This is a genomic window from Huijunlia imazamoxiresistens (assembly GCF_037132455.1).
Classification (GTDB): domain Bacteria; phylum Bacteroidota; class Bacteroidia; order Chitinophagales; family Chitinophagaceae; genus Flavisolibacter; species Flavisolibacter imazamoxiresistens.
In genome coordinates this window covers 1-57,671 of record NZ_JBBBEI010000007.1, presented here as the reverse complement: position 1 = coordinate 57,671, position 57,671 = coordinate 1, and the positions used below count along the sequence as shown (strand labels likewise).

42 protein-coding genes and 1 riboswitch (1 of these 43 running past the window's edge) are annotated in these 57,671 nt (G+C 58.2%); of the genes, 16 read left to right on the top strand and 26 right to left on the bottom strand.

Annotation, left to right across the window (positions count from 1 at the left end; translation table 11 throughout):
* Nucleotides 1-1,555 carry the 3' portion of a M56 family metallopeptidase gene (locus V9K67_RS10565; protein WP_336722180.1) on the top strand. Its footprint begins 110 nt before the window's first position, so 1,555 of the gene's 1,665 nt are visible here — the last part of the coding sequence; its start codon lies beyond the left edge, outside the window; it ends in the stop codon at nt 1,553-1,555.
* 140 nt (nt 1,556-1,695) lie between these two features.
* Here the strand turns inward: V9K67_RS10565 and V9K67_RS10560 are convergent, their stop codons facing one another.
* Nucleotides 1,696-2,718 (bottom strand): PorP/SprF family type IX secretion system membrane protein, encoded by a 1,023-nt coding sequence (locus V9K67_RS10560; protein WP_336722178.1) that lies wholly within the window; start codon nt 2,716-2,718, stop codon nt 1,696-1,698.
* A 4-nt stretch (nt 2,719-2,722) separates the two neighbouring features.
* Nucleotides 2,723-7,024: a PKD domain-containing protein gene (locus V9K67_RS10555; protein WP_336722176.1), complete on the bottom strand. Its 4,302-nt coding sequence runs from the start codon at nt 7,022-7,024 to the stop codon at nt 2,723-2,725.
* 1,138 nt (nt 7,025-8,162) lie between these two features.
* On the opposite strand from V9K67_RS10555, the gene V9K67_RS10550 reads away from it, so the two are divergent.
* Nucleotides 8,163-8,501 carry an LEA type 2 family protein gene (locus tag V9K67_RS10550; RefSeq protein ID WP_336722174.1) on the top strand — a complete coding sequence of 113 codons (339 nt, stop codon included), beginning with the start codon at nt 8,163-8,165 and terminating at the stop codon, nt 8,499-8,501.
* 53 nt (nt 8,502-8,554) lie between these two features.
* On the opposite strand, the gene V9K67_RS10545 is transcribed toward V9K67_RS10550, so the two are convergent.
* Both V9K67_RS10545 and pyrE read right to left on the bottom strand, forming a co-directional pair.
* Entirely contained in the window at nt 8,555-8,911 is a 357-nt protein-coding gene (locus V9K67_RS10545; protein ID WP_336722173.1) for a heavy-metal-associated domain-containing protein, read from the bottom strand.
* A 23-nt stretch (nt 8,912-8,934) separates the two neighbouring features.
* Entirely contained in the window at nt 8,935-9,570 is a 636-nt protein-coding gene (gene pyrE / locus V9K67_RS10540; RefSeq protein WP_336722172.1) for an orotate phosphoribosyltransferase, read from the bottom strand.
* A gap of 46 nt (nt 9,571-9,616) precedes the next feature.
* Between pyrE and V9K67_RS10535 the strand changes: the two genes are divergently transcribed.
* Nucleotides 9,617-10,264 (top strand): NUDIX hydrolase, encoded by a 648-nt coding sequence (locus V9K67_RS10535; RefSeq protein WP_336722171.1) that lies wholly within the window; start codon nt 9,617-9,619, stop codon nt 10,262-10,264.
* 4 nt (nt 10,265-10,268) lie between these two features.
* Here the strand turns inward: V9K67_RS10535 and coaD are convergent, their stop codons facing one another.
* From coaD to V9K67_RS10485, 10 genes are all read right to left on the bottom strand, one after another.
* Nucleotides 10,269-10,757 (bottom strand): pantetheine-phosphate adenylyltransferase, encoded by a 489-nt coding sequence (gene coaD / locus V9K67_RS10530; protein WP_336722170.1) that lies wholly within the window; start codon nt 10,755-10,757, stop codon nt 10,269-10,271.
* A 24-nt stretch (nt 10,758-10,781) separates the two neighbouring features.
* Nucleotides 10,782-11,708, bottom strand: coding sequence for an aspartate carbamoyltransferase catalytic subunit (locus V9K67_RS10525; RefSeq protein ID WP_336722169.1), 927 nt, complete (start codon nt 11,706-11,708; stop codon nt 10,782-10,784).
* Between the two features lie 55 nt (nt 11,709-11,763).
* Nucleotides 11,764-12,141 (bottom strand): hypothetical protein, encoded by a 378-nt coding sequence (locus V9K67_RS10520; RefSeq protein WP_336722167.1) that lies wholly within the window; start codon nt 12,139-12,141, stop codon nt 11,764-11,766.
* Nucleotides 12,142-12,143: 2 nt separating this feature from the next.
* Complete coding sequence (locus V9K67_RS10515) at nt 12,144-12,833, bottom strand: P-loop NTPase family protein (RefSeq protein ID WP_336722165.1); 690 nt, start codon at nt 12,831-12,833, stop codon at nt 12,144-12,146.
* 26 nt (nt 12,834-12,859) lie between these two features.
* Nucleotides 12,860-13,249, bottom strand: coding sequence for a hypothetical protein (locus tag V9K67_RS10510; RefSeq protein ID WP_336722164.1), 390 nt, complete (start codon nt 13,247-13,249; stop codon nt 12,860-12,862).
* Between the two features lie 450 nt (nt 13,250-13,699).
* Nucleotides 13,700-14,230: a bifunctional pyr operon transcriptional regulator/uracil phosphoribosyltransferase PyrR gene (gene pyrR, locus V9K67_RS10505; RefSeq protein WP_336722163.1), complete on the bottom strand. Its 531-nt coding sequence runs from the start codon at nt 14,228-14,230 to the stop codon at nt 13,700-13,702.
* Nucleotides 14,231-14,343: 113 nt separating this feature from the next.
* On the bottom strand, nt 14,344-15,000 hold the full coding sequence (locus V9K67_RS10500) for a porin family protein (RefSeq protein ID WP_336722161.1): 657 nt from the start codon (nt 14,998-15,000) through the stop codon (nt 14,344-14,346).
* Between the two features lie 84 nt (nt 15,001-15,084).
* A complete protein-coding gene (locus V9K67_RS10495) occupies nt 15,085-15,684 on the bottom strand; it encodes a porin family protein (protein WP_336722158.1) in 600 nt (199 codons plus the stop codon).
* Between the two features lie 219 nt (nt 15,685-15,903).
* Nucleotides 15,904-17,547, bottom strand: coding sequence for an L-glutamate gamma-semialdehyde dehydrogenase (pruA, locus tag V9K67_RS10490; RefSeq protein ID WP_336722155.1), 1,644 nt, complete (start codon nt 17,545-17,547; stop codon nt 15,904-15,906).
* Between the two features lie 179 nt (nt 17,548-17,726).
* Nucleotides 17,727-19,388, bottom strand: coding sequence for a glutamine--tRNA ligase/YqeY domain fusion protein (locus tag V9K67_RS10485; protein ID WP_336722153.1), 1,662 nt, complete (start codon nt 19,386-19,388; stop codon nt 17,727-17,729).
* Between the two features lie 147 nt (nt 19,389-19,535).
* Between V9K67_RS10485 and V9K67_RS10480 the strand changes: the two genes are divergently transcribed.
* Complete coding sequence (locus V9K67_RS10480; protein WP_336722151.1) at nt 19,536-19,844, top strand: HPF/RaiA family ribosome-associated protein; 309 nt, start codon at nt 19,536-19,538, stop codon at nt 19,842-19,844.
* An 84-nt stretch (nt 19,845-19,928) separates the two neighbouring features.
* On the opposite strand, the gene V9K67_RS10475 is transcribed toward V9K67_RS10480, so the two are convergent.
* From V9K67_RS10475 to V9K67_RS10465, 3 genes are all read right to left on the bottom strand, one after another.
* On the bottom strand, nt 19,929-21,197 hold the full coding sequence (locus tag V9K67_RS10475) for a T9SS type A sorting domain-containing protein (protein ID WP_336722149.1): 1,269 nt from the start codon (nt 21,195-21,197) through the stop codon (nt 19,929-19,931).
* A 422-nt stretch (nt 21,198-21,619) separates the two neighbouring features.
* Complete coding sequence (locus tag V9K67_RS10470; protein ID WP_336722147.1) at nt 21,620-23,035, bottom strand: glycoside hydrolase family 28 protein; 1,416 nt, start codon at nt 23,033-23,035, stop codon at nt 21,620-21,622.
* A gap of 118 nt (nt 23,036-23,153) precedes the next feature.
* A complete protein-coding gene (locus V9K67_RS10465) occupies nt 23,154-23,621 on the bottom strand; it encodes a CBS domain-containing protein (protein ID WP_336722145.1) in 468 nt (155 codons plus the stop codon).
* A 127-nt stretch (nt 23,622-23,748) separates the two neighbouring features.
* On the opposite strand from V9K67_RS10465, the gene V9K67_RS10460 reads away from it, so the two are divergent.
* On the top strand, nt 23,749-24,258 hold the full coding sequence (locus V9K67_RS10460) for a hypothetical protein (RefSeq protein ID WP_336722144.1): 510 nt from the start codon (nt 23,749-23,751) through the stop codon (nt 24,256-24,258).
* Between the two features lie 66 nt (nt 24,259-24,324).
* On the opposite strand, the gene V9K67_RS10455 is transcribed toward V9K67_RS10460, so the two are convergent.
* Together V9K67_RS10455 and V9K67_RS10450 are read right to left on the bottom strand one after the other, a co-directional pair.
* Nucleotides 24,325-25,377, bottom strand: a complete 1,053-nt coding sequence (locus tag V9K67_RS10455) for a hypothetical protein (protein ID WP_336722142.1) — start codon at nt 25,375-25,377, stop codon at nt 24,325-24,327.
* Between the two features lie 94 nt (nt 25,378-25,471).
* Nucleotides 25,472-26,242: a CHAD domain-containing protein gene (locus V9K67_RS10450; protein WP_336722141.1), complete on the bottom strand. Its 771-nt coding sequence runs from the start codon at nt 26,240-26,242 to the stop codon at nt 25,472-25,474.
* Between the two features lie 258 nt (nt 26,243-26,500).
* Nucleotides 26,501-26,591: riboswitch (TPP riboswitch) on the top strand.
* Between the two features lie 35 nt (nt 26,592-26,626).
* Here V9K67_RS10450 and thiS point away from each other — a divergent pair.
* From thiS to moeB, 8 genes are all read left to right on the top strand, one after another.
* A complete protein-coding gene (thiS, locus tag V9K67_RS10445; protein WP_336722140.1) occupies nt 26,627-26,830 on the top strand; it encodes a sulfur carrier protein ThiS in 204 nt (67 codons plus the stop codon).
* A gap of 144 nt (nt 26,831-26,974) precedes the next feature.
* Entirely contained in the window at nt 26,975-28,846 is a 1,872-nt protein-coding gene (gene thiC, locus V9K67_RS10440) for a phosphomethylpyrimidine synthase ThiC (RefSeq protein WP_336722138.1), read from the top strand.
* 15 nt (nt 28,847-28,861) lie between these two features.
* The gene (locus V9K67_RS10435; protein ID WP_336722137.1) at nt 28,862-29,437 is read left to right on the top strand and encodes a thiamine phosphate synthase; all 576 of its coding nucleotides are present in this window, start codon (nt 28,862-28,864) and stop codon (nt 29,435-29,437) included.
* A gap of 16 nt (nt 29,438-29,453) precedes the next feature.
* Nucleotides 29,454-30,200 carry a hydroxymethylpyrimidine/phosphomethylpyrimidine kinase gene (locus tag V9K67_RS10430; RefSeq protein WP_336722136.1) on the top strand — a complete coding sequence of 249 codons (747 nt, stop codon included), beginning with the start codon at nt 29,454-29,456 and terminating at the stop codon, nt 30,198-30,200.
* 89 nt (nt 30,201-30,289) lie between these two features.
* Nucleotides 30,290-30,937, top strand: a complete 648-nt coding sequence (locus V9K67_RS10425) for a thiamine phosphate synthase (protein ID WP_336722135.1) — start codon at nt 30,290-30,292, stop codon at nt 30,935-30,937.
* The gene (locus V9K67_RS10420) at nt 30,931-31,698 is read left to right on the top strand and encodes a thiazole synthase (protein ID WP_336722133.1); all 768 of its coding nucleotides are present in this window, start codon (nt 30,931-30,933) and stop codon (nt 31,696-31,698) included. Before V9K67_RS10425 ends, V9K67_RS10420 begins: the two co-directional genes overlap by 7 nt.
* On the top strand, nt 31,695-32,810 hold the full coding sequence (thiH, locus tag V9K67_RS10415) for a 2-iminoacetate synthase ThiH (protein ID WP_336722132.1): 1,116 nt from the start codon (nt 31,695-31,697) through the stop codon (nt 32,808-32,810). Before V9K67_RS10420 ends, thiH begins: the two co-directional genes overlap by 4 nt.
* A gap of 73 nt (nt 32,811-32,883) precedes the next feature.
* Nucleotides 32,884-33,948, top strand: coding sequence for a molybdopterin-synthase adenylyltransferase MoeB (gene moeB / locus V9K67_RS10410; RefSeq protein WP_336722130.1), 1,065 nt, complete (start codon nt 32,884-32,886; stop codon nt 33,946-33,948).
* A gap of 89 nt (nt 33,949-34,037) precedes the next feature.
* Here the strand turns inward: moeB and V9K67_RS10405 are convergent, their stop codons facing one another.
* From V9K67_RS10405 to V9K67_RS10395, 3 genes are all read right to left on the bottom strand, one after another.
* Nucleotides 34,038-35,750, bottom strand: coding sequence for a hypothetical protein (locus tag V9K67_RS10405; RefSeq protein WP_336722128.1), 1,713 nt, complete (start codon nt 35,748-35,750; stop codon nt 34,038-34,040).
* 238 nt (nt 35,751-35,988) lie between these two features.
* Nucleotides 35,989-37,029: a sterol desaturase family protein gene (locus V9K67_RS10400; protein WP_336722127.1), complete on the bottom strand. Its 1,041-nt coding sequence runs from the start codon at nt 37,027-37,029 to the stop codon at nt 35,989-35,991.
* A 228-nt stretch (nt 37,030-37,257) separates the two neighbouring features.
* Nucleotides 37,258-39,780 (bottom strand): DUF5686 family protein, encoded by a 2,523-nt coding sequence (locus tag V9K67_RS10395; protein ID WP_336722125.1) that lies wholly within the window; start codon nt 39,778-39,780, stop codon nt 37,258-37,260.
* A gap of 175 nt (nt 39,781-39,955) precedes the next feature.
* Between V9K67_RS10395 and V9K67_RS10390 the strand changes: the two genes are divergently transcribed.
* Together V9K67_RS10390 and V9K67_RS10385 are read left to right on the top strand one after the other, a co-directional pair.
* Complete coding sequence (locus V9K67_RS10390) at nt 39,956-42,274, top strand: ATP-binding protein (RefSeq protein WP_336722124.1); 2,319 nt, start codon at nt 39,956-39,958, stop codon at nt 42,272-42,274.
* A 9-nt stretch (nt 42,275-42,283) separates the two neighbouring features.
* Nucleotides 42,284-43,753 carry a PAS domain-containing sensor histidine kinase gene (locus V9K67_RS10385; protein ID WP_336722123.1) on the top strand — a complete coding sequence of 490 codons (1,470 nt, stop codon included), beginning with the start codon at nt 42,284-42,286 and terminating at the stop codon, nt 43,751-43,753.
* Here V9K67_RS10385 and V9K67_RS10380 read toward each other — a convergent pair.
* Nucleotides 43,712-45,706, bottom strand: coding sequence for a PAS domain S-box protein (locus V9K67_RS10380; RefSeq protein WP_336722121.1), 1,995 nt, complete (start codon nt 45,704-45,706; stop codon nt 43,712-43,714). The two genes, V9K67_RS10385 and V9K67_RS10380, sit on opposite strands and share 42 nt — an antisense overlap.
* A 104-nt stretch (nt 45,707-45,810) precedes the next feature.
* Nucleotides 45,811-47,088 carry a hemolysin family protein gene (locus V9K67_RS10375; RefSeq protein ID WP_336722119.1) on the bottom strand — a complete coding sequence of 426 codons (1,278 nt, stop codon included), beginning with the start codon at nt 47,086-47,088 and terminating at the stop codon, nt 45,811-45,813.
* A gap of 364 nt (nt 47,089-47,452) precedes the next feature.
* Here V9K67_RS10375 and V9K67_RS10370 point away from each other — a divergent pair, with 364 nt between their 5' ends.
* Nucleotides 47,453-49,306, top strand: coding sequence for a M23 family metallopeptidase (locus tag V9K67_RS10370; RefSeq protein ID WP_336722118.1), 1,854 nt, complete (start codon nt 47,453-47,455; stop codon nt 49,304-49,306).
* A gap of 111 nt (nt 49,307-49,417) precedes the next feature.
* Here the strand turns inward: V9K67_RS10370 and V9K67_RS10365 are convergent, their stop codons facing one another.
* Nucleotides 49,418-55,681, bottom strand: a complete 6,264-nt coding sequence (locus V9K67_RS10365; protein WP_336722117.1) for a LamG-like jellyroll fold domain-containing protein — start codon at nt 55,679-55,681, stop codon at nt 49,418-49,420.
* Nucleotides 55,682-56,276: 595 nt separating this feature from the next.
* Nucleotides 56,277-57,671: T9SS type A sorting domain-containing protein (locus V9K67_RS10360; protein ID WP_336722114.1), on the bottom strand; the 1,395-nt coding region annotated here is incomplete at its 5' end.

The window sequence follows — 57,671 nt, the reverse complement described above, 5'->3', positions numbered from 1 at the left end:
GGTACGCCTGTCCCCCCGGGCAGCCTACAACCTGGCCGTAGCGGCCATTGCCACCGGATTCGTGCTGTTCGGCACTACCTTCCTGGCCTGTTACCTGCAGGAAGAACCCATGGGCCTGCCCCTGCTCCCCTTCCGCTGGAACGCTTCTTCCGGCCTGGTAACGGTTTGCCTGACCGCCGCCTCCCTCACCTACCTGCTGTTGTTGTTTGTGCCGGCCTTCCGGCTGCTGGCCAACTGGCGCTCTGTGCAGCGGCTGAAAACCCAGGGCCTGGTAAAAGCCCCGGTAGCACAACGGCTGTTCCTTAAAAAGACCAGCTCCCTGTTCCGGCTGAAACAACCCGTACAGCTCTTCCTGTCCGAACGGACCACCTCGCCGGTGCTGATCGGTTTTTTGAAACCGGTGATCCTGCTGCCGGTCGCCTGCCTGAACCAACTGAGCCTGCAACAGGTGGAAGCGATTATCCTGCACGAACTGGCGCATATCTGTCGCCGCGACTACCTCGTCAACTTCTTTCTCAGCATTGCCCAAACGCTTTTGTACTTCAATCCCTTTGTCCGGCTGTTCCTACAGGTGGCCGAGCGGGAACGGGAACACTGCTGCGATGAGCTGGTGCTGCAGTTCGGCTACGACAAGGCCAGCTATGCGTCGGCCCTGCTGACCCTGGAACGGGCATCGGCCCGCACCCCGGTCCTGGCCATGGGGGCCACGGGCCGCAAAAGCCTGCTGGCGCGGATCGAAAGGATCGCCGGCCTGGAGAAAAAGCCTTCCTTCAGCCTGAACCACCTGGCCCTGCTGGCCGGCGCCGTGCTGGGCATCCTTACCCTGAACGCGCTGCTGCAGCCCCGGCCCGAAGTGCCCCAGGCGCCTCAATTGGCCTTCAGCCATTATACTCACCCGCTCTCCCTGCTGAGCGAAGAGGCCAGCCGCCCTGCTGCCAGCCCGGCAAAAAAAGAACTTCCCGCCCCGGAAAAAAAAGTGATCGTAATGGTAGCCACCGCCCCCGTCCCCGCCCCGCTGCCGGTGGCAGCGGAGGAGGAGGAGGTGCTGCAGCTGCCTCCCGCCCTGCTCCCGGTGAGCTATGAGGAAGCCGGCGCCACCTTAACACCGAAGGAGAAAAAGCAGGTGACCGCCACCGTGGAAGCCACCAGGAAAGTGCTGACCACCGTACACTGGCAGGAAGTGGAAACCGCCATTGCCGATGGTATGACCAGCGAGGAAAAGGAAGCGGCCCGCCGGCAATATTTGCAGGAAGTGGACAAGGTGGACTGGAAAGCCTTGGAGCAATTGCTGAAAACCGACTATGACAAAATTGACTGGGCCCGCATCAACGCCTGGCTGGCCGGCGCTGCCATTACCGCCCGGCTCGACAGCCTCGAAACGGCCCTCGAACAGGAAATCATCCAGCTGGACAAAGCCACCCGGCTTCCCGCCGATTCCTTCGGCACCGCGCCTGCAGCTCCCTCCCCCGACCTCCTGCAACGGAAAGCCACCCTTCAAAACAACCTGCACCTCCTCCGTGGGTTGAAGGAAGGAAAAGAAGTCATCAAGCTGTAGGGATTGGTTAATTGGGATATTAGGCGGTAGCCATTCTAATGCAATCAAAAAGGGATACTGGGAAAAAAACCGGTATCCCTTTTTTATTAAAGCATTTCCCGTCCCGAATTAACCAATTAACCAATTAACCAAGCCCCAAATCACCACACTTTCCGCGGGCAGGTATCGCCAAAGCGGTTGTTGATGAGAAAACCGAGCAACAGCTCGTGGGTACCCCGGTTGGTGGTATTCAGGGGTGTGCGGGTAAAATCGTAGGCATAGCCGATATGGAAGGTATTGGCCACATTCAGGCCCAGCATGGCGGCAAAGCCGTCCTTTACCCGGTAGCTGCCGCCGGCCCACAGCAGGTCGAGGTACTGGAGCTTCAGGTTCACATCCACCTGGGGCATCGCCGGCGTATTCGGCACAAACTTCAGCATCACCGAAGGCAGCGCATTGATCTCTTCATTCAGCAGGTAGCGGTAGCCGGCCGTGGCAAACAGGTGCGGCACCAGCTTTCCCTGGTCATAAGCCGCATCATTAATAAAATTCAGCTTCAGGGGCACCACCTGCTGGGCGGAAAGCCCCACAAAATAAGAAGGGCTGTACAGCCAGAGGCCGGCGTTCAGGTCGGGCCGCAGGCGGCGGTAGTTGGTGTTGGCCACAGCCGGGTCGAGCGAAGTGCCGTCGGCAAACACCGTTTTCAGCTGGTCGCGGCCGATGCTGGTAATACCTCCGGCAAAGCCGGCGGCCAGGTTGGTCACGGGGTTCAGCCCGATATGGTAGGCATAGGAAAGGTTGGCGGTAAAGCGGTTGAAGTTCCCCGTACGGTCATTGAGCACCGACAGGCCGAGGCCATGGTGCGGCTCGGAGGCGGTATAGCTTTCCCAATAAGCGGTGCCGCGGGGATTCTCACCCGGCGGCTGGAACGAAGTGGCCGAAGTCTTATAGTCCTTTTTACCAATCGGCCCGTGCACGGACAGGTAGACCGTTTGCGGCGCGCCCTTCAGTCCCACCCACTGGTCGCGGACGCTCAGCTTCATGTCTGTATAATTTTCGATGCCGGTCAGGGCCGGGTTTAGAATATAGTTGTTCAGGACGTACTGGGTATAATGCGGGCGTTGCTGCGCCACCAGGGTGTTCAGCAGCAGCAGGGCCAGCAGCGACAGGTAGCATTTCTTCATAGGCTCAGCGAATAACGTCCACAAACCCGCTCATTTGCGACCGTCCGTTTTTGGGGTGGATAATATAATAATACGTGGCTACCGGCACGGGGTTGCCGTTATAGGTGCCGTCCCAGGGCCGGCCGTAGCCGTTCGACCGGAACACTAGCTGCCCGTAGCGGTTGTACACTTCCACGGTGGCGCCCGGGTAGGAGGTCAGGTTGGGGATCTCCCAGCGGTCGTGCACCCCGTCGCCGTTGGGCGAAAAGGCGTTGGGGATCCGCAGGTTCTTCAGCACGGTGACCTGCACCTCATCCGTGGCAGTACAGCCTTCCGAGGAAGTAACGGTCAGCCGGTACCGGGTGTCGTCGGTGGGGGAAACCCGGGGAGCAGGCGCCTGGGCTAAGTCCATGAACTGGGTGGGCCACCATTGGTAGGTAACGCCCGGCCCGGCACCCCGGCCGTTGAGCCGGATGGAGCCACCCTCCAGCACATAGGCATCGTTGCCCGCATCGGCCATCGGCGCCTGGCCCACCCGCACCGTATGCTGCAACGAATTGGTGCAGCCGTTGTCGGCCCGGAAGGTATAGGTGAGGGTATCCAGGCCGGGCCTTGTGGCAAAGGGCTGAAAGGTGGCGGTGCCCCCTTTCACCCCCGGACCGCTGTACGTGCCGGTTCCCGCCAGCCCGTTCAGCAGGCTGGCCTGGGTCAGCTCGAAGGCCTTGCCGTCGGCGCAAACCGGGTCAATGGGGGCAAAGGCCAGCTGCGGGATGGCTTTCAGGGTCAGGGGCTTCCACGAGCTGCTGAAGCAACTCTGCCCCGACCAGGCAATGACGTAGACCGAATCCGTCAGCGATTCCGGGCGGAACAGCTCGGGAAAGCGGTGGGTGTAGGTGATGCCGGAACCGGGATCGCCGACAACGCTTTTCACCGACGGACGGATCCGCGAAGAATCCCATACAATCTCCAGGCGGGTAATATAACCGAAGTCCACACGGGAATGGTCCTCCAGTTGCAACTCCCCGTTACTGCACAGCTCTGGCACGCTCAGTGCAAAGGACGAAACCGGCCGGGACCCGTTCACTACGAATTTTTGGGTAACCGTATCGCGGCAGCCCGCATTGGAGATCACCGTTTGCGCCACGTAAAAGGTATCGGTAACGCTGTACTTATGTTTCGGGGCTTTCAGGGTGGATGTATTGGCCTGGGGCGAGGCATTTTTATCGCCGAAGTTCCAGAGGTAGGTAAAGGCCGCTTCCGAGCCATCGGAGATCCGGCTGGTATCGGTAAACTGCGAAAAGGGATCCGCGATGCAGCTGGCAGGCAGCACAAAGCCGGCAACCGGCACCGGGTTTACCGTAAAGGTTTTCGAGGCCGGCAGGCTCACGCATCCCTTGTCGGTCTCCACCTGCAGGGTGGCCGTATAGGGGCCGGTGGCGGTGTAGGTATGGCGCACCGGGGAATTGCCTCCCTGTACCTCGCCGTCGCCAAATGCCCAGGACCATTTTACGAGGCTGCCGGCCAAGGGAGCCGAGCGGTCGGTAAACAGCAGCTCGCGGTTGGCGCAGGCGGGGCCGGCGATTTCAAAGGCGGCCACCGGCAGGGCATTTACGGTGACGGGCAGGCTGGCAGCAGCGGACGGGCAACCGGCCTCCGAGACCACCACCAGCTGCACCCGCTTGGTGCCGGCCGTGGCAAAGGTGATCTGCGGGTGCTGCTGGCTGGAAAGGGAGCCCTCCGCCTCCGTCCACTGCCACTGGCGCAGGGGGCTTTTTACCGAGGTGCTTTGATCGGTGAATGTCAACGCCCCCCCCAGGCAGGCCTCGGGGGCATTGACGGCAAACTTCGCTACCGGCTGGTCGTAGACCGTGCCCACCGTTTGCACGCTGTCGTCTACACAGCCGCCTTCCGAAACTACCCGGAGGGAGACGGTAAACGGACCGGTGGAGGTGTAGCGGTGCAGGGGATTGCGGTCGGTGCCCTGGCTGCCGTCGCCAAAGTCCCAGGTATAGTTCAGGACCGGCAGGGTGCCGCCGGGTATGGTGGAGGTGTTGGTAAACTGGAGGGCGCCGCCGGGCAGGCAGGCGCTTCCGAACGAAAAGGCGGCGACCGGCAGGGGCTTCACCGGCAGGGGAAATCCAAAGAGGCTGCTGGTACAGCCCGTTTCCGTTTGTACCTGCAGGGTGGGCGTAAACGTCCCGGCCTGTTGGTAGGCATGCCGTGGGGCCGGGCCGCCGGAGGTGGTAACGACGGGGCTGCCGTCGCCAAAATCCCAGCTCCACCGGGCCAGGGGGAGTTCGGAGGTGGAGGCATCCACAAAGGAAAGTTGCTGCCCGATGCAATGGGGCGCCGCCACGCTGAACCGGGCGGCCGGGTCGGCACTGAGCTTTACGGTATTGGTGAGGGTATCGGACAGGCAGCCGATGTCGGTGATGAACGAATAGGTGACCGGGAAGCTGCCCCGGTCCGCATACAAATGTGCCGGCCGGGCGTCAGCGGCCTTGGTACCGTCGCCCAGGTCCCATGTCCAGCGGATTACCTGGCGGCCGAAGGTGTTGCTGCTGTCGGCAAACTGCACGTTGTCCTTAGCGCAGCCGGTGGTGCCGATGGAAAAGTTGGCCCGGGGCCGGTTGATGACCTGCAGGTCGTAATCGATCTCCTGTTCGCCGGTACAGCCGTCCACGGTAGGGTTTTGGGCCACCACCCTGACGGGGTAGGTACCCGTGACCGGGAAGGTATAGGTCTTGTTCAGCCGGTACTGGTACAACTGCTTGCCGTTGACCACCCAGGTGGAATCGTAGACCGGCGCCTCGACGGTCTCGTCGGGGAAGAGGCCGTTGAAGACCCATTTCATTTGCGTGGGCTGGTAGGGGAAGGTCATGGCAAAGCTGAAGGGCGTGTTCACACAGGTGGCCGGGTAATCCACGGTGGCGTATTTGTTCCGGATGGAAATGAACTGGTAGAGGTCTTTCAGGTTGGTGCCACCCGAATAGCCGTAGGATTCGTACCTGCCGAAGCCGTAGGAGATGATATTGAAGCCGGTGTCGCAGGTAACGTTGTGGGTCCCCCGGGTGGTTGGCACCCGCAGGTAGGCGTAGCGGGGATCGGCAGGCACGGGGGTAAAGGAGGTGTAGGGCACCCCGTCTATTTTAAAGGAGGCGATGGCCCTGGGGTCGTTCTTCAGGATAACGTTCAGGTAATGTTCCTGGATGGCGGTGCCCGAGGAAGGCTGCATGGAGTTGAGCGTCACCCGGTCGATGGTCTGTTCCAGGGGATTGAGGTAAATCATTTCGGGGTCGCCGGTATTGATGGGATTGCCATCGTTCCCATTGGTGGTAAAGTACTGGGCCACCAGGATGGGCTTGTCGGACTCGATGACGCTGGGCGTGCTGGAGCCGAACTGGTAGTAAAAGTTATTGACAAAGGAGGCGTCCAGCAGGGGGTTGCCGTTCAGGGTCACCCGGGCGGAAGGGTCGGACTTGACGATCCGGAAATAGTTGTAGGTATTCACCAGGGCCGGTACGGCAATGAATTTCTTGCCCCAAGTGGCCGTGGGGTACATCTGCTGGTAGAGGTTGTCGGAGGTATTCTGCTGGGCGAAGCCGATCCGGATCTTTCCCGAACCGGAAAAAACGGCGATCCGCTTGCAGCCGCTGCCGGTATTGACCGAGCGGATGTGCGAGCCGGTCAGGTCCTCGCCGGTCAGCTGGGAGGTGGCCGCACCCAGTACCTGGTACACCTGCCCCTGCCGGAGGTCTACCGTAAAGGGGACACCCGCCGCTTTACCGCCCTTGGTGGGAGTGCTGGGGGTGATCTCTACGCGGGTGGTGCCGGGGTCGGTAGCAATAACGAAAAAGTAGGAATAGGAATCGGGGTCGTTGGACCGCTGGATAAAGTTGACCGAATAATAGTCGCGGCCCAGGGTAGCGGTGGGCAGGCAGAGAGTGGCCCCCGAGACGGCGTTTACATAAATAAAGCTGTACACGACCACCGGTTGGGCGGCTGTCACGTGAATGCCGTGATCGAACAGGCCGTCATCCTGCAGGGCAGCCTCCCGGGGAATGTCTATGGTGGTGATCTGGTTAGCGGTGATGGTAAAGCTCTGGCTGAAGTTGATGCTGGCGATCTCTACTCTACCCGATGTGTTGACATCCGAAGTAATATACAGCTGCATGCTCTCGGCAGCCTGGTTGGGCGTAAACATCCTGACGTGGTTGCCATAGCCGATCCAGAAGTCTTTTCCCTTATTGGAAAAGTCCTGGGCCAGGGCCGGGCAAGAAAAGACCAGGGCTACCAGGAAGATGATAAAATAATAAGCAGTTCGCATTAGTGGAAAAGTTAGGCCAACAATCTGCAGGCGAAGTTGAGCCTGCTACCTGCAAAATTTACTAAAATTCGGCGAATCAAATGATTAGCACGCTAAAGTTTTACTGAAAGCCAAAACAGAAAAGGACAGGGTAGAAATTGCCAAAACCAATATATTATATTTTTTCACCCACTCCTGCAAAAGACTGCAGCCGTCGACTTTGCCTGCCCCCTTCTTCCCCATTCCCCAAAGGCTTACAGACACCCCGCACTGAGCGGGCTTGCTGCCGCAGGAATCGACCACCTTCCGGCCAGGGTGGATACCTTCCGGCCAGGGCCACCCTACCCTCCGTTTTGTTTCTTCCAGGTACTCCGGTGCACTTGGCCGGCAGAGGTTCTGGCCAACCCTCTTCCCCTACCGCCATTCTGTCCGAATACTACACTTAGTCATCTGTTACTTCCAGACGTTCCAACCCGGCCTTTTCATTACTGCTCAGCTTGTGGGTAGGGGATGAGCGAACAAGTGGGCGCTTACTTTCTCCTTAAACCTTCCGCTGTTTCTTCCTGCGAGCCGGCCCGGCAGTAAGTTTTCAAGCAATATCCCCATAAATGGCCTGGAATTCATTTTCCCATAGATCTGCTCAGTTCCCGAAAAATAACCCTTAAAACAGGGATTTTAGAATCTTTACTCAAGCTAAAATCTTTATAAAACTAGGTATTTGTTATTTTATATTCAATGAGTATGTTCCACGGTTCAAAATGAGATATTTATACATAAATATTTAGGATTAGTTCGTTTTGTTTAAAAGGTATTTAAAATGAATATTTTCCATTCCTTTTGATTTGTATAAAGTCCTGATTATAAGCCATAATTAACTTTATATCAATTTATTGGGATGCTCCTATGTTACTAATAATAATAGTATTTAGTATAAAGTCATCCTTTTTGAAAAAACCAATATTTTTAGCAGAGGAAATCATAGGTTTTGTTTCCCTTAAATTTTGGGGATGCAGGTTCTATCTTTGTAGAAATGGCGCTTATGATTTATAGAAAGGTTTTTCCCCTGTTTTTGGGGAGTTGGCTTATGGTTGCCTCCTGTGGCAAGGTCCAGGAACCTGAGTTCCGGAAGCTGAACAGTTTTGAGGTAAAAAAGGCAGGATTGTCCCAAACGGACATAGGGTTTTCAGTAACTTATTATAACCCTAATAACTTCGGAGTTACTGTCAAAGAGGCAGCAGCCGACTTTTATATCGACTCCACCTTCGTAGGAAAATTCACCCAGGACCAGGATGTAGCGGTGGGAAAAAAGGAAGAATTCTCGATTTCGTTTACAGGCGCGATCCCACTGATGACCCTGATGTCCCTGAATATCAACGACCTGGCGAACCGGGAGGTGCCGATCCGGGCTGTCGGCCTGGTAAAAGTGGGCAAGGGCGGCGTGTTCCTGACCCGGCCATTTACCTACCAGGGCAAGCACCGCCTGGACGTACGGCTATAAAAAAACCCGGCACGAAGCCGGGTTTTTTTATATAATTTATTTTCTAATTCTCCCTATTTCATGCCGCCGCCGTCTTCGGGCTTTTTACAGCATTTAGGCAGGCGGTTGTATGAATCCGGGTTGGCGGTGATTTCGGCCGCATCATACCCGGCATTGGCAATGGCCGTTTTTACCTCCTCCTGGTTGATCCGGTCGGAAGCAAACTTGACAGTGGTTTCCTTTTTCTTCACGTTTACGGTAGCGCTGAGGACGCCATCATAACGCTTCAGGTAGGTTTCCACCCTCTTTTTACAGCTCTCGCACTGGACGGTCGGGGTGCTGATCTTGACGGTTTGCACCGCCTTGGTCTGGGCCCGGGAAGCAAAGGAAAACAGGCAAATGGAAAATAAAAGGAACAGGAGTCTTTTCATGATGGTTTGATTTGAACCTAAATTTAAGAAAGCCCTGTCCAAGAGGCCGGGTCCTTTCTCCAATTTAACAAAACCTCCTGCTGGCTGGGTTGGACGATCCCCTTCTTTTCGGCCAGTTGCAGCAAGGTGGGATAGTCGGTCAGGGAGTACAGCTGGATACCGGCCTTTTCGAAAGCAACCTGGCCGGCCTCAAACTGGTAGTTGAAAATGGAAACCATGCCCTGGATGTCGAGCCCGCTTTGACGCAGCACGTCCACCACCTGCAGGCTGCTTTTGCCGGTAGATACCAGGTCTTCGATCACCACGGTTTTCTGGCCGGCGGTGTACTGACCCTCGATCTGGTTGCCCAGCCCGTGTTCCTTGGGTTTGGGCCGCACGTAAATGAAGGGCAACTTCAGCTGGTCGGCTATCAGGGCGCCCCAGGCAATGCCGGCGGTGGCCACCCCGGCAATGAGCTCGGCATCGGCAAATTTTTCAAAAACCACGTTGCACAACTCGCTTTTGATGTAGTCGCGAATAAAAGGATGGGAAAGGATCTTGCGGTTGTCGCAATAGATCGGGCTCTTCCATCCGCTGGCCCAGGTGAACGGTTGTTCCGGGCTCAGGCGTACTGCCTCAATCTGAAGCAGCTTTTCGGCGGTAATAACGGCGTCTGTCATGCTGCGAAAGTAGGAAGTTTACAAGTTTAGGGGGTTACATTTGCGGATGCACAAAAAAATCTATTTCGGCAACAACCCGCTCTTCCTTTCCGACGCACTGACCGCGGAAATGAAGCCCTACGCGGACGACAGCAGTACGCTGGTGCTGCAAAATCCTGGGGCTGAAGCAGTTAACGAGGCCATCCGGCAACTGCAGGGCACCGCCCCACGGGCCGCTATCCTGCTCCACTCCTCCCCCGATGAGCTTTGGCGCAGCCTGACGCAGCAGCGGCCCCTGATCCAGGCGGCCGGCGGCCTCGTACATTCCGACGAGAACCATATCTTATTGATTTTCAGGAGAAAAAAGTGGGATTTACCCAAGGGAAAGCTGGATGAAGGCGAAGCGCTGGACGCCTGCGCCCTGCGGGAAGTGCAGGAGGAAACCGGCATGGAACAGATCAGCCTGGAACGGCCGCTCTGCATTACGTACCACGCTTACTTCGACCCCTGGCAGCAGCGGGAAGTGCTGAAGGAATCGCACTGGTACCTGATGCGGACGCCGCACGACCAGGTGCTGACGCCGCAAACTGAAGAAGATATTGAAAAATGTGAATGGGTAAAGCCCTCCGAATTAGGGCCTTACCTGGAAAATACCTTTCCGTCGATCGTGGATGTGCTGAAGACGGCCGCTCCCCTGCTGGAACCGAAAAAATAACGACCTACACCACTTTCGGCCGCTGCACAATGCTTTTGAGCACCTGTTCCGGCACAAAGGGCGATACATCGCCCCCATAACGGATCACGTCGCGCACCAGCGTGGAAGCTACGGAGGTAAACTTGGGCAGGCAGGTCAGAAACACCGTTTCGATCTGCCCGTCCAGGCTCCGGTTCATGTCGGCGATCGCCTTTTCGTACTCAAAATCATTGACATAGCGAATGCCCCGGACAATATAGCGGGCGCCGATCCGCTTGCAGCAGTCCACGGTCAGGCCTTCGTACACCAGGGCTTCCACCCGGGAATCGCCCTGGAACAGCTCCTTCAGCCATAAAATACGCTGCTCGGCTGAAAACATGGGCATCTTATTGCTGTTCAACCCAATACCTATATACAATTTATCAAATAAAGGCAGGGCGCGCTCGATAATATCCAGGTGTCCGAGGGTAATGGGGTCGAACGTACCCGGGAAAAGAGCGATTCGCTGTTGCATACCGAAGGGTTTTAGGTGATTTGCTTATTGCTGCCGGTTCGAAAGCAGGTACAGGGCGGCCATGCGGACGGCTACGCCGTTCTCCACTTGCTGCAAGATGATGGATTGGTCGCTGTCGGCCACGTCACTGTCGAGCTCCACTCCCCTGTTGATGGGGCCGGGGTGCATGATAGTGATCTCTTTCGACAAGCTGTCGAGCAGCTTCCGGCTGATGCCGTAGGCCAGGTTGTACTCGCGCAGCGAGGAGAACAGCACCTGGTTCTGCCGTTCCAGCTGGATGCGGAGCACGTTGGCGACGTCACACCACTGCAGCGCTTTTTTCAGGTTGTACTCCACCCCTACGTCAAAAGCCTCGGCAATATATTTGGGGATGAGGGTGGGCGGACCGCAAACGATGACTTCGGCGCCCATCTTCTTGAGCAGGTAAATATTGCTCTGGGCTACCCGGCTGTGCATGATGTCGCCGATGATGGCCACCTTCACCCCTTCGAGGGTTTTGTGCACTTCCAAAATGGAGAGGGCGTCGAGCAGGGCCTGGGTGGGATGTTCGTTGATGCCGTCGCCGGCGTTGATGATGGCCGCGGGGATGTGTTTGGCCAGGAAGTGAGGTGCCCCGCTGGCGCTGTGCCGCATCACCACCATGTCCACCTTCATGGACAGGATGTTGTTGACGGTATCGAGCAGGGTCTCTCCTTTGGAAACCGAGGAGCCCGAAGCGGCAAAATTGATGGTATCGGCTGACAGGCGTTTTTCCGCCAGTTCGAAGGAGATCCGGGTGCGGGTGGAATTCTCGTAGAATAAATTGACGATGGTTACGTCGCGGAGAGAAGGCACCTTTTTAATGGGCCGTTGCAAAACTTCTTTAAACTGCTGCGCCGTCTGTAAAATTAGGCTGATATCCTGCGGCGTCAGATCCTTTATCCCAAGGAGATGTCGAGTGGAAAGCGTCATTAAAAATCAAAGATAAAGGAATTGAGCACATAAGAAACAAATGGGCATAACTCCTTTACCGGGCCCACCAGAGGGCAAAAACCAGGAGCCCCAGCAGCAGCAGAAAAAGCACCACCACGTTCATCAGCACCAGGATCCGCAGGCGGAGCGGGATGCCGAGAAACTTAAGTGCCCCTTCCGAAGAAGGGACACTGTGACTATTTTCCTGTTGTTGAACCTGAGCGGAAAGAATTTCCAGGCGGGTTTTGGTTTCCTTCAGCAACTGCTCGAAACCTTTGATGGTTTCTTCCTGTTGCGCCACGATCCCTTTGTGCTGGTACACCATCTGGTACATCAGGTGCAGGATGGGCAGGATCTCGTCTTCCTTGCCGATCTGCACCCCGTAATCCTTGATCAAAACCGCCAAAAACTCTTTCTTCTGGGTCTCCGTCATAATTATAACTGCAGGTTGCTTACTGCTTTGTTGAAGTAAATCTTGGAAAAGGCCGGCGCTTCGTGGATGCCTTTACCGCTTTTCAAAACCTTTTTGATGCGCTCCTGGGTGCTCACGTTGGTATCCTGCGAAATGGTGAAGGAGGTCAGGGAGATGGTGTCTCTCCTACCTTCGTTCAGCACTTCCTGCAGCAGACCTTCCTGTTCGTTGTCCATGGCATAGTACAGGTTTTGGGCTACGATGATGCGGAAGTTGCCGCCGGTAGCGCCGATCAGTTCGCGAAGATAGCGAACAGAAGAGGTAAAAATGTTACCGCCGCCGACAACGCATACCAGTTCCAGCTCGATGCCATGTTCGCGCAGCAGCTCATTGAGGCTGGCGGCATCCAGGTCGAGGAAGTACTGGGGCAGCTGCTCGGAGATGGAGGCGCCCAGGTCGCAGATGAAATGATCCTTGTGGTGGCCGGCGATCTGTTCGATGAAGTCGGAAAACAGACCGCGGTCGATGGTTTTGTTGGCATTCAGGAAGGAAACCAGGGCAGGGCTGCGGTATTCCAGTTGTTGCATGGTCGTCAGCGTAGCGTCGTCCATGTCCAGGATAACCGCGTCTTGGTATTTGGAGGCAAGCAGAAAGGTAAGAACGGATTTGCCGGCGCCACCTTTGGCCTGGCAAATGAAACTAACTTTTTTCATCTTGAGTTTTGTTTATATTTAAAAGTTTAAAAATTCCACTTCTTCTTTTTTGCCGCCATTTCCCCGTTCTCCATTTCTTCCAACCGAGCTGCCAGCGCATCCTTGCTTTCACTTTTCTCTTCCCGTTTTTCCAGAACCAGGGAAATTTTGTCTTCCCGCTTTTCAGGAGCCAGGGCAACTGAAGGCCGCACGTCAACGGGTATTTTCTTTTCCCGTTGCTTTCCTTTTTTACGCCAGTACAGCATATACAGCCGGTTGCGTTCGATGGGTAGCTCCAACTCCTCTTTCAGCTTCTCAAATGCTACCCGGAAGTCAAACTTTTCGAAGGTTGCCTGATGCTCAGAAATAATGGCCTTGTAGGCCTGTGTTTGAAATCCTTTATGGAATAAATCTCTTATTTCTTCCTTCGAAAACATGGAATGTTCCTCCGGGGCTAAAGGTATAGGTTATTGCATTTCGTTGGTAAGTCCAGACGCAAAAAGCCATGAAATTTTTTGAAATAAATTGAAGATTTATGCAATATTTTGCCAGTCTACGAAACTATTTGCAATAATTTGAAAGATTAAGCAAAATTTTAAATGCAATAATTTGAAATAAACAGATACACTATGCAATAAAATGAAACAGCCAACTAACGGTCCCGGTTAAGGCCTTCGGGGGTTGGCGGCGCCAAAAACGGGATTTCAGGATATTTTGCAGGCCATTTTTGCCTGTTTTTGCCCGCTTATTTGCCTGCAGAAAATTGCAGAAAGTTGCAGGTTATTGCCCTGTGCCTTGGGAGAGACAGGTAGGTTGGCGTAAAACAAAAAGGGCTAAGGAGCATGCTTACCCTCCTTAACCCTTTTGTAAGTATATATAAAGTATCCCTATTCTTCGTCCAGCAGCACCACCTCGTCCCCACCGTCCTTTTCCTGCCACCGCACCTTTACGCGCTGCGACACGATGGAGTCGATGGTGCGGCCGGTATAGTCGGACTGGATGGGCAGTTCGCGGCTGTAGCGCCGGTCGATCAGCACCAGCAGCTCCACCTTGGCGGGGCGGCCGAAATCCATCAGGGCGTCCAGGGCGGCACGGATGGTGCGGCCGGTATACAGCACGTCGTCGATGATGATGACGTTGCGGCCCTCGATGGAAAAAGAAATGTCGGTATGGTTGGGCACATGGATGCCGTCGCGGATATCGTCGCGGTAAAAGGTAATGTCCAGCTTCCCGTATTGAAGGGCATTCTGCCCCACCTCCTTGCGGATCTCGGAAACGATCCGGTCGGATAAATAAATTCCTCTTGGCTGGATGCCGATCACCACCGTGTTCTCCATGTGGACGTGGTTCTCCAGGATCTGGTTGGCCAGGCGTTTAATGGCCAGAGACATTTGCTGTTGCGCTAATATGGTTTTCAATACAAGAAATTTTTATAAAAATAGGTATTCACCTTTTTAGGTGTGCCAACCGGCCCCGCCTAAACGAAAAAAGCCGGGAACTACCCGGCTTTTTCCTGGAGATATACATAATATTACTGGCCTGCGCCCAGCACATAAAACAATCCGATCTGGATGCCACGGTTCCGTATTTTGCCACCGCCGGAATTATTGTCGTCGATAATGTCGGCCAGGCCCCAGCTATAGCGGGCATTGACGCCCAGGCCTACGCGGCTGGTATACCCGATACCGCCATTGGCGGCAAAATCAATCTTATCGAGGTTATCCTTGATATCGCCATTGTAAGGGGCGGCGCCATCGTTTTGCGCTTTCAGCAGGTAACCCAGCTGGGGACCAATTTCGGCAAAGAAGCCCGATGGGGAACGCAGCTGTATCATTACCGGCAGCGTTAAATAACTGAGGTCCTGCTCCAGGGAAACCCTGCTGCCCATGGTCGGTGTAAAGGCTACCTTGCTGCCGGCTCCGGAATAGAGCAATTCCGGCTGAATGGCCAGAACGCTGCCAATCGGCAGGTTCAGCAGGAGACCTCCGTAAAAAGTTGTTTTCCTGTTGGTATTGTAGTTCGTCCAGCCGGCAGGCCTTTCGGAAGCATGAAACTCTGCCAGGTTCACACCGGCCTTGAGCCCGAAGCGGGGCTTTGTTTCCGCATCCGTTCTTAATTTAGTTTCGTTCTGAGCTTGCACAAACAGGGCCGAAAGAAAACACAGGAAAAGAAAGCTGATCTTTTTCATATAACCTTTTTTCCGGGTATGTTACAAAAAAAAGACCGTTCTGAAACGGTCCTTGATTAAGTTATTCACAACAATTTCCCCATTCTAGCGCGAATGGGCTTTATGTTTGTGGTCAAACAGGTAAAATACACCGAACTGCCATACGCTGTTTTTCAGCGTACCCGTGCCTTTATCATTGATCTTACTGAGCCCGAGGTTGTAGCGGGCGTCCAGTCCGAAGCCCGAATAGGTCAGGTAGCTCGTGCCAAAGGTCCAGGATACATCGGGCACTTTAAAGTAGTCGGAAGTCAGGTGGGTGGTTTGATCTTCGCCGTCCACTTTATCGGTTACGTCTACCAGTAAGCCCAGTTGCGGACCGGTTTGCAGGCGGAAGCCGTTATTAAACATGTACTGCAACTGTATGGGAATGTTGATGTAATGCAGCGCCAGGTTATGTTCTTCGCCCCCGGATTTGTAGGTAGCGCCCTGGTTGGAATACATGACTTCGGGTTGCAGCGACCATTCGGGAGCAATATGTAAATGACTCAACAGGCCAAGGTGCAGCCCGGCCTTGGAGCTGGAGGAGGCCCCCAGGCCTTTAATGGAGGAAAGGTTAAGGCCGCCCTTCACGCCTAACTTACCGTCTAATTGCGCCTGCGCGGAGAGCCCTGCAAACAACAAAGCTATAAAGCTGATTTTTTTCATCTTCGTGGTTTTCGCGCACTGATACAAATTAGAGGCCGCAATACTGATGAGCTTAAAAAAGAGCGCAAATGTGGATAACTTGCCGGCACAAATGGATAAAAACGGCAAAATTTCCAGTGTGCACAACCTACGCCAGCACCCTCCTTTGCAGTTGCTCCACACATAAAGTGCAGAAACTTCCACACAAGTCCGCTGCTTTTCACGTTTTTGCCTAACCGATTATAGCCCGCCACTTTCGGGCCTCAGGAAAGGATAACGGTAATCCGTAGGTGCAACGAAGGTTTCCTTGATCACCCGCGCGCTCAGCCACCGGTACAGGTTCAGCTGCGATCCCGCCTTGTCGTTGGTGCCGCTGGCCCGGGCGCCGCCAAAGGGCTGCTGTCCCACCACCGCACCGGTAGGCTTGTCATTGATGTAAAAATTGCCGGCGGCATACCGCAGCCGCTCGGTAGCCGTTTCCACCGCCTGGCGGTCGCCGGCAATGATCGACCCGGTAAGGGCATAGGGCGAGGTCGTGTCCACCAGCGACAGGACATCGTCGAAGCCGTGCTCGTCGTACACATAGAGCGACAGCACGGGACCGAAGATCTCCTCGCACATGGTCACCGAGCCGGGGTCGGAAACTTCCAGTACGGTGGGCTCGATAAAGTAGCCCCTGGTTTTGTCGCACCCGCCCCCTGCCAGGAAGGTAACCTTCGGATCGTTGCGGGCGTTGCGCAGGTAGGTTTCGATCCGGTCGAAGCTTTTTTCGTCGATGACGGCATTGATAAAGTTCTCGAAATCCTCCACCCCTCCCATGCGGAACGAGCGGACCCCCTCCACCAGCAGCCGCTTTACCTCGGGGGCTATATTGGAGGGCAGGTAGGCCCGGGAGGCCGCCGAACATTTCTGTCCCTGGTACTCGAAGGCGCCCCGGAGCAGGGCGGTGGCCACCACCTGCGGGTCGGCCGTGCGGTGCGCCAGCACAAAATCCTTTCCGCCGGTTTCCCCCACGATGCGGGGATAGTTCTTATAGCGGCCCACGTTCTCGCCAATGGTCTTCCACATCTGGTTGAAGACGCCGGTGGAGCCGGTAAAATGCACGCCGGCAAAATCGCGGTGCCCGAAACACACCTGCCCCAGCACGGGACCGTCCACGTAAATGAGGTTGATGACGCCGTCGGGGAGGCCCGCTTCCTTTAAAATACGCATAAACATCTGGGCGGAATAGATCTGGGTATGGGCAGGCTTCCACACCACCACGTTGCCGCAGAGGGCGGGGGCCGTGGGCAGGTTGCCGCCAATGGCGGTAAAATTGAAAGGGGTGATGGCCAGCACAAAACCTTCCAGGGGGCGCCACTCGAGCCGGTTGTGCATGCCCGGGCCGCTGATGGGCTGTTGCTTATAGATTTCGCCCAGGAAATGCACGTTGAAGCGCAGGAAGTCGATCAGTTCGCAGGCGCTGTCGATCTCGGCCTGGAACACGTTCTTGCTCTGCCCCAGCATAGTGGTGCCGTTCATCAGGTAGCGGTACTTGGTGGCGATCAGCTCAGCGGCCCGTAAAAAAATGCCCGCCCGGCTTTCCCAGCTCAAAGAAGCCCAGCCGGCCCGGGCGGCCAGGGCCGCCCCGATGGCCTGGTGCACATGCGCTTCGCCGCCTTCATGGTAGTGCCCCAGGGTATGGGCAATTTCGTGCGGCGGCCGCAGCACGCCCCGCCTGCCGGTGCGCACCTCCTCCGCTCCAATATACATGGGGATATCGGCCGGGGCGGCCTTCAACTCTTCCAGCGTTTTTTTCAGGGCCGCCCGCTCGGGGCTGCCCGGGGCATATTGGTGCACCGGCTCGTTTGCCGGCAACGGGTAGGCAAAATATCCTAGGCTCATGGGTTATATTTTAGGGTGAAAATTGCAATGTTCTGCAACATTATGCAACAAGAGTTCCAAAGTTCCCCTGTATTCAAGTGGCCCCGTCCAGGAACGGGAATAAAAAAAGGTTGCCGCAGGGATGCGGCAACCTTTGGGGTGGTATATATATTATGGTATAGAAACGGAAGGTCTTCCTTCTATCCCTTCTTTACTTCCTTGGCCCAGGTGTCTTTGAGGGTGACGGTCCGGTTGAATACCAGGCGGCCAAACGTGTCGCGGGTATCCAGGGTAAAATAGCCCTTGCGCAGGAACTGGTAGCGTTCGTTCATCTTCGCGTTCATCAGCGCCGGCTCGGCATAGGCGTTCCGGATCACCTGCAGTGATTTGGGATTGATGTAATCCTTGAAGTCGCCCACTTCGTTGCTGGGGTCTTCCATCACAAACAGGCGGTCGTACAGGCGGATCTCGGCGGTAACGGCATTTTGAACCGACACCCAGTGCAGGGTGCCCTTGACGTTGATGCCCGAGGTATCGGCCCCGCTCTTGCTTTCGGGGATGTAGGTACAGTGCAGCTCGGCAATATCGCCTTTTTCGTCAATGACCACTTCGTCGCACCGGATAATGTAGGCGTGTTTCAGGCGCACCATACCGCCGGGATACAGGCGGAAGAACTTCTTGGGCGGGTTTTCCATAAAGTCTTCCCGCTCGATGTAGAGTTCGCGGCCGAAAGGAATTTCCCGGCTGCCGCTGTTGGGATCTTCGGGGTTGTCCTCACCGGTCAGCATTTCCACGCCACCCTCGTAGTTGGTGATCACCACCTTCAGCGGGTCGAAGACCACCATGCGGCGCAGGGCCACTTTATTGAGGTGTTCGCGCACGCAGAATTCCAGCAGGCCCACATCGATGAGGTTTTCGCGGCGGGCCACCCCGATGCGGTCGCAGAAGTCGCGCAGCGATTCGGGCGTGTAGCCGCGGCGGCGCAGGCCGCTGATGGTGGGCATGCGGGGATCGTCCCAGCTCTCCACGTGCTTTTCCTGTACCAGTTGCAGCAGCTTGCGCTTGCTCATGACCGTATAGGTAAGGTTCAGGCGGGCAAACTCGTACTGGTGCGAGGGAAAAATCTCCAGCTTATCAATAAACCATTCGTACAGCTCGCGGTGGGGAATAAACTCCAGCGTACAAACGGAGTGGGTGACGTGTTCGATGGAATCGCTCTGGCCGTGGGCAAAATCGTACATGGGGTAGATGCACCACTTGTCGCCGGTGCGGTGGTGGTGGGCATGCTTGATGCGGTAGATAATGGGGTCGCGCATGTGCATGTTGGGATGGGTCATGTCGATCTTGGCCCGCAGCACCTTGGCGCCGTCGGGGTATTTGCCCGCCCGCATCTCTTCAAACAGGCGCAGGTTCTCCTCGATGCTGCGGCCGCGGTAGGGGCTGGCCTTGCCGGGTTCGGTGGGCGAGCCTTTCATGTCGGCGATCTCCTCGGGGGTGGAGTCGTCCACGTAGGCCAGGTTCTTACGGACCAGCTTAACGGCAAATTCGTACAGCTGCTCAAAATAGTCGGAGGCGTAGAGCTCGTTTTTCCATTCAAAGCCCAGCCATTTTACGTCTTCCCGGATGCTTTCCACGTATTCGGTTTCCTCGGTCACGGGATTGGTATCGTCAAAACGAAGGTTGGTATAGCCCCCGTATTTCCGGGCCAGGCCAAAGTTGAGGCAGATGCTTTTGGCATGACCGATATGCAGGTAGCCGTTGGGCTCGGGGGGAAAACGGGTGATAATGGATTTATGTTTTCCGCCTTTCAGGTCTTCGTCAATTATTTCCTCGATAAAATTCAGGCTCTTTTCTTCGATCATACGGTATGTTTTGCAGGTGTTCAAAGATACGGGCTGAATGGGGATTTTTCTCGGAACTCCCTCCCCCAACTCCTGAACCCATAAACTTGTACCCCCTGACCGGTGCTCTTATGGTATGATAATGGTAACGGAAGAGAAAAAAGCATTATGGATATTATCATTCAATCCCTTGGATTTAAGGCAGGGGCGGCACTGGAGGAATATGTGCGGGAAAAGCTGGGAAAGATTACCCCTAATGATCATATCGTACGGGCCAATGTGATCCTTTACCTGGGTCCGGACCGGGCTACGCCCAATACGTATTGCGAAATTCGCCTGGAAGTTCCCGGCAACGACCATTTTGTGAAGGAAAGCGCCGCCGAATTTGAACAGGCGATCGACTCGACCGTAAACAAATTACAGGCAATGGTACGCAAGGCCCGGGAAAAACAGACCGACCGCCGCCCGGGGGATTGAGCAGCGGCTGCCGTCCGCAGCGCCAAAAAGCCGAAAGCCTTCACAGCAGTGAAGGCTTTCGGCTTTTTGATTTCGGGTAATTTATTAGTAAATGTTCAGTTTGTGAACGGCTACCTGCTGTCCGGCCTGATCCTGTGCCCTCAGGAAATACAGTCCGCGCTGCAGACCACCCAGGTTCAGCTGGTTGTAATTGCCTTTTGTCCAGTTGCGGATCGATTTGCCCATTACGTCGACCAGGGTAAAGCTTACCGGGCCCTGGTTGCCGGTCAGGGATACTTTTAAGTGGTCGCTGCCCACGGCCGGGTTGGGATAAACGCTGAACGACAGGCCGGCGGCGGTGCGGGAATTATTCACCGCAATCGTGCGGCTGTATTCGAAGGTTCCGGCAAAATCCAATTGCTTCAGCCGGTAGTAAGAAGTACCCGAAGGGGCCGACAGATCGGTATAAGCATACGCGTTCGCCACGCCCGACTGGGTGCTGGCCGGAACAAAACCGATCGTGGAAAAGCTGCCATCGGCATTTTTGCGCTGCACCTCGAAGCCTTTATTGTCGGTTTCGGTTTGGGTTTGCCAGGACAGTTTATTGGCGCCGTCTTCCGACAAGCCCTTGATATACCCGAAGGTCACCGGCAGCGGGAAGGCATTTTCTGAAAACTTATACAGCATCATCACCCGGTATTTGATGCCTGGCTGATTGGAATAAAATTCAGTCTGGATCGCTTTCACATTGCCGAAGTCTACACTACCTGCGGAACCATGTGCCCGCTCCCTGCTCAGGGAAACACGCTGGAGCGTTTGTGTGGAGGCGGCATTGCTGCTGATTACGGTATCGAACAGGGAAAACTGGGTAGCGCTGGTATAGGCCCTAACCGTAATCGTGAACGTATTCGAGCCGGTTAAAGCTGCAGCGACAGGGCGCTCAAAAATAAAACCGATGTCGCTGTACCCATACAAGCTCGTGGGAGCCATAAGGTTCGTAGCTACATTAGTGGCGTCCCCATCGACGCCGTCATAGGTGACTCTTACCCTGGTGCTGGTCACCAACAAACCTGCACTCATGTCAAACCAGCCACCGCCCAGGGCCAGCGATACGCCATATTTACCCTGGTCGAGCGGATTGGTATTATTACCCTGAACGGTATAGGTGTAATTCACGTCCCGTTCGCCGCTTAAAACACCCGGATCCAAATCCGTATACTGACCTGTGGGTGTTGTGCGGGCATTTACAGAGATAGAGGTTCCCTGTCCAAAGTAGTCGAACACATCGTGCTGGGCATGCACCTGGGAACTGGCAGAAAGAAGCAAAGAGGCAACAAGGGTTCCAAACAAAGAAAAGCGGTTACGCATAGTCATAGCAATGAGTTTTGGAGGTTTACAGTTAGTGTTTTCATGATATCCTTACCCTACTTATAAAAGTTTGGGTTAATACAAAGTTTCATCAAAGGATACGAGACCGCCGGACCATCTATTGTTGAGTTGCAAAGCTATGCCTTAGAACTTTAATACATCTTTATCTAGATACGAAAACGAGGATTTTATGAATTTTTTATTAATTACTAAGAGTTTACCTGAGAGGCTTTTTAGGCGTTATCCTGTAATAACTCTTACATAATCACCTAGTTATTCACCCTGACTGCTAAGGGGAATGCTATATTACGGGTACGGCCCCTCCCGTAGCTGCACTTAGGCCGGGAGGGGCCGTTCTTATTGCAGAGCTTCCCCAATGTAAGGGTTTTACTGCAGAGTTTATAACAACCCGATCTTTTTTTTGCGGCTTATAATTTTACTTTTTCCCCGTTGATGGTTACGTTATCAAACGTGATCCCCCGGGCGTGGGAGAACCGGTAGGGCACCTGCACCCCGTTGATCTCCACGTTTATCAGCCGCAGGTTCTGTACCGGCGACTGGGGGTACCCTTCCAGCAGCACCCCCGTCTTTCCGCCCTGCTGCACCTTCATGTTGCGCACCTCGATGTTGCGGATAACGGGCATATGGGCGCCCGAATCTTCGTAGTGCATGGTGGCGATGATCACCTGCTCCTTTACCTGTCCTACTTCTATATTGCGCAAATACACGTTTTCGGTGGTGCCTCCCCGTGCCGAAGAGGTTTTGATCCGTAGGGCCCTGTCGAGCAGCGGCGAATTCATCTTGCAGTCTTCCGCAAACACGTTGCGCACACCGCCGGAGATCTCGCTGCCGATGACCACGCCCCCGTGCCCGTTGGCCATGGAGCAACCCTGGATTACGATGTTCTCGCTGGGGATGTTGATCTTCCGGCCGTCGCGGTTCCGGCCGGATTTTATGGCGATGCAGTCGTCACCCGTATTAAAATAACAATCCCGGATCAGCACATTCTTGCAGGATTCCGGGTCGCAGCCGTCGGAGTTGGGGCCCTCGCTTTGTACGGTTACCTTCCGGATGGTGACATTGGTGCACAGCACGGGATTCAGCACCCACATGGGCGAATTCAGCAGGGTGACGCCTTCGATCAGCACGTTTTGGCAGCGATAGGGCTGCACAAACTGGGGGCGCAGGTAATAACCCGGTCCAAAGCGCCGCTCGGCTACCGGCACATCTCTTTCGGCCATGGCGAACAGGGTGGGGCGGTTGGCCTTATCGTTCTGGCTGGGCATGCCTTTCTTCCAGCCGTAGTGGCTTTGTCCTTTCCAGGGCCACCAGGTGGAGTCGGAGCCCCGGCCGTCGAGGACGCCTTCGCCGGTGAGGGCGATATTCTTTTGTTCAAAGGCATAGATCAGGGGCGAATAGTTCATCAGTTCTATCCCCTCCCAGCGGGTGTACACCAGCGGCAGGTAGCGGTTGGGATCGGTGGAAAAGGAGATTTTCGCCCCCTTTACCAGGTGCAGGTTGACGTTGCTTTTCAGGTGGATGGGACCGGAAAAGTAGTTGCCGGCGGGCACCACTACCCTGCCGCCGCCCTGGCGGTTGCAGTCTTCGATGGCCTTACGGATGGCTTCGGAGCAGTCGGCGCTGCCGTTGCCGACGGCCCCGTAACGGGTAATGTCAAAATCCTTATCGGGGAAGGTGGGCGGAACGATCTGCTGCAGCAGGGCCGGCAGGGCGCTCCAGGCATCGGAAGCCGGGGCCGCGCTTTTCTTGGAAAGGCCGGCGCAGGAAGTAAAAAAGGCCAGGATCAGGATCCAGGACATCTGGGCGAGTCGGTTATCGATCATAAGTAAAAATTGAGCGTCAAAGAAAGGGAACAAACGGCTGGGGCCGGGCATAAAAAAAGCCGGAAGGGGGTTCCGGCTCTAAAAATTTCGGGAATGAAGGTAAAGGGGACGGGGGGCCTTAATAAATAAGACCGCTTTCATCCTTATCGATGAAGGCCGAGGCCAGGCTCTTGTCGAACAGGCCTTCCTTATTGGAAATGATGGCGATGATCTGCCGCATGAGGTCGTGGCTGGTGATCACACCGGCGAACTCCTCCCGGTTGTCGAACGCCAGCACGTAGCGGGAGCCGTGGTTGGTCATCAGGTTCATGCAGTCTTCCACGGTAGCCGCCAGGTCCACATGGGGCAGGTCGGTGGCCATTACCTCCTGCACCCGGGTGTCGGTGCTGGAGCGGCCTTCCAGGAACACCCGGCGGGTGTAATCCCTTTCGGAAAAAATTCCTACAAATGTTTCGTTTTCCTGGACGATCAGGTAGCTCCGGTTGACCGAATGCAGTAATTTCAGGGCATCAACCACCAAAGCCGTCGGCTCAATAAAATTGTTTGCCCGAACTTTGCTGGCAAGAATGTCTTTTACAGTTATCATCAGTTGCTTTTATTTTAAAAATTTATATTTATTTCCCCCGGGCCCGTCGCCCGGTAGTTACTGGCCGGCAAAGCCGATTGATGGTTTACTTTAGCTAAGTAATATATTTTAAGCCTAATAACCTAACATGAAACAACTTTTTATTGCCTTGATTTGCCTGCCCCTGGCCTCCCTGGCGCAGGATTGCCCCTTGAAGAAGGAGGTGGACAAATTCAGCCAGGAGCCCCGCCTGTCTACGGGTTTTATGTCTTTTAACGAAGGCGGCCATGCCACCCTGCTATCCCTGGACGCGGATGCGAAGGAGATCAACCTGCTGTTTTCGCTGAAGCGCACGGGCGAGTCGCCCTGTTTCGACGAAGAGTCCACGGCGGTGATCACCTACGAAGGAAAAGCCTCCAAATCCACATTTCGCAACAGCGGCGCCATGAACTGCAACGGCATTTTCCAGGTAACGTTCAAAAACGTGCCCACCACCCCCTCCATCCTGCAGCGGCTGGCCACCCAAAAAATAACGTCCATCACCCTGACGGGCACCCCCAAACCCATCATTATCACCCTCGATTCCGACCAACAGCAAACCTTCTCCAGCCGGGCGAACTGCCTCATTACGGAGGCGAAATCCCTCATTAAGAAATAGTCCGAGAATAGAAGTTTACAAGTTTACGGGTTTACGAGTTGCCGGCGCCCGTGAGGAACTCGTAAACTATCGTATGCGCACAAACACGCCCGCCTGGGCAATAAACACCACGTCGTCGAAGCGGATGTTCAGGTAGTCGCGGCCGGCGTAGAGGTGCAGCAGGAAGCCGAGGTCGTTACTGACGGAGGGCATGTAGGTAAGGTATTGGTGGCCGGCGAGCCGGTATTTGCGGTTGCCGGGAAACAAGGACAGGTCGTCTCTAATATACTCCAGTTCGGTGCGGCAGGCCAGGCGGCGGCGGCGCAGGATGCGGACCGAGTCCTTTTGGGGCGAGGAAAGGTTGCGGTAGGTTTGGGTGGTCAGGCGGGAAGGGCGCATCCACTGGAAATGGAACAGCAGCCGCTGCAGGCCGTAATACCCTTTCAGTTCGGGACTCAGGAGCAGCGGTCCCCCGATATTGATCTCCTGCTGGTAGCCCAGCCCCGACGATACCAGGCTCCGCCTCCCAACCAGCCGGGCATAGTTCAGCAACACGCGGTAGTAGTTGGTACTGAAGTCCCCTCCCCGGTAATTATTCCGTTTTCCATTCCCGGCCACGAAAAACGAATCGGCCTGGCCGTTGGAAAGATGGTGCAGCTGCAGGGTGGTCCACAACCGCCCCCGGGCAGCGACCGGCTGGTTGCTGACACGGTTCAGGGAAAAGTCCAGCCCCAGGCCGAACCGGTTGTTATAAGGCAGCAGAGGGTTGGACGTATCCCGGGTCAGGCGGGGCATCATGCCTACATCGAAGGTGAAGCGCAGGCGCTGAAAAAAGGGACGGCTGTAATATTTACCGCGGTAGATGGTAAAGCGGTTGGTGAGGTGCCCTTCGAACCAGTAGCCGTTTTTGCCCTCTCCGTTTTGCAGCTCGCGCTGACGTTTGACCAAAGGGGTAATATGCGGGTAAGCCAGGTAACTGATGGGGTCGTGGTTCTTCAGCAGCTCGTAATAGCGGTTGACCGCGAAGACGGGATTGACCTGCACCAGCGAGTCCTGGATCACCGGTGGTTCCTGGGCCTGCACGGAAGAAAAGCCCACCGCCCAAAGCAGGCAGAGGAACATGAAAAATGGTTTATTCATGGTTGATGATTTATCCGAAGAGCCGAAACAGCCCAACAGGCAATACCCACTTCCCTCATTACCAATGCTCCCTTTCCCCTTGCCTACGGCCCGTTCACCCTATGCTTACCGGCTGAAAATCTCTTGCCAGCACCGCCACCTCCCGCAACCGGGCGGCCTGCTCCTGCCGCAACGCGGCGAGGAGCTCCTCGCCGGCCAGGGCGTTTTCCGACAGGAGGCGAAGAGCCTGGTCGGTATCGTTCCAGCGGCCGATCCGCTCCTGGAGGCTGTCCAGCCAGGAAAGATCCAGGTGAAGGGATTCCGCCAGGGCAGCCGGCAACAGGGAATGAAGGAACAGCAGGGTTTTCAGGGTTTTGCGGCGCTCGTGCAGGCCTTCGGCTGTGAAGTCCCCCGTAAAGAAGCGGTGCAGCTCGTCGAGGCGCTGGCGGAAAAGTTCCAGGATACAGGCATTTTTTATACTCGTAGCCCGGGCGGCAAGATCCTGGCCGGCCCGGCGCACCCGGTGGCGGTAGGCTTTGGCCCGGGAACAAAAGCGGAGCGGCTCTTCGGCAAGGATGGCGGCCTGCTGCCGCTCAAAAGCGTCGTTGTGCAGATGGTAAGCCTGCAGCAGTTTTTCGTTGACCTGGGCCGTCCGGATCAGGCCGGCCTGTGCATAGATCTGCCGGAGGCCGTGGAGCTGTGCCCGGCGGCCCGGGCGGGGGCAGCAGGCGTTCAGCAGCTGCACCACCGCCTTCAGCTTTTTCACCTCCACCCGCAGCACGTGCAGGGCTTCGGGGTCCTGTCCCCAACTGTATACCCGTAGGCAGTTCCGGATGCGCTCGCATCGTTTATGGATGAACTTTACCAAATGCTTCCGTTCCAGCATAGGCGGCAATTGCCTACAAGTTACGATGCACCGGGAAAGTTTACGGGTTTACGAGTTCCGGAAGGCGGCAGAAATAGCCGGCAGGGTCGTACCGCAAGATATATTTATAGTTTATAGAATATATAATTATTCTGTCTTAGGAGCTGGTGGCAGTTGGTTAAATTCGCTTTTTTGCCGGCAAGGCCGGGGCTTTCGCCCCCATCTTCTCCAGAAAAAAATTTGACCCCGTAATCAATCTTTCTATACATTTGAATCCTACATACACTTTAGGGGTGCCCACAGGGCTGAGATCATACCCTTTCTACCTGATCAGGATAATGCCTGCGAAGGGAAAAGTAGCAGACACTCGTGCTTTACGGTGCCTCCTGAAGTAAACTTTTTTCTATGGAGGTACTTATCAACAATCAGCCTGTTTTCCTGGAAGAAAATACGTCGCTGCACACGCTTTTACTGCAAAAAGAACTGGCAGAAAAAAAAGGCATCGCCGTAGCCGTCAACAACAAAGTGGTCGCCCGCGCCGCCTGGTCCGTCTATCCCCTTTACCCCAACGACAAGGTCGTGATCATCCATGCCACGCAGGGGGGATAAACAGTTCCAGAGTTCCTGAGTTCCAAAGTTCCAGAGTTAAGCGTTCACAGTTGGTTTACGTTATGGCTGTTGGGGCCTCCCCTAATTCCAATGAACCAATCCCCATTCACCACCTTACACCGTTCACGAGAAAATCTTCAATTCATGAAAAAAGACAAGACTCCCGGCGAGGGCATCATCTCGCGTGCCCCGTTTGCCGGTTCCCAGAAAATTTATGTACCGGGACGCCTGCACAACATCTGCGTAGCCATGCGGGAGATCAGCCTGCAGGAAACGCACGACAAATTCAACGGCACCCGCGAACAGAACCCGCCGGTTACCGTTTATGATACCAGCGGCCCGTATACCGACCCCGCCGTGGACATCGACGTGCGCCAGGGCCTGCCCCGCCTGCGGGAGCAGTGGATCCGCGAACGCGGCGATGTGGAAGAGCTGCCCGCCATTACCTCCGAATACGGACAGGGCCGCCTGGCCGACAAAAGCCTCGACGAGCTGCGCTTCGCCCACCTGCAAAAGCCGCTCTGCGCCAAAGAAGGCAAAAACGTTACCCAGCTGCACTATGCCAAACAGGGCATCATCACCCCCGAAATGGAATACATCGCCATCCGCGAGAACCAGCGCCTGCAGGAGCTGCAGGAGGAAGGAAGCCCGCTCTGGCAGCAGCATAAAGGCTACAGCTTCGGCGCCAACACCCCGGCTTCCTTTATTACCCCCGAATTCGTACGCGACGAGATCGCTGCCGGCCGGGCCATTATCCCCGCCAACATCAACCACCCCGAATCCGAGCCCATGATCATCGGCCGCAATTTCCTGGTGAAGATCAATGCCAACATCGGCAACTCGGCGGTCTCCTCCAGCATCGAGGAAGAAGTGGAAAAAATGGTGTGGGCTACCCGCTGGGGCGCCGATACCGTCATGGACCTCTCCACCGGCAAGAACATCCACGAAACCCGCGAATGGATTATCCGCAACTCGCCCGTGCCCATCGGTACCGTGCCCATCTACCAGGCCCTGGAAAAGGTGAACGGTAAGGCCGAGGACCTGACCTGGGAGATTTTTCGCGATACGCTCATCGAACAGGCCGAACAGGGCGTGGACTATTTTACCATCCATGCCGGCGTGCTGCTGCGCTATGTACCCCTCACCGCCAAAAGAGTTACCGGCATCGTTTCCCGCGGCGGGTCCATCATGGCCAAATGGTGCCTGGCCCACCACAAGGAAAACTTCCTCTATACCCATTTTGAAGAGATCTGCCACATCATGAAGGCCTACGACGTCAGCTTTTCGCTGGGCGACGGCCTGCGCCCCGGCTCCATTGCCGACGCCAACGATGCCGCCCAGTTTGCCGAGCTGGAAACCCTGGGCGAGCTGACCAAAATTGCCTGGAAGCACGACGTGCAGGTGATGATCGAAGGCCCCGGCCACGTGCCCATGCACCTGATCAAGGAAAACATGGACAAGCAGCTGAAGGAATGCCACGAGGCGCCCTTTTACACCCTTGGCCCCCTGACCACCGACATCGCTCCCGGCTACGACCACATCACCTCCGCTATCGGCGCCGCCATGATCGGCTGGTTCGGTACGGCCATGCTGTGCTATGTAACGCCCAAGGAACACCTGGGCCTGCCCAATAAAAAAGACGTGAAAGACGGCGTGATCACCTACAAGCTGGCGGCCCACGCAGCCGACCTGGCCAAGGGCCACCCCGGCGCCCAGTACCGCGACAACGCCCTGAGCAAAGCCCGGTTTGAATTCCGCTGGCAGGACCAGTTCAACCTGTCGCTGGACCCCGATACCGCCCGCGAATACCACGACGAAACCCTGCCGGCAGAAGGCGCCAAGATCGCCCACTTCTGCTCGATGTGCGGTCCGCATTTCTGCAGCATGAAGATCACCCAGGACGTACGCAAGTATGCCGAGGAAAAAGGCCTGAACAGCGAAGAAGGCGTGCTGACGGAAGGCCTGAGGGAGATGTCGGAAGAATTCAAAAAGGCCGGCGCCGAACTCTATTTATAACAGAAGGGATCAGCCATGGACCGGATCATCGTCATTACGCCCCCGGGCGAGCTGCCGGGCGAAACGGAGCTGTACGAGCAGTTGCTGCGCCAGGGGCTGCAGCGGCTGCACCTGCGCAAGCCCGGCTGGCCGAAGGATCGGCTGCTGCAGCTGGCGCAGGCCGTTGCGCCCCGGTGGCGTCACCGGCTGGTGGTGCACCACCAGCCGGAAGTGGCGGTGGCCGCGGGCCTCGGCGGCCTGCATTGCTCGTTGGGCCAACTGGGCGGGGCTCCGGGCGGGGGTATATCCCTGTCCTGCTCGGTGCACCATTGGGCCGAAGCCGAAGCAGCGGCGCCCCTGTGCGATTACCTGTTCGTCAGCCCGGTCTTCGATTCCCTTTCCAAGAGCGGTTATGCACAAAACTCCGCCCTGCACCAGGTACCGGAACCGTTGAAAAGCCAACGGCTTTTTGCCCTGGGCGGCATTACCGATAAAAACCTGCACCGGGTACGGGCCATGGGCTACTATGGCGCGGCCCTGCTGGGCTACCTCTGGAACGAACCGGCCCGGGCCGCCGAACGGCTGAAAACGGTCCTGCAGATCCTTAGCTGAACTAATTTTTTCTAAAATGAAGCATGACGAACCTTACGCCCTCAGCATTGCCGGCTTCGACCCCAGCGGGGGCGCCGGGGTACTGGCCGATATCAAAACCTTCGAAAGCTTGGGGGTGAGCGGCTTCGGGGTCCTCAGCGCCAACACCATCCAGAACGATCGCTCTGTAAAGCGGGTGGACTGGCTGCCCGTGGCCACGGTGCTGGAACAAACCGCCGCCCTGCTGGAGCGCTTCCCGGTGGACTTTTTCAAGATCGGCATCGTGCGCAGTGGCGACGACCTGCGGCAGATCACGGCCTTTATCCGGCAGCAGCGGCCCCAGGCCTTTATCGTTTGGGATCCCGTGCTGCGGTCGTCCTCGGGCTTCGACTTTTTCGACAACGGCAGCCCGGTGGAAGAACTGTTGTCCGCCCTCCAGCTGGTAACGCCCAACCTGCCCGAATTCGGGATCCTTTTCGGGCAGGAAGAGCGGGCGCTGGCCCTGTCGGCCTCTACCCTGGTCTACCGCAAGGGCGGCCATTGCGAAGAACAGCCCGGCACGGACTACCTGTACCAAGGGGGCGAAAAGCGGGCCTTTGCCCCCCTGGAAGCGCCGGTTTCGCCGAAGCATGGGTCGGGCTGCGTGCTCTCGTCCGCCCTCTGCGCCCACCTGGCCAAAGGCTACCCGCTGGACGAAGCCTGCCGGCGAAGCAAGCGGTACATGGAGCGCTTTCTCTCCTCCCGCCCGGGTTTACTGGGCCGCCATGTGGAGGGAGTCAGTTAATGGGTTCATTAGTTAATTGGGTATTGGGCGCTGCACTACAAATATAAATTTTATTTAATTCACGCTAACAGACCAACGAATTATCAATAATGATCAACCGAATTCAATATATATCACAGCAAAGCGATGCCGTTTCGCATATTGACGGCATTGAGGGGGCATGCGCAGCGGGCGTAAAATGGATACAGCTGCGCGTTAAGGAACAACCGCAAAACGAGGTGCTGCTGCTGGCCCGTGAAGCCAAGGCCATCTGCGACCGCCACGAAGCCAGGCTCATCATCAACGACTTTCCCGAAGTGGCCGCCGCCATCGGCGCCTACGGCCTGCATCTGGGCAAGGAAGACATGCCGGTAGCCAAAGCCCGCGCCCTCGTGGGCGACCGCATGATCATCGGCGGCACCGCCAACACTTTTGAAGACATCCGGCAGCACTATGCCGACGGCGCCAACTACGTGGGCGTGGGCCCCTACCGGTTCACCACCACCAAGAAAAAGCTGAGCCCGGTGCTGGGCCTCGACGGCTACCGCAATATTTTGCAACAATGTGCAACATTCGATATTGCCCTGCCCCTGATCGCCATCGGCGGCATCGAGCTGGCCGACATCCCGGGCCTGCTGCAAGCGGGCGTCTACGGTGTTGCCGTGTCCGGGCTCATTGCCCAGGCGACGGACCGCCGCCAGACGGTGGACAGCCTGTACCGCCTCTTTCCCACCCAACAAACCGAAGCAGTATGTTAACCATTGCCGATAAAACTTTCCGCTCGCGCCTGTTTACCGGCACGGGCAAGTTCAGCCGCCCCGAGCTGATGGAAGAGGCCCTGCTGGAAAGCGGGTCCGAACTGGTCACCGTGGCCCTCAAACGGGTGGACCTGGAAAACGGGCAGGACGATATTTTGAGCCACCTGCACCATCCGCAGTTCAGCCTGCTGCCCAACACCTCGGGCGTCCGCACCGCCAAAGAAGCCGTCTTTGCGGCCCAGCTGGCCCGCGAAGCCCTGGAAACCAACTGGCTGAAACTCGAGATCCATCCCGATCCCAAGTACCTGATGCCCGACGGTGTGGAAACCCTGAAGGCGGCGGAAGAACTGGTAAAGCTGGGCTTTGTGGTCCTGCCTTATATCCATGCCGACCCGGTACTGTGCAAGCGCCTGGAAGAGGTGGGCGTGGCCGCCGTTATGCCCCTGGGTTCGCCCATCGGCAGCAACAAAGGCCTGCGCACCCTCGATTTCCTGGAGATCATCATCGAGCAAAGCACCGTTCCGGTAGTGGTGGATGCGGGCATCGGCGCCCCATCCGACGCGGCCAAAGCCCTGGAGCTCGGTGCAGATGCCGTGCTGGTCAATACGGCCATCGCGGTCTCGCAACATCCCGTTGCCATGGCCCGGGCCTTCCGCCAGGCCGTGGAAGCCGGCCGCACCGCCTTCGAAGCCCGGCTGGCCCGGCCCCTGCAACAGGCCGAAGCCAGCAGTCCGTTCACCGCATTTTTAGAAGAACTATGAGCTTTTACTCCTTATTTGAAACCTTCGACTGGAACGAGGTAAAGGAAAGCATCTACGCCAAGACCGCCGCCGACGTGGAGCGGGCCCTGCACAAAAGCACCCGCGACCTGGAGGATTTCAAGGCCCTGGTCTCCCCCGCCGCCGCTCCCTACCTCGAACAGATGGCAGCCCTCAGCCACCACCTGACCCAGAAGCGCTTCGGCAAGACCATCCAGATGTACGTGCCGCTCTACCTGTCGAACGAGTGCCAGAACATCTGCACCTATTGCGGCTTCAGTTTTGATAACAAACTGCCCCGCCGCACCCTTGCGGGCGGTGAGATCCTGCGCGAGGTGGAAGCCATCAAGGCCATGGGTTACCACCATGTGCTGCTGGTGACCGGCGAGGCCTGGCGGACGGTGGGCGTCGACTACTTTAAAAAGGCACTCGACCTCATCCGGCCCCACTTTTCCCACATCGGTATGGAAGTGCAGCCCATGGACGAAGCGGAATACGCCGAGCTGGTGCAGCACGGCCTGAACACCGTGCTGGTGTACCAGGAAACCTACCACCGCGAGGACTACAAAAAGCACCACCCCAAGGGCAAGAAGAGCAATTTCGCCTACCGCGTGGAAACTCCCGACCGCCTGGGCCGGGCCGGCATCCACAAGATCGGACTGGGCGTGCTCATCGGCCTGGAGGACTGGCGGACCGACTCGTTCTTTACGGCCCTGCACCTGCGTTATTTGGAAAAGACCTATTGGAAAACGAAGTATTCAATTTCCTTTCCGCGGCTGCGGCCCTTTTCCGGCGGCCTTCCGCCCAAGGTGGAGATGTCGGACCGCGAGCTGGTGCAGCTGATCTGCGCCTACCGCATCCTGAACGAAGAGGTGGAGCTGTCGCTGTCGACCCGCGAAAACGAAAAGTTCCGCAACAACGTGCTAAAGCTGGGCATCACCTCCATGAGCGCCGGTTCCAAAACCAATCCGGGTGGATACGTGGTGGAGCCCCAGTCGCTGGAGCAGTTTGAGATCAGCGACGAGCGTTCCCCCGCCGAGATCGCAGACCTCATCCGCCGGCAGGGCTACGAGCCGGTCTGGAAGGACTGGGACCACAGCCTTGCGGAAATGTAAAATGTAAATTATAGAATGTAAAAGGCAAAGGGGGTACAGTCTCCAAGAACTGATGACCAATGCCCATTGACCAATGACTTCCTTCTCAGAAATCGAACAACAACGGTACAGCCGGCACCTGATGCTGGAGGGCTTTGGGCCGCAGGCCCAGGAAAAACTCAAAAAGGCAAGGGTGCTGGTGATCGGCGCCGGCGGCCTCGGCTGCCCGGTGCTGCTGTACCTGGCCGCTGCGGGCGTAGGCCATCTCGGCATCATGGACGACGATACCGTGGCCCTGTCCAACCTGCAGCGCCAGGTGCTGTTCAGCGTGGCCGATACCGGCAGGCCCAAGGCCCAGGCGGCCCGGGACCGCCTGTTGCAGCTCAACGACCAGATCGGCATTACCGCCCTGACCGAAAGGATCCATCCCGGCAATGCCCTGGCCCTCATCAAGGATTACGACCTCGTGGTGGATGGTTCGGACAACTTTGCCACCCGCTACCTCCTCAATGATGCCTGTGTGTTGCTGGACCGGCCGCTGGTGTACGGGGCTATTTTCAAGTTTACCGGGCAGGTGTCGGTCTTCAACTGGAAGGGCGGCCCCACGTACCGCTGCCTGTTTCCCGAGCCGCCGGCGGAGGGCGAAATGCCGGCCTGCGGCGAGATCGGGGTGCTGGGCGTGCTGCCGGGCATCATCGGTTGCTGGCAGGCCACCGAAGCCATCAAGGTGCTGACGGGAACAGGCGAACCGCTGAGCGGGCAACTGCTCCAGTTCGACCTGCTGACGAACAACGTCCACTCCTTTGCCTTTGAAGGCGATGCCGCCAACCGGCAGCTCTCCGGCCTGGGCACTTACCACCATGCCTGTACCGTGGCGCCCGACGAGGTGGACGGCGCCACCCTCCGGCACTGGCTGGAGCAGGAACCCCTCCAGCTCCTCGATGTGCGGGAAGCCGCCGAATATGCCGCCCGGAACATTGGCGGCCGACTTCTGCCCCTGTCCGAACTGGAGCAGCGCCTCCACGAGATCGACCCGTTAAAGCGAACAGTAGTACACTGCCAGTCGGGCACCCGCTCCCGCAAGGCATTGAATATCATCAGGAAACAATACCCACATATCAACATCTACAACCTGAAGGGCGGATTGGCGACCTATTAAGGCGCCTGGCGTACAACCGCTCTGCGAACCAACGAACTCGTGAATTCGTAAACGTGTACACTCGTAAAGGTGAGCACCGGCACGGGGGCTCACTTCGCCAGCTTCTCCGGCGCGCCGATCGTTTTGAGCATGCCGGTGAGCACCGTTTTCCAGATCAGGTTGAAAAAGGAATCGCCTGGTTCCTTTTGGTACACGCATTCAGGTGCACGGGGAGGGTCGTCTCCGGAAGGATTGTGGTCCTTGATCACCAGGACATTGGCCAGCTTACTGAACAGCCTTTTCTTTTTCAGCTCCCCCTCCTCCCCTTTCTTTAAGGCCGAAATATGCAGGTCATCGTACAACAGCAGCACCTTGCCGGAAGCCTGCCGGTTGTTGCCGTCCAGGCGGGCCTCCAGGCGGCGGGCCCGGCCGCTTTTTACGGACATCAGCCCCAGCGGCTCCGCAAAACTGTTGACTAAAGCCCCGTCAAAGGCGCCCAGGTCGAAGGCGACCGAAAAGGCGCCCTGACGGTGGCGGGACAGGTCGAACCGGAACCGGGCCTCCAGGGGCGTGACGCCCTGGACGCGGGCACCCGCCGTACAGACGATCGCGCCCCGCTTCCGGCCCTTTGGCCGGTTGGAAAGCGGCCGCACCTGCCCCCGGATCCGGTCAAAGCGTATGCTGGCGGTTTGTCCCGATTGGGGACTCCGCTCCTCGTACACCACCTCGCCGTTTTCCACCTCCACCCGCGGCACCTCTACCGGGAACGGCAGCTGCATCAGCAACTGGTGGGGAAACACGGCCTTCCGGGAGGGAGAAGGCGGCAGGGTGCGGTCGAGGTAAATCGCTACCCGGGGACGGCTGATGGTCACCGCTGCGGCCGATAAGCCGTCTTCCCGCAGCAGGCGCTGCCAGTCGACCTGCTGCAGGCGGAGCCTGGAAACCGTTACCCGGTAGCGTTCCTTGCGGTGTCCCCCTGCCGCCCGGGCAAACCGCTCCTTACTGTAACGGGGCGTAAAAGAAAGGTCGCGCACCGTTAATTGGCGCCGGGCGGCGTCCAGCCGCACTGCTCCCAAAGTAAGCCGGTAGAGCTTGCCCCCCACCGGCATCGAATAATTGCGAAAGGAAAGGGAGGCATCTTTGGCGAACAGGAACCGGTCCTTTGCGTCCCGGGTGGTCGAGTCGATCAGCAGGTCGGTCAGGCGAATGTCCAGACCGGTAAAGCGGGAGGCCTGGCCCCGGGCAAGGTGCTGGTGCACGATGCTTCCCTCTTGCACGATGATCTTTTTTACGGAAAAACGCTCCAGGTGCTTTGCCAGCCGCTGTTGCAGCGTCAGCGAATCCTTTCGGCTGGAGTTGTAGGGCTGCTTTCGGTGGTACACGGTCAGCTCCGGCTGCAACAGGCGCAGCGTATCCAGGTCAATGGTTTTCCGGGTCAACAGGTCGCTGAGGCCCAGGCCGTCCACGCGGAAAGACCGCAGCCGCAGGGCCACCACGTCGTCCGGGGCTTCCTGCCGCTCCTCCAGGCGGGCCAGCACCGCCGAATCGGGCTGCAGGGACACATTCACCAACGTGACGCTTTGCCCCGCCACATCCACCTGCAGGTCGTCAAGCGACAACCGGTACAACCCCTTCGATCCGTCCGTTACCATATCCTTCAGGCGGGCCATCAGCCGGGGCTTGGGATCGAGAACCGCCACCGGCGACCGGGCAGCCTCTACCGCAGGCATACTGCCCGCAGGCGCCAGGGCCTCCAGGAACAGCAGGTAAGCCGCCAGCACCACCCCCACGACCACCAGGAGAAAAACGATTACTTTTTTCATGTACTTCTTGCCTGTTCCAAATACTGGTCCAGCGTCCCGGACCGGAACCGCCGGGCAGCAGGAAGGGGTCGGCGGGATTGAAGTGGCGCATATTTTGCGCCCTTTTCCTGGAAACAAATGTATTCACCGCCGCAAAACACGTAAGGATGAAAGCTGCGTTTATTTTTGCTGTTCTCCTGGTACTGTTCCTGATGGCGCTGTTGCTGGTTTTCGGGTAAACAACGCCCCGGGCAGCCGCTCAGCTTACAGGACCCGCCGGCAGGTTATCCCGCCGGCCCGAAACCTGTGTGCCTTCCTTTCCGGCTAGCGGCAGGCTGCCGGTTACCGTCACCGGCGCCCCGGTTTCTGCCGCCCGGCTCGCTTCCCGGGCCTGCTGGTCCCGCTCCTTTTCCTGCGCAATAGCGATGGGATCGCCAAATACGTAAAACCATTTTTTCCGGAAACCCCGGGCCTGTTTCAGGTCCTTCCAGATGTCCATGTATTCGTGGAAGTTGATGTACAACGGGTTGGCCTTGTGCCCGATATTATGGGTGAGGCCATATACGGCGGGCTCGTCCTCGGCCTGGTAGGTGCCGAACATCCGGTCCCAGATGATGAAGGTCGGCCCGTAATTCTTGTTGATGTACTTCTCCTGCGAGCCATGGTGCACCCGGTGGTTCGAAGGGGTGGCAAAGAGGTACTCGATGAAGGGATGCAGCTTCCGGATGTACTCGGTATGCACCCAGAACTGGAAGAGCACGGCGATCTGGTTAACTACGAAAAAGACGATGGGGTGAAAGCCGATAAGGGCCACGGGCAGGAAGAATATAAGCTTGAGGTTCTGCACCCAGCTCAGGCGGAAGGAAACCGTCAGGTTGTAGTGCTCCGAACTGTGGTGCACCACATGCGTCGCCCACCAGAACCGCTGTTCGTGGGAAATGCGGTGGGCCCAGTAGCTGCACAGGTCGAACAGGATATAGCAGGGCAGGAAGGTCCACCAGTTCAGGTGCATCCGCCAGGGCAGCCAGTTGTACAGCAGGATGTAGAGGTACAGCATCGTCACCTTCAGGGTGGTATTGATGGCCACGTTGCCCAGGCCCACCAGGATAGAGCCGATGGTTTCCTTTTTCTCGTACAGGTCGCGGTGCTGCCAGCGGGCGATGAGCCATTCCAGGAGCACGAAAAAAAACATCACCGGCGCCGCCCACACAATGATATTGGGTGCATCGCTTTGTATCTTGTCCAGGGAGGCCATAGGAATTTTCGGAGCGCCGAACAGGTCGGAAAAAAAATCTGCCATATAGAACCTGAAATTTAGTGAGTAAAGCCCGTGGGGCTAGGGTATGTGCAACATTTGTACCGTATAAGAATAAGGAATTAGGGAATTGGTTAATTGGTTAATTGGGTACGGGGAAATGCTTTAATAAAAAAAGAGACACCGGTTTTTTACCAGTATCCCTTTTTCTTTATTGCTTTAGGATGGTTTCCTCCTCATATCCCAATTAACAAATTAACCAATTCCCTTTCGTTAGAAGGCCAGGCGGAAAGAGCCGAACACCCCAAACCGCTGGGCGGCACCCGCACTGGCGCCGTTGGCGGCAGGAACGGACCGTGGCAGCACCCGCCACACGAAGTCCACCCGCAGCACTTTCAAAATGTTGTCCACGCCGGTGCCCAGCTCCAGGTAGCGTTTGCCGTCCAGCGAGCGGAAAGGGTAATCGCCTACGTAGTTCAGGGCCTTGTTCTCCTCGTTCAGGGTGCCCCACAACCCTTTGGCCGTCCAGAACTGGCGGAACCGCAGCTTGCGGGTCAGCGGCGTGAAGCGGAAAATGCCGTTGCCGAAGGTATGCTCCACGTTGAAGCCCGCGTACCGGTCGTGGATGTACTCGTAGCGGTTCATCATGTTGAAGGCGTAGCGGTTGTAATAATAGATCTCGTTGCCCGGCGCTATGTCCAGGAACGTGTAGGGCAGCGTACCGAAGGTTTTGCCGCCAAAGATGTTCACGTAGAGGGTGCCGAACGGCGGCACCTTGATGTAATCGCTGACGCTGCCGCTGAGTTTGTGGTAGTCGTAGCTGCTGTTCAGCACCCCTGAAATGCCCCGGGTGTATTTTACCTCGGCTATGGGCAGCGGGCTGCCCAGGCTGAGGCGCAGGAAATCGCCCTCCAGGAATTTTTCGAGGTACGCAAAGCGCAGCCGCACCGAGGTTTCAAAAGTGTTCATGGCCTCGCCCTCCTTGGTTTGGAAATAAGATTTTTCCGGCAGGTGACGCATAGGGTCGTACTGCTTGCGGCGCGAGGACAGCAACACCGAAATGCCCGGGTCCCATTCTTTGAAAAAGTCCAGCCGCTGCTCCTTCAGGCGGATGAACTTGAAGGGCACCCCGCTTTTGCGGATCGACATGGCAAAAATGTTGTCCGTGCTGATCTCGTCGTAATAGTTCTGCCCGTAATCAAAATCGTTGAGGTACTGGCCGTACAGGTACATGCGGGGATGCTTCTGCAACAGCCACATGCCGTCCACCTGGCCCTTCCATTTGCGGTCGCCGAAGCCGTAGGCGCCGTAGCCGTGGAAATAAAACTTGTCGCTGAAGCGGTGGTTCGTTCCCAGGTCGAAGCGCAGGCGGGTGCCCTCCAGCGAGTTGGAAAAGATCCAGTTCTGCCAGGGGCCGATCTGGTAGTTGCCCAGGTTCATATAGCCGGTGCCGATAAAGTTGATGGCCTCGGTATAGGTCTTAAAAGCCGGCACTTTCATCATCGAGTCGATCATGGTATAGATGCCCTGCTCGTTACGGTTCAGCCCTTCGTGCCGCGAGCCGGACCAGAAGGAATCGGGGCGGTTCATGGCGGCGTCGGGCAGGTGCGTTTCTTCCAGGATGCGGTTCTTTGCCAGCTCGGCCGTCACCTGGGGGTCGTTGACCCGAATGTTGCGGTAGGTGGTGGTCTTGCGGCCGATAAAGGCCAGGTTCGACTTGCCGAAGGGGGTCACGTCCACCACGAACTTGTCCTTGGAAAGGAACCAGGTGGAGTCGCCGAGCAGCTGGTACTCCTGGATCAGGCTCAGCATGTTGACGTAGTTGATGTTGGCCTCCTTCGACAGGCGCAGGGTCATCTTCTGGATGGCGAAGGTGCTGTCGTGCACCCAGCAGTCGCCCTCGAAAGTGTTGGTGCCCTTGCGGCGGGGCGTGAACAGGAAGTGCACCAGCCGGCGGCCGGCCACGTACTGGGTGTCGGCCAGCTTGTAGTTGTAATAGTCGTCGCCGTGGTCGCTGATGGGGCTGACGAACTGCTTGTCGAAGACCGCGATGTAATTGTTGTAAAAATTGACGTTCTGGTCCATGCCGCCCAGCAGGCGGGAGGCGGAAGCGTTGTTCACCCCGATGGTCTTGACGGCCTTGAACACTTCGCGTCGCTTCAGGGGCGATTTCTGGTAGTAGTAATCCGAAAGCGCCTCGGTCAGGTAGGCCGGCAGGAAGGGCGCGCCCTCGGTGGTATCGATGTTGTCGAGGATAAAATTGAAGGGGCGCAGGAGGCGCCGGTCTTCCAGCTTATCGCGGTTGATGTTTTTTAGGTCCAGCTCCAGCTTGTTGTATAGCTCGTAGGAGAAGTTGGCAAACCGGTAGCGGTCGTTGTCTTTTTTGTGCTGCACGATCTTGCGCCAGAACCACAGGGCCCGGTTGCCCTTGGCGCGCACCACCACCCCCGTGATGATCTTGCCGCGCTCCAGGGAGATATGGAGCCGCAGGCTGTCGCCCCGGAACTGGGCAGGGTCCACCGGCACCTTGTAGTCCTGGTAGCCCACGGTGGTCACTTCCAGGGTGTCGGCAGCGAGGTGGGAAAGGGTCAGTACAAAGGCGCCCGAAGAATCGGACAACAGGCCGATGCCGGATTTCTGGAACCGCACCGAAACGAAGGGCAACGGTTCGTCGCTATGCTTATCTTTAATGGTCCCCCGGATAGTTTTCGACTGCGCCAGGGCGGCAGGGAGGAAAGAACAGAACAAAAGAATGACCAGTAAAGAAATCTTCTTCAGGTTAAAGAAACGCATCATAGTATGCCCCAAAAGTACACACTTGAGTTCTAAGTTCTAGGTGCCCGGTCCCGGAGCAGGAGCCGTATCCCACGGGTTTTAAGTTTTCCTTGGGAGACGCCCTTCAGCCCCATCCTTGCACAATCCTTGCATAGTTAACCCTGCATATTAAGAACCAACCATTTGAATACTCAAGGTGAATAAGGTGAAAAACAACTACTTTCTTTCGGAAGGCGGGGAGATGGGGGCATTGATCCGTTCGCTCGACTGGGCAAATACCTGCATCGGACCTGTGGAAAACTGGCCGCAAAGCTTGCGAACGTCCGTAAGCCTGTGCCTGAACTCGCGTTTCCCCATTTTTATCTGGTGGGGAAAAGAGCTGGCCATGATTTACAACGATGCCTACCGCTTTATCCTGGGTGACAAGCACCCCAGGGCGCTGGGCTGCCCCGGCCGGAAAGTATGGCCCGAGATCTGGGACATCATCGGTCCCATGCTCGAATCGGTCCTGTACCGGGGCGAGGCTACCTGGTCGGAAGACCAACTGCTGCTGCTCGACCGCTTCGGCTACATGGAAGAATGCTATTTCACCTTTTCTTACAGCCCCATCCACGACGAATCGGGTATCGGCGGCGTGTTCAGCGCCTGTACCGAAACCTCCTCCAAAGTGATCGGCGCCCGCCGCCTGAAAACCCTCAGCGACCTCGGAAAGACCTCCCTGCAGGCCCGCACGGCGGACGACGTGTATGCCAAAGCCATTCATGCCTTCGAGGAAAACGACAAGGATTTTCCCTTTGCCCTTATTTACCAGGTGTCGGAAGACGGCACGAAGGCCGAACTGAAGGCCTCCACGCCGGCCCGCATGGGCTTTCCCGCCTCCATCGACCTTACCGGCGACGACCTGGTGGCCGAACCCTTTCGCCAGGCCCTCCAGGGGCATACTACCGTGCCGGCCTCCAACAGCCTCGGCCAGTACGGCGAGCTGCCCACCGGCGCCTGGAACCAGCCCTGCCGCCGCCTGCTGGTGCAGCCCCTGGCGCAGGGCGCCCAGAAACGTCCCGCCGCCCTGCTGGTCACCGGCATCAACCCCCATATCTACTTCGACACCGCCTCCAAAAGCTTTTACCGCCTGGTCTGCGACCAGGTGGCTACCGACCTGAACAACGTCCTGGCGTACGAAGAAGAGAAAAAACGGGCGGAAAGCCTGCTGGCCCTGGACAAAGCCAAAACGGTCTTTTTCAGCAATGTCAGCCACGAATTCCGCACGCCCCTGACCCTGATGCTGGGGCCCCTGGATGAACTGCTGAACCATCCGGAGGGCAACCTGGCCAACGACCAGCGCAAAAAACTGGAACTGGCCCACAGCAATTCCGAACGGCTGCTGCGCCTGGTCAACAACCTGCTCGACTTCAGCCGCATCGAAGCGGGCCGCCTGCAGCCCCAGTTCGAACCCATCGACCTACCCTCCCTGACGGCCGGCATCGCCGGTACCTTTCAATCGGTGATCGAAAGCGCCGGCATGCAGCTGCAGGTCGACTGCCCGCCCCTCTCCCGCCCGGTTTGCCTGGACACCGAAATGTGGGAAAAGATCGTATTGAACCTCCTGTCCAATGCCTTTAAATACACCCTGGAGGGCGCCATCCGCGTGGAGCTCCGCGAGCACGGGCAGGCCGTGCGCCTGTCGGTCAGCGATACCGGCGTAGGCATTGCTCCCGAAGAGCTGCCACGGATTTTCGACCGCTTCCACCGGGTAGAGAACTCCCGGGGCCGCACCTTCGAGGGCACGGGCATCGGCCTGGCGCTGGTGCAGGAGCTGGTCAAGCTCCATGGAGGGACCCTCACCGCTGAAAGCGAACAGGGCCGGGGCTCCACCTTTACCGTAACGCTGCCCTTCGGCGTTTCCAACGGCCAGCTCTCCCAAAAGTTCGCCGCCCCTGCCGCCGCCGCCCCGTTTGTAACGGAGGCCCAAAAAATGATTGCCCCCGGCCCCGCGGAGGGCTCCAAAGAATGGTCCCGGACCGGCCCTGCCGGCGAAGAAAAACCCCTGGTGCTGCTGGCCGACGACAACCCCGACATGTGCGGCTTTGTCAAAAACCTGCTGGAAGGCGACTTCCGGGTGGAAACCGCCCCCGACGGGCAGGCCGCCCTGGAAAGCATCCGCCGCCACAAGCCCGACCTGGTGCTGAGCGACATCATGATGCCGCGGCTCGACGGCTTCGGCCTGCTGCAGGCCATCAAGGACAACCCCGCCACCGGCAACCTGCCCGTGATCCTGCTGTCGGCCCGGGCCGGCGAGGAAGCCACGGCCCATGCCCTGGGCGCCGGCGCCGACGACTACCTTATCAAACCATTCTCCTCCCGCGAGCTGGTATCGCGCATCCACACCCACCTCAAAATTGCCCGCTCCAAAAGCCGGAACGAAAAAGAACTCTACCAGCTGTTCATGCAGGCCCCGGTGGCCATCCTCATCCTGCGGGGGCCCGACCTGACCGTGGAACTGGCCAACCAGCACTAACTCGACATCGTGGGCCGCAAACGCGAGGACATTGCCGGGCGCCCCGTGCTGGAAAGCATGCCGGGCATTATCTCGCAGGGCATCGGCAGCATCCTGCGGGGGGTGCTGCAAACGGGCGAACCTTATTTCGGAAACGAAGTGCCGGTGACCCTGAGCCACCCCGGCGGGGAACAACAGGGCTATTTCAACTTCGTGTTCCAGGCCCTGCGTGATGGGGATGACCGGGCCACCGGGGTGCTGGTGCTGGCCCACGAGATCACCGAGCTGATGGAAAGCCGCCGCAAGATCGAGGAAAGCGAGCTCCGCTTCCGCACGGTGGCCGATACCGCCCCGGTCATGATCTGGATGGCCGGGCCCGGCAGGAATTTTAACTTCGTCAACCGGGGCTGGCTGCAGTTTACCGGCCGCCGCAGCGAGGAGGAATACGGCGACGGCTGGCAGCAAGGGGTCCATCCCGACGACCGGCCCGACCTGCTGCAATTATTTGCCACCGCCTTCCGGACCCGCCGGAACTTTACCTGGGAATTCCGCCTCCGCCGCCACGACGGGCAGTACCGCTGGGTGTCGGCTTCCGCCGCGCCCCGCTATGGCGCCGATGGCGCCTTTGCCGGCTTTATCGGCTCGTGCATCGACCTGCACGACCAGAAGGAAGCCGCCGAAGCCCTGGAAAAGGAAGTGGAAAAACGCACCATCGACCTCACCAACGCCAACAACCAGCTGGAACGGTCGAACCGCGAGCTGGAACAGTTCGCCTACGCTGCCAGCCACGACATGCAGGAACCCCTGCGCAAAATCCAGACCTTTGCCTCGTTCCTGGAAGAGAATACCGGCCCCGCCCTGGGCGATACGGACCGCCGCTTCATTACCAAAATCCGCGAATCGGCCCGCCGCATGGCGGTGATCATCGACGACCTGCTGAACTATTCGCGGCAGACCCGCAATGACCTGAGCTTTGCCGACACGGACCTGAACAGCGTCATTGCCGGCGTCCGCTCCGACCTGGAACTGCTGATCCAGCAAAAAGGCGGCATCCTCCTTTCAGATCACCTGCCCATTATCCAGGCCGTTCCGCTGCAGATGCACCAGCTTTTTTACAACCTCATCAACAACGCCTTAAAATTCTCCCGCCCCGGCGTGCCGCCCGAGATCCGCATTGCCGTAGAACGGCTGGAAAACGAAGGGGAAGGCCGGAAGGGGCCGCCGCTCTTTGCCATTACCCTGCAGGACAACGGCATCGGCTTCGAACAGCAATATGCCGACAAGATCTTCCAGTTGTTCCAGCGCCTGAACGACCGCTACTCCTATGGCGGCACGGGCATCGGCCTGGCCCTCTGCAAAAAGATCGTGTCCAACCACCGCGGCGAGATCTCGGCCTTTTCCGAACCCGACAAAGGGGCCTGCTTCACCATCCTGCTGCCGGCCTACCAAACCGCCGCCTCACCCCCGTCCCCTCTCCATGTGGAGAGGGGACGGGGGTGAGGCGGCCGGCAGGATCACCGTAAAGGTGGCGCCTTCGCCTTCCTTTCCTTCGGCCAGCAGGGCGCCGCCATGGCGCTCGGCGATCTTTTTGCAGAGCGCCAGGCCGAGGCCGGTACCTTCGTACTTCGTTTTGGCGTGCAGCCGGCCAAAAGGCTTAAAGATCTGGTCCACCTCTTCATTACGGAAACCAATGCCGTTGTCCTGCAGGCGGATAAGAACATAGTCGCGGTTCGCACCGGGCAGGGGGTGCGGCAGGCGGTCGCCTTTTACCCGCTCATACGAAACCGAAATGCGGGGCGGTACGCCCTCGCGGGAAAACTTCAGGGAATTATTAATAAGGTTGTAAAACAGCTGGTGCAGGAGCACCGGCGCCCCTTCCACCACCGGCAGGTCCTCGCAGGTCAGCACGCCCTCCTTCTGCTGCAGCACCATCTCCAGGTCGGTTTCCACGCCCCGGATGATCTCCGTCAGGGGGACGGGCACGAGGTCTATGGCCGTGGCGCCCGCCGAGGCGTAGGTCAGCACCCCTTCGATGAGGCTGTACATGCGGCTGGCCGCCTGGTCCATTTTCTCCAGGTACTGTTTGACCTTGTCGGGCAGGGCGCCCCCCATTTCGCTGGCGGCACGGCTGCTGAAGGTGCGGATCTTCCGCACCGGCTCCTTCAGGTCATGCGAGACCACGTGGGCAAACTGCTGCAGGTCGTCGTTGGACCGCTGCAGCTCCTGGGTACGCTCTTCCACCAGGTGTTCGAGCTGTTCGGTCAGCAGCTTCTGGGCGTGGATGTTGATGGCCGTGCCGATATAGCCGGCAAAAGTGCCGTGCTCGAAGCGGGGTACGCCCTTGAACAGGAACCATTCGTAGCCGCCGGTCTGCCGGTTGCGGTGGCGGCATTCAAGGGTGTAGGGGCTTTGGGTGCGGACCGCTTCGCTGTAGGTCTGGTAAATGCGGTCCACATCGTCGGGATGCACATACTGTTCCCAATGCAGGTTGCCCAGCTCCCCCACCTGGGAAAGACCCAGGTAGCGCAGCTCCTCCTTGTTGACATAGAACACCTGGGCCCTGGTATCGGCCATCCATACCCACATCGGCGCATCATCGGCCAGGGAACGGAAGCGTTCTTCGCTTTCCTTCAGGGCTTCCTCGGCCTTTTTACGCTTGGAAATATCTTTGACTACGGAAATAAAATATTGCGGCTGTCCTTCACTGTCACGCACCAGCGAAACCACCAGGCTGACCCATACCCACGAGCCATCTTTGTGGAAATAACGCTTTTCCATGGAGTAGCTTTTCAGCTTTCCCGAGAGCAGCTGCCGGGCATAGGCCAGGTCGGCTTCGATATCGTCGGGGTGGGTAATGTCCTGGAAGGTCAGCTCCCGCAGTTCCTCCGGGCTGTAGCCGATGATGGAACAGAGGCGGTTATTTACCAGCAGCCAGCTGCCGTCGGGCGCCACATGGGCAATGCCCACGGCCGCATTTTCAAACGTGTGCTGGAATTGTTCCTTGAGGCCTTGTTCGGTTTCTTCGGCTATGCGGCGCACGGTCACCTCGCCGGTCACGTCCAGGCAAACCGCCACCAGGGCGGTGAGATGGCCCTGCGCATCGGTTACCGGCCCGATCTTCAGGGTCAGGGACCGCTCCGGCCCGCCGCCGGCCGCCGCGGAAAGCAGCAATACTTCCGGCACTTCCACCGCCGTTCCCGATTGCCGCACCTGCTCCAGGGCTTCCTGCACATCCCGGTGAAAGGCAGAATCGAACAGGTCGGGGAACGACCGGTGGCGGAGCTCTTCGGCGCTCCAGCCCCACAGGCCCTGGGCCTGTTCGTTGGCCTGGTCGACCAGGAAATTTTTTTCCTGCAACAGGAAGGCCGGCAGGGGAACCTGCAACAACAGGTGAGGGAGCGGGAGCGCTCCTTTTTCCCCGGGCCGGTAGGATAAAGGTGCTTTGGGGGTCATGGCGGCTTTCTTTGCATGTTAAGCATTACGTCCGGAAACAATACGGAAAGATGAAACATCTGCAACCATTATTCCAAAGTGGCGCCCGGCTGCCCCGCTGCCGGTCAGCCGGAAGTTTCTTTTCGCCGGATCAGCACTTTATCCACCTTGTGCCCGTCCATGTCGACCACTTCGATGACGTGCCCCTTCCATTTAAATTGGAAACCTACCCGGGGGATATGGCTGGCGGCATGCAGCACCAGTCCCGCCACCGTGTTGAACTGCCGTTCCTCGCTGGCCTCGCCGATCAGGTCCGTCAGGTCGTCGATATGGGTGCTGCCGCTTACCAGCCAGGACCCGTCCTCGCGCTGCACGATGTTGCGCTCCTCTCCTTCCCCGGTAATGATGTCGCCCACCATGGCGTCCAGCAGGTCGTTGAGGGTGATCACCCCCTGGATGGACCCGTACTCGTCCACCACCACGCCAAAGTGCACCCGGGTTTCCTGGAAGATCGCCAGCGCTTTATAGGCCTTCATGTTCTCGGGCAGGAACTGGGGCTTCTTCACCCACTTCGCCAGCGACCATTCCTCGCCTTTGAGCAGCGCCCGGGCATAATCGCGGAGGTGAAAGACCCCTTCGATCTCGTCGAGGTCGCCCCGGCAGACGGGGTAAATGGCCAGGTCTTCCTCGGCCAGCGGGTGCATCTGCTGCGCAAAGGGCTTGCTGCTGTCGATCCACACCAGCTGGTTGCGGGGCGTCATCAGCGAGCTGACGGTGCGGTCGCCCAGCTGGAAAATATTGGTCACGATCTCATGTTCGATCTCATCGATGGCCCCGGCTTCGGCACTTTCCTGCACGATGGCCTTGATCTCTTCCTCGGTGACGTGGTTGTCGTCGGCCCGCTTGATCTTGAACAGCCGGATGAGCAATTCGGTGGACTTGGACAACAGCCAGATGAAAGGCGCCGCGATCTTCGATAATACGAACATGGGGCGGGAAACGAAGGGAGCGATCTTTTCGGGCATGGTCAGGCCGATGCGCTTGGGCACCAGCTCGCCGATAACAATGGAGAAATAGGTTATGATGATCACCACGATGGCCACGGACAGGCCGCTGCTGTAGGGGGCCAGCAGGGGCGACCGTTGCAGTACGACCTCTAGCTTTTCGGCGATGGCCTCCCCGCCGAAGATACCGGTGAGGATACCGATCAGGGTAATGCCCACCTGTACGGTAGAAAGAAAGCGGCTGGGGTTTTTCGCCAGCTCCGCGGCCCTGCGGGCGCCGGCATCGCCTTTTTTGGCCAGGGCATCGAGACGGGCGGGACGGGCCGAGACCACGGAAATTTCGGAAAGCGCAAAAAAACCATTGATAAAGATCAGGACGAAGATGATGATAAACTCCATGTAGTTGTCGGATTGGTGAACTGCAGCCGCCGGCCCTGCAGGGATCGGTTTTTGCAGACGGGAATCTTCCCGCATGCAGGACGGTTTCTACCCATACATGCAAATTAAAAGAAAAGCCCGATGCACGGTACAGGTTTCTTTCCCCCGTGCCGGCGCCGGAAAGCGACCCTATAGCCCGGCACGTGTTAAAGAAAACAAAAATACATCCAGAAAATTTATTCTACTTTTGAGGAAGCATACCGCTTTGTCCGGCAGTCACCGCTGTCCGGCAGACCTACACCTGATTTCTTCTTCCCCCGGAGTTCTTCCTGCCCTGTGAGGGCAACAACGCACCCCTTCATTCTTAACCGCACAAGGAATCATCATGCAACACCCACTCTACCCAACACCTGCGTGCAGGCTGGCTGCAGGCGCTGTCGGCTCCTTCCTCCGGCGCTCCCTCCAAGGCCTGCTGTTGTTTTTCACCCTTTTGGTTGCCCGGCCCGCCTCTTCCCAGAATTATATCGGCGTCTGGCGGGGCGGTTCGGACGGTTACTACCTCTGGAGCGGCGTGGACTGGAACAGCTTTGTGGCCAAGTGGAACGAACTGGGACGGCTCAACCTGCGCCTGATGGACATTGAAACCTATGTAGAAGGCGGCCGCAGGCTGTATTCGGGCGTCTGGCGCGGCGGCTCGGACGGCTATTACCTCTGGGCCGGCGTTACCTGGTCGAACTTCGTGGCCAAATGGAACGAACTGGGCCGTCAGAACATGCGCCTGATCGATATCGAAACCTATGTGGAAAACGGCGTCCGCCTGTATATCGGCGTCTGGCGCGGCGGTTCGGACGGCTACTACCTGTGGTCGGGCGTAACCTGGAGCAATTTCGTGGCCAAATGGAATGAGCTGGGGCGCCAGAACCTGCGCCTGGTAGATATCGAAACCTATGTGGAAAACGGGGTCCGCCTGTACTCGGGTGTCTGGCGCGGCGGCTCGGATGGCTATTACCTCTGGGCCGGCGTGGACTGGAACAATTTCGTGGCCAAGTGGAATGAGCTGGGCCGCCAGAACATGCGCCTGATCGATATCGAAATGTATGAAGATAACGGACGGAAATACATTGGCGTGTGGCGCAGCGGCTCGGACGGCTATTACCTCTGGGCGGGGGTGGACTGGGAAAACATTACCTCCAAATGGTACGAGCTCGGCCAGCAGAACCTGCGCCTGAATGACATCGAGATTTATCCCAGCAGCTGTATCGGCTGCGAAAACCACGTGATCATGCCCGATGACGGCGCTACGTCCTGGCGGGAACAGTACAATTACGGCATCACCGCCACCACCACGCACTGCGAAGGGCGGCCCGGCACCTGCCCCACGCCTCCTGCCGGCGGGATGGTCTTTTACCGCTGGCCCGCGGTGCTCAACGGCAACCAGGCTTATATCCGCTTTTCGGCGATCGATGTGCGCGACCGGTTCCTGACGCTGCCCTTCCAGTCGGGCCAGTCCATGAGCAAGAACGGCTGGCGCTACAGCAACGGCGGCTGGCACCACGCCCTGGATTACAGCCGTACCGACGGCAGCACCTTCAAAGTAGTGGCCGCCGCTGCCGGCCGGGTGATCCACATCGGCTGGGACAACTGGTCGGGCAATACCATCGTCATCAGCCATGATGTGGGCGGTGTAACGGATGCCTACCGCACCATCTACATGCACCTGCGCGACGGGGCTTCCAACGACTGCAGCAATTCGTGGTCGCTGACGGTACCCACCATCAGCGGCACCGACCTGACGGACTTCAAAACCCACCTGACCGAAACCGGCTGCTCCCAGGACGGGGCCTCCCGCAACCTCAAGAGCGACCATTGGGGCACGAATTCCGAAACGATCGACAAGAGCCTGCTGGGAAAAACCGTGTCGGCCGGCCAGGTGATCGCCTGGGCGGGTAATACAGGCCCGGGCGGCAAGCGGGGCAGCGGCGGTCCCAACACACACCTGCACATCTTTTATGCCCGCCGCGATCCTACCGACAACCGGTGGTACTTTTTTGATCCCTACGGCATTTACGATATGCCGAACTGCTACCCTTCGGGTGTCACCGACGCCATCAATACACCCTGCGCCCGCTACCCCAACGCCTGGAGGAACGGGGTGCCCCAATACCAGGCACCCTTCCTGTGGCCCTACCAGGTTCCGGGAGAATTTACATTTTCACCCTTTCGTACGTACGGTAAATAGAATTTCCTGTTCCGCCTAAGATTTGTTGCATTCTATTGCGTTTTGTTTCATTCTCACAAAAAAGGAAGGGAGCGGTCGCTCCCTTCCTTTTTAATAACGGTACTGTATAGATCAGTTCTTCACAAACTTGAAGACCTCGCTGTAGTCCGCCGATTTCACGGCCAGGAAGTACACGCCCGGACCCATCTGCGCCTGCAACAGGCTGATCGTCAGCAGGCCGCCGCTGAGGGTGGATGCCGACTCCAGGTACTGCTTGCCCGACACATCGGTGATGCGTACCGATACCTTTCCGCTCACCCCCGCAGGGAAGGCCAGGTGGATGGTCTCCGATACGGGGTTGGGATACAACCGTACGCTTCCGGCCTTTTCCAGGCTGCTTTCCTCCTGCAACGGCCGCGAAGTAATGCTGTTCGTGGCCGCAAAGATGCCCGCGATCTCCGAAGCGCTCAGCGCGCTGCCGTACAAGCGCAGGTCGTCCATAGCTCCCTTCCAGCGCTGGCTGCCGTTCAGCGAGCCAATGGTCAGCGCACCGGTATTGCTAATAATGGCCGCAGGCGTAGCGAAGGTCACCGAGGCATCCTGGACCCCGTTGATGTACATCCGGGCGGTGGCGCCGTCGTAGGTGGCGGCCACGTGCGCCCAGGTGGTGGCATTGGTGGGGTAGTTGGCCGCTGAAGCGATGCGGTACGTAGAGCCGTTGGTGCCGGTGTTGAAGCGGAACTCCACCTTGCCGCTGCTGTTGATGAACAGCTCGTAGCCATTGGTGGCGCCTTTGGCCAAAATAGTGCCGTTGCGCACTTCTATGGGCCTGATCCAGGCGGCAACCGTAATGGCGCTGGTGATGTTGAGCGAAGCCGCGTTGGAAGCGCGGGCATACCGGTCGGTGGTGCCCGGCATGCTTACCGCCAGGGCTTCCTTACCCGTAACCCAGGTGACGTCGCCGGCCTTCACGAAGGTGGCATGGTTGGCGTTGCCCGAAGCATCGCTGAGTACCGTACCGCTGCCTTCGTTCATCCGCCAGTGACCGGCCAGGATGGCCGAGGTAGCGGGGGCCGTGGTAAAGCTCCACACAGCGGACCAGTCGGAGGAGCCGGCGCCGTTGTGGGCCCTAACCCTCCAGAAGTAAACCGTGTTGGCCGACAGGCCGGTTATCGAAGCGCTGGTGCCGCCCACATTGTCGCGGTTCACTACAGGTGTGGTGAAGCTGTTGCTGGTCGCTACCTGCACGCTGTAGTTGGCGGCATTGGCGGCCGCGTTCCACACCAGGTTGGGACTCGTGGGTACGCCGGTGGCGCCATTCGCCGGTGCGCTCAGGGTCACGGCTCCCGGCAAGGGGGTGACGGCGGTGACGGTGGTGAAGCTCCAGGTATCGGACCAGTTGCTGGTGCCGCCGGCAGTGAGGGCTGCGGCTACGCGCCAGTGGTAGACGGTGTTGTTCTGCAATCCTGATACGCTTGCGGAAGTGCCGCTGATGCCGCTTTGGTCGTAGACCGTAGTGGCAAAGTCAGGCGACAGCGATACCTGCAGGCGGTAGGAGGAAGCTCCCGACAGCGTGCTCCACGACAGGGTGGCCGAGGGCGAAACCGCTACGCCGGTGGCGCCGTTGACGGGCGTGGTCAGGGTGGGTTTCACGCCTGAAGTGGCGGTGAAAATGGCGGTGATGGAGGTAGCCGCAGAGGGGGTGATGCGGAGCTCCTCGGTGGTGAACTGCTGGGTGCCCACCTGCCAGCGTACGAAGGCGAAGCCGGGGTTGGGCAGGGCCTTCAGGGTCAGGGGCACGCCGCCGAAGTAAGTGCCCTGCCAGGGATAAGGCTGGGCAGGGTTGGCGCCGACGGTCGTGCTGTTGATGGTCAGCGAGTTGATCTTGATGCTGCCCTGGGTCCTGTCGCAGTTCAGCGTGATTACCAGGTCGCTGCCCAGGCCGAAGAACGACCGGATATGCGACCGGTGGTTGGAGGGCCGTTGGGTGGCAAAGGTCTTCATCACGTCCACATCGCTGGTGAACCGGGAAAGCGAAGGCCGGCCCCACCGCAATTCGTGCTCGGGGATCTCGGGTTCCACGACCGCCTTGATGCTGTCGATCAGGGCATTCACCCGGGTGGGCAGGAAGGCGGTATTGAGCTGGTCGGCCATGCGGTTGATGAAGTTGAATTTGAAGTCCTGGTTGGTCAGCAGCTTGCGCAGCAGCTCGTTGGGCCAGGTGCCGCCGCCATCGCCGTTCTCTTCGTCGGTGATCCACTCGATGGCATTAAAGCCGGGATCCGAGAGGCCCAGGTCCACGTCGTGCAACAGCCACCGCCAGCGGCCGTCCTGGCCGGCAGGGGCCGAGGGATTGTACGGCACACGGGCCCTCCAGTAATCGATATTGCTCTGCGGCCAGTCGGTATTTCCGTAGAACGCTTCGGCAGCAAAGTAATCCGCAAAATTGTCCACGTCCATCCGTTGGGTCACGCCCGCAAAGCCGGCGGGGGTGGACAAGTTGGTATTGCGGATGTAATTGAGCATTTCGTTGTAGTTCACGGCATCGCCCTCTTCCACTTCCTGCTCGCTCACCAGGTAGTCGATGTTGTCGGGATCCACACCGTAGAGCTGGGCGACAAAGAACCGATCCGGCCGTTCGCGGAAGTTGTGAATGCCCCAGTATTCGCCGTTGATGAAGACCACCGACGGCCGGTAGTGCTGGGTGGGCATGATATGGCTGACGAGCATATGAGCCAGCGCATCCTTGAACATCGTATGGCCCCAGTCGTTGCCCGAGTTGCGCAGGATCCACCGCTTGAAGCTGTTCTGGGAATAGTTGGGAAAAATCGGGTAGTCGAGGGTGGCCTTTCCGTACTCGGTCCGTGCAATCACCCGCAGGGATTTCTGGGGAAAGCGGCGGCTGAAGTCGCCGTTGATCCGCAGCCCGATATTCTGCTGGAACTTCAGGTCCGGTCCGAAGTACTCGATGGAGCCGGGCCGTTCCCAGTCGTCGCCTTCCATGTAGTAGTTGCCGGTTTCATCGCTGCCGTCGTAGTTGTCGCCGGGTACATAGATGCCCCGGGCATCACCGAACAGGCTGTCGCGCGGCGACACCACCGACACCACGGGCAGGGTGTATTTGCGGCCCGGCAGCACCAGGTAGGTGCCGGTGGTTACCGCCGACGCGTCGGCACCGGCCTTGAACGCCCTGGCCCGGATGATGGTGCCTTTACGCACCGTACCCGAAGGTTCTTCCCAGGCCCGCGAGCCGCTGGAGATCTCGTTGGTGGGGATCAGCGACAGCACGTTTTGCTGGCTGGAGCGGTCGGTAACCGTGAACGGCAACGAATACACGGGCGAGGAAGCCGTCGGGATCGAGCCGTCGAGGGTGTAGCGGATGGTCACCGACGCATCGGAATGCGAAAGCGCCACGCTCTGGTTGGTGGAATAAACGCCGGGGGCCACCGAGAAAATGGGTACCGGCAACACTTCCCTGTAGCCCGGGATATTGGAGGCACCGGGAGTATAGGTAGAGAAGAACTGCAGGGTCCCGGTCCCATTCGGCTCGCGGCCGCGGGAAACGTTGGTGGGGATGGCAATGGCGGGCAGGGAATCCACCCGGCTGCCGCCGGGAGCGGTCAGCACCACTTCCTCGCCCTCGGCGCCTATGGCAAAGTTGGTATGCAATTGCCCCGAGGCCGGTGTACGGTTCTTGCTGGAAGCCCACACGAGCAGGAAGGCGCCCGGGTTCAGCGTCCGGGAGGGGAACACCCATTTGAAGGGCGTGGCGTAATCGTCCGACAGGCCGAAGCCCTGCAGGTTGATGGCGGTAGTGCCGTAGTTATACAGCTCGATCCAGTCGGAGAAATCCCCGTCCTCATCGGTGATGGCCGCGTTGTTGGACGACATCACCTCGTTGATCGCCAGCTGGTAGACGGTAGTGGAATTAATGGTGCGGAACGACTTGACGACCGACCAGGAGCCATCGCCGCCGGCATTCGCCGCCCGCACCCGCCAGAAATAGGTAGTAGCAACGGCCAGGGGTGTTTCCAGTTGGTAGCGGGTGGCGCCGGAAACGGTTTTCGCGGCGACCAGCGTGGTGAACTGGTCGGAAGTGGCCACCTGCACGTGGTAGCCGGCCACATTGGCCACGGCCTGCCAGCTCAGCTCGGGCAGCAGTTGCTGGTTCTGCGCGCCGTCGGCGGGGCTCAGCGTGGTCACCTGGCCCGGGGGCGGTACACCGCCCGTGTTGCGGCCCTCCACCGTCAGGTTGTCGAAACGGTTGTTGCCGGCCGTACCGCCTGCTCCCTGCACGAACTGGATGCGGAGCTTCAGGTTGGCATTGTTGGCGGTGCCGCTGATGCCGTGCAGGTTCAGCGTCACCAGCACGGGATCGGCATCGGCCACCACCAGCGACTGCAGCGCCGTATAATTGGTGCCGTCGAGGCTATAGCTGATCTGCTGTGTGCCGGCCCCGGTACCCGAACGCCGGGTTTCGTACTTCACCACCACGCTGTCGAAGCCGGTGGAGGGAATCCCGAAGGTAACCGTGGACCCGATGGGATTGTTCAGGCGGAAGTGCGTCCCGGCGGCCTCCCCGTTGCGGGCGTTGATGCCGGCAAAGTTCTGGCCCGTTCCGCCAATGGCCTGGGTGGTGGTGGCAGAATCCACTCTCAGCGTGCCCCCGCCCAATGTAAAGGCCGGCGGCTGCAGGTGAAAGGTGTCGTTAAAATTCCAGTAATGGACCAGGGCGGTGGCGCCAGGCGGCGGGGCGGATGCCGTGGTAAAGCTCCGCGTCAGCGAATAGTCGCCGTCGCCCGTGGCATTGGTGGCCCTTACCCGCCAAAAGTATTGCGTAGCCGCAGCCAGGCCGCCGGCCTGCACCGAGGTGCCGGATATGTTGCTTTGCGCAAAGACGGTGGGGCTGAACCCGCTGTTTTCCGAAACTTCCACCCTGTAGCTCTGGGCATTGGAAGCGGCAGTCCAGCTCAGGGTCGGGTTGATGGCCTGGTTGGTAGCACCATCCCCAGGAGCGCTCAGCGTGGGCGTACCCGGCAGCGGCGGCGGTGCCGAGGCCGTGGTAAAACTCCGCGTTAGTGAAAAATTGCCCCCCCCGGTACTGTTGACACCTCTTACCCGCCAGAAGTACTGCGTACCGGCGGCTAGCCCGGCGGCCTGCACGCTGGTGCTACCAAGGTTGGAAGCGCTAAAGGCCGTAGTGGAAAAATTGCTTTGTGCGGATATTTCCAGGGAATACGTCTGGGCGTTGGAAGCCGCATTCCAGCTCAGGGTCAGGTCGGTGGCCTGGTTGGTGGCACCATCCGCAGGCGCTACCAGCGTAGGCGCTGCCGGCAGGGGCAGGGCCGTAGTAAAGCTGCGCGTCGCCGACCAGTCGCCGTCGCCGCCGCTGTTACCGGCATGCACCCGCCAGTAATACAGCTTGCCCCCGGCAAGACCGGTAGGCTGTACCGAAGTGGTGCCCAGGTTTTCCTGGGAATAGGCAAGGGTGGAGAAGTTGGAAAATTCCGAAACCTGCACCCCGTAACGGGTAGCGCCGGCGGCGGTATTCCAGCTCAGTGTCGGTGTCTGCGACACATTGGTGGCCCCATCCGCGGGTGCCACCAACACCGGGGCGGGCGGCGGCGCCGGGGGCGTGCCGTTCATCACGGTCTGCACTTCATCGGCGGTCAGGGCGCCGCGGTACAGCCGCAGGTCGTCCATGGCCCCCTTCCAGCGGCGCTCCCCCGCCAGCGAACCGATGGTGAGCACACCGGTATTGCTGATGATGGCCGCAGGGGTGGCAAAGGTCACCGAAGCGTTCTGCACCCCGTTGATATACATGCGGGCGGTGGCGCCGTCGTAGGTGGCCGCCACGTGCACCCAGGTGGTGGCATTGGTGGGGTAGTTGGCCACCGAGGCGATGCGGTAGGTGGAACCGTTGGTGCCGGTATTGAAGCGGAACTCCACCTTATTGCTGCTGTTGATGCACAGCTCGTAGCCGTTGGTGGCGCCCTTGGCCAAAATAGTGCCGTTGCGCACCTCGATGGGTCTTATCCAGGCAGCGATGGAGATGGCGTCGGTAATATTGAGCGAAGCCGTGTTGGGAGCGGTGGCATAGCGCTCCAGGGTGCCGGGCAGGCTCAGGGCCAGCCCTTCCTGGCCGGCGGGCCAGGTAACGTCTTTTGTTTTCAACAGTGTCGCATGGTTGCCGGTGCCGGAATGGTCGGTGATGGTGGTGCTGCCGGATTCGTTCATTTTCCAGTGGCCCACCAGCGTGCCGGCGGTAATGTCCGCCGGGGAGCGCTCCTTTTTCTTTTGCGGCCGCCCGGGACCGAAGGAGGCCGTTAGGTGCAGTACCAGCAGCAGGAAGAGCGGGAGGTTTACAAATGGTTTCAGGGTAATCTTCCTTTTCATGACAGAAAGGTTTTAATGAATAATGAGGCGGCTTTCAGGGCAGACGGAAGCAGATACCGGTTTCAGGAAGGGCATGCAGGGGCCCGGACAGGGATTTCCTGGTCCGAAGCACGCCATGAAATGGGTATCCTTCAGAAGGGTACTGGGAGTACTGGGAAGATGTCTACATAAAGAGAAAGCGCAGAAGTGCAACCTTTCGTTGAACGAAGAGCGGCGAACGGTTCCTGCCGCCGGGCGGAGGGCAACGTCCGTACGCTGTTCCTAACGTTTGTCAGCACCTGCCTTTTGCCTTTGATCAGAAGGGGAAGCGGGTTGGGAAGCTGAGGTTTTTCGAAATCGTTTTGTGGGGGTAGGGGATAAAATATTGGATCCTTACAACAGCTGTAACGACAGCCCATCCATAAATGTTGCTGAGGTTAGGCTACAAATCTGAAGAATTTCCGGGAAAAAACACAACCGTATTTTAAGCCAATTTTAAGCCCCTGAAAATCAGGCGCCCCACCCTTCCCGATAGCCGGGGGCCAAAAGAAAAGGGAGGCAGGAAAAGCACCCGCTTTTTCCTGCCTCCCTGGAATTTTCGCGCTTCCGGAACGTACTATTGCTCCACGATCAGCTGCACGGTTTTGCTGCCGGTAGCGGTCTGCAGCCGCACCAGGTACAGGCCGCCCGCCAGCCGCCCGGCATCGAAGCCGAAGGTGGTGGTGCGCCCCGCTTCCGCCCGGCCTTTATCGAGTACCCCTACCCGGGCGCCCTTGCTGTCGTACAGCACCAGGCGGTACTTTTCCGGCTGCGGCAGGGTAAAGCTCAGGGTGGTAGGACCCGAGGCGGGGTTGGGAAAGGCCGTCAGCGAGGCATTCCAGCTGTTCCGGGCTGCGGCCCGGGTCGTCAGCACCTCCTGTTCGGAAGGACCGGCAGGGGCAGTGGCAGGCGGTGCGCTGTCCTCGTCGCGGGCCAGCACGCCCACGGCCTGCTTCGGATCAAGGTCCTGGTTGGTGGCCAGGATCACCACTTCGCCGTTGGTGGGCTGGTGGGTGCTGGTGGCCTCGTTGAACAGGTACCGGCCGCTGATCAGCGTTTTGGGGGGCCCGAAGGAAATATCGGGCACGGCGGTTTCGCGGTAAATAATGTCGCCTCCCTCCTCTTTCGAGCCATACACTACTCTTAACTTCTGCGCCCTTTCGTTCAGCACCGCTATGCCCCGGGTGCCTTCGATGGAGGATACCGGGTAAAAGGTCCAGCTGCCCGAAGGGGTGCGTTTGAGCAGCGAGATCTTGGGGTAGCCCGGCGAGTCGTAGGAGGTCTTCACCGCGCAATAAAGGGTGCCGTCGCCGGCGCAGAGGATGTTCATGTGGTCGTCGCCAAAACCGTTGCCCCTGCTCTGGGCCTGGCCCGAGGCCGGCGCTTCGTCGGCCGACCACTGGCGCGGGTCGGCGCCGTCGTTATGCGTTTTGAAGCCGAAGCGCTGGGTGTTCTGGTCCGACCACAGCACCCCTATTTTTCCCGGCATCGGCACAAGGGCGCAAATATCATCATCGGTAATGCCCTGGGCGATGCGGAAGGTATCGCTCCAGCTGGAATAGGGGGCATCACTCCAGCGTACGTTCACATCGGTCTTGGCCGCCGAGGCGATCCACATGCGGCCGTCGCCGTCGATGGCCAGCGTGGCCGATTCGGCCCCGGAGCCAAAGGGCAACTCCACCCGGGAGGTGCGTTTGCTCCACAGCTTGTACCTGCCCGTGCCGGCATCGTATTCCACCGACACCAGGTAGGAATCATCTTCCGGCTCGAACAGGAGGATATGGGTAACGTTGCCCAGCACGCGACAATCGGCATGCACGTTTTCCGAAGACGTAAGGGTCAGCGTGGGCGTCCAGGTGGTGCTGTCGAGGCGGAACAGCTTGGTGCCGCCCCTGGCCGCCAGCACGCTCCACCATTTGCCGGCATGGTACCATACCTTGGCCTGCGGCTTGTCGGCCGTGTTTTTCATGAT

Coding starts and splice junctions, on each gene's coding strand:
- V9K67_RS10560 (WP_336722178.1), bottom strand. CDS start 2,718: ATGAAGAAATGCTACCTGTCGCTGCTGGCCCTGCTGCTGCTGAACACC.
- V9K67_RS10555 (WP_336722176.1), bottom strand. CDS start 7,024: ATGCGAACTGCTTATTATTTTATCATCTTCCTGGTAGCCCTGGTCTTT.
- V9K67_RS10545 (WP_336722173.1), bottom strand. CDS start 8,911: ATGAAAAGACTCCTGTTCCTTTTATTTTCCATTTGCCTGTTTTCCTTT.
- pyrE (WP_336722172.1), bottom strand. CDS start 9,570: ATGACAGACGCCGTTATTACCGCCGAAAAGCTGCTTCAGATTGAGGCA.
- V9K67_RS10535 (WP_336722171.1), top strand. CDS start 9,617: ATGCACAAAAAAATCTATTTCGGCAACAACCCGCTCTTCCTTTCCGAC.
- coaD (WP_336722170.1), bottom strand. CDS start 10,757: ATGCAACAGCGAATCGCTCTTTTCCCGGGTACGTTCGACCCCATTACC.
- V9K67_RS10525 (WP_336722169.1), bottom strand. CDS start 11,708: ATGACGCTTTCCACTCGACATCTCCTTGGGATAAAGGATCTGACGCCG.
- V9K67_RS10520 (WP_336722167.1), bottom strand. CDS start 12,141: ATGACGGAGACCCAGAAGAAAGAGTTTTTGGCGGTTTTGATCAAGGAT.
- V9K67_RS10515 (WP_336722165.1), bottom strand. CDS start 12,833: ATGAAAAAAGTTAGTTTCATTTGCCAGGCCAAAGGTGGCGCCGGCAAA.
- V9K67_RS10510 (WP_336722164.1), bottom strand. CDS start 13,249: ATGTTTTCGAAGGAAGAAATAAGAGATTTATTCCATAAAGGATTTCAA.
- V9K67_RS10500 (WP_336722161.1), bottom strand. CDS start 15,000: ATGAAAAAGATCAGCTTTCTTTTCCTGTGTTTTCTTTCGGCCCTGTTT.
- V9K67_RS10495 (WP_336722158.1), bottom strand. CDS start 15,684: ATGAAAAAAATCAGCTTTATAGCTTTGTTGTTTGCAGGGCTCTCCGCG.
- pruA (WP_336722155.1), bottom strand. CDS start 17,547: ATGAGCCTAGGATATTTTGCCTACCCGTTGCCGGCAAACGAGCCGGTG.
- V9K67_RS10485 (WP_336722153.1), bottom strand. CDS start 19,388: ATGATCGAAGAAAAGAGCCTGAATTTTATCGAGGAAATAATTGACGAA.
- V9K67_RS10480 (WP_336722151.1), top strand. CDS start 19,536: ATGGATATTATCATTCAATCCCTTGGATTTAAGGCAGGGGCGGCACTG.
- V9K67_RS10475 (WP_336722149.1), bottom strand. CDS start 21,197: ATGACTATGCGTAACCGCTTTTCTTTGTTTGGAACCCTTGTTGCCTCT.
- V9K67_RS10470 (WP_336722147.1), bottom strand. CDS start 23,035: ATGATCGATAACCGACTCGCCCAGATGTCCTGGATCCTGATCCTGGCC.
- V9K67_RS10465 (WP_336722145.1), bottom strand. CDS start 23,621: ATGATAACTGTAAAAGACATTCTTGCCAGCAAAGTTCGGGCAAACAAT.
- V9K67_RS10460 (WP_336722144.1), top strand. CDS start 23,749: ATGAAACAACTTTTTATTGCCTTGATTTGCCTGCCCCTGGCCTCCCTG.
- V9K67_RS10455 (WP_336722142.1), bottom strand. CDS start 25,377: ATGAATAAACCATTTTTCATGTTCCTCTGCCTGCTTTGGGCGGTGGGC.
- V9K67_RS10450 (WP_336722141.1), bottom strand. CDS start 26,242: ATGCTGGAACGGAAGCATTTGGTAAAGTTCATCCATAAACGATGCGAG.
- thiS (WP_336722140.1), top strand. CDS start 26,627: ATGGAGGTACTTATCAACAATCAGCCTGTTTTCCTGGAAGAAAATACG.
- thiC (WP_336722138.1), top strand. CDS start 26,975: ATGAAAAAAGACAAGACTCCCGGCGAGGGCATCATCTCGCGTGCCCCG.
- V9K67_RS10435 (WP_336722137.1), top strand. CDS start 28,862: ATGGACCGGATCATCGTCATTACGCCCCCGGGCGAGCTGCCGGGCGAA.
- V9K67_RS10430 (WP_336722136.1), top strand. CDS start 29,454: ATGAAGCATGACGAACCTTACGCCCTCAGCATTGCCGGCTTCGACCCC.
- V9K67_RS10425 (WP_336722135.1), top strand. CDS start 30,290: ATGATCAACCGAATTCAATATATATCACAGCAAAGCGATGCCGTTTCG.
- V9K67_RS10420 (WP_336722133.1), top strand. CDS start 30,931: ATGTTAACCATTGCCGATAAAACTTTCCGCTCGCGCCTGTTTACCGGC.
- thiH (WP_336722132.1), top strand. CDS start 31,695: ATGAGCTTTTACTCCTTATTTGAAACCTTCGACTGGAACGAGGTAAAG.
- moeB (WP_336722130.1), top strand. CDS start 32,884: ATGACTTCCTTCTCAGAAATCGAACAACAACGGTACAGCCGGCACCTG.
- V9K67_RS10405 (WP_336722128.1), bottom strand. CDS start 35,750: ATGAAAAAAGTAATCGTTTTTCTCCTGGTGGTCGTGGGGGTGGTGCTG.
- V9K67_RS10400 (WP_336722127.1), bottom strand. CDS start 37,029: ATGGCAGATTTTTTTTCCGACCTGTTCGGCGCTCCGAAAATTCCTATG.
- V9K67_RS10395 (WP_336722125.1), bottom strand. CDS start 39,780: ATGATGCGTTTCTTTAACCTGAAGAAGATTTCTTTACTGGTCATTCTT.
- V9K67_RS10380 (WP_336722121.1), bottom strand. CDS start 45,706: ATGACCCCCAAAGCACCTTTATCCTACCGGCCCGGGGAAAAAGGAGCG.
- V9K67_RS10375 (WP_336722119.1), bottom strand. CDS start 47,088: ATGGAGTTTATCATCATCTTCGTCCTGATCTTTATCAATGGTTTTTTT.
- V9K67_RS10370 (WP_336722118.1), top strand. CDS start 47,453: ATGCAACACCCACTCTACCCAACACCTGCGTGCAGGCTGGCTGCAGGC.
- V9K67_RS10365 (WP_336722117.1), bottom strand. CDS start 55,681: ATGAAAAGGAAGATTACCCTGAAACCATTTGTAAACCTCCCGCTCTTC.